The 56,460-nt window shown below is 72.9% G+C and carries 50 protein-coding genes and 2 pseudogenes (2 of these 52 only partly in view); 25 read left to right on the top strand and 27 right to left on the bottom strand.

Features of this window, described 5'->3' with window-relative positions:
• From ACWD11_RS16810 to ACWD11_RS16795, 4 genes are all read left to right on the top strand, one after another.
• A protein-coding gene (locus tag ACWD11_RS16810) for a SpoIIE family protein phosphatase (RefSeq protein WP_451283701.1) crosses the window boundary here: on the top strand, window positions 1-2,337 show its 3' portion. 174 nt of this gene lie to the left of the window's left edge; only the last 2,337 of its 2,511 coding nucleotides appear in the window; its start codon lies off the left edge, out of view; its stop codon occupies window positions 2,335-2,337.
• Between the two features lie 71 nt (window positions 2,338-2,408).
• Window positions 2,409-5,177, top strand: a complete 2,769-nt coding sequence (locus tag ACWD11_RS16805) for a SpoIIE family protein phosphatase (RefSeq protein WP_389417218.1) — start codon at window positions 2,409-2,411, stop codon at window positions 5,175-5,177.
• 140 nt (window positions 5,178-5,317) lie between these two features.
• The gene (locus ACWD11_RS16800; RefSeq protein ID WP_389417217.1) at window positions 5,318-6,682 is read left to right on the top strand and encodes an FAD-dependent oxidoreductase; all 1,365 of its coding nucleotides are present in this window, start codon (window positions 5,318-5,320) and stop codon (window positions 6,680-6,682) included.
• Window positions 6,683-6,849: 167 nt separating this feature from the next.
• A complete protein-coding gene (locus ACWD11_RS16795) occupies window positions 6,850-7,467 on the top strand; it encodes a hypothetical protein (protein ID WP_389417216.1) in 618 nt (205 codons plus the stop codon).
• 15 nt (window positions 7,468-7,482) lie between these two features.
• Here ACWD11_RS16795 and ACWD11_RS16790 read toward each other — a convergent pair whose 3' ends face one another.
• Window positions 7,483-8,481: a zinc-dependent alcohol dehydrogenase family protein gene (locus ACWD11_RS16790; protein ID WP_389417471.1), complete on the bottom strand. Its 999-nt coding sequence runs from the start codon at window positions 8,479-8,481 to the stop codon at window positions 7,483-7,485.
• Window positions 8,482-8,609: 128 nt separating this feature from the next.
• Here ACWD11_RS16790 and ACWD11_RS16785 point away from each other — a divergent pair, with 128 nt between their 5' ends.
• The 3 genes and pseudogenes from ACWD11_RS16785 (at window position 8,610) to ACWD11_RS16775 (ending at window position 10,668) form a co-directional block, all read left to right on the top strand.
• The gene (locus tag ACWD11_RS16785; RefSeq protein WP_451283698.1) at window positions 8,610-8,945 is read left to right on the top strand and encodes an ArsR/SmtB family transcription factor; all 336 of its coding nucleotides are present in this window, start codon (window positions 8,610-8,612) and stop codon (window positions 8,943-8,945) included.
• Between the two features lie 20 nt (window positions 8,946-8,965).
• Window positions 8,966-9,332: pseudogene (locus tag ACWD11_RS16780) on the top strand (lamin tail domain-containing protein).
• Window positions 9,333-9,540: 208 nt separating this feature from the next.
• Window positions 9,541-10,668, top strand: coding sequence for a hypothetical protein (locus ACWD11_RS16775; protein ID WP_451283697.1), 1,128 nt, complete (start codon window positions 9,541-9,543; stop codon window positions 10,666-10,668).
• A 3-nt stretch (window positions 10,669-10,671) separates the two neighbouring features.
• Here ACWD11_RS16775 and ACWD11_RS16770 read toward each other — a convergent pair whose 3' ends face one another.
• Window positions 10,672-11,676: a hypothetical protein gene (locus tag ACWD11_RS16770; protein ID WP_451283695.1), complete on the bottom strand. Its 1,005-nt coding sequence runs from the start codon at window positions 11,674-11,676 to the stop codon at window positions 10,672-10,674.
• A 263-nt stretch (window positions 11,677-11,939) separates the two neighbouring features.
• Between ACWD11_RS16770 and ACWD11_RS16765 the strand changes: the two genes are divergently transcribed.
• From ACWD11_RS16765 to tgmB, 3 genes are all read left to right on the top strand, one after another.
• Window positions 11,940-12,263, top strand: a complete 324-nt coding sequence (locus ACWD11_RS16765) for a YkvA family protein (protein WP_389417212.1) — start codon at window positions 11,940-11,942, stop codon at window positions 12,261-12,263.
• Between the two features lie 194 nt (window positions 12,264-12,457).
• The gene (gene tgmA / locus ACWD11_RS16760) at window positions 12,458-12,649 is read left to right on the top strand and encodes a putative ATP-grasp-modified RiPP (protein ID WP_389417211.1); all 192 of its coding nucleotides are present in this window, start codon (window positions 12,458-12,460) and stop codon (window positions 12,647-12,649) included.
• 17 nt (window positions 12,650-12,666) lie between these two features.
• Window positions 12,667-13,650: an ATP-grasp ribosomal peptide maturase gene (tgmB, locus tag ACWD11_RS16755; protein WP_389417210.1), complete on the top strand. Its 984-nt coding sequence runs from the start codon at window positions 12,667-12,669 to the stop codon at window positions 13,648-13,650.
• Between the two features lies 1 nt (window position 13,651).
• Here tgmB and ACWD11_RS16750 read toward each other — a convergent pair whose 3' ends face one another.
• Complete coding sequence (locus tag ACWD11_RS16750) at window positions 13,652-13,858, bottom strand: hypothetical protein (RefSeq protein WP_389417209.1); 207 nt, start codon at window positions 13,856-13,858, stop codon at window positions 13,652-13,654.
• Between the two features lie 107 nt (window positions 13,859-13,965).
• Entirely contained in the window at window positions 13,966-14,415 is a 450-nt protein-coding gene (locus ACWD11_RS16745) for a hypothetical protein (protein ID WP_389417208.1), read from the bottom strand.
• Between the two features lie 196 nt (window positions 14,416-14,611).
• Between ACWD11_RS16745 and ACWD11_RS16740 the strand changes: the two genes are divergently transcribed.
• The gene (locus ACWD11_RS16740) at window positions 14,612-15,583 is read left to right on the top strand and encodes a GlxA family transcriptional regulator (protein WP_389417207.1); all 972 of its coding nucleotides are present in this window, start codon (window positions 14,612-14,614) and stop codon (window positions 15,581-15,583) included.
• A gap of 100 nt (window positions 15,584-15,683) precedes the next feature.
• The gene (locus ACWD11_RS16735; RefSeq protein ID WP_389417206.1) at window positions 15,684-16,046 is read left to right on the top strand and encodes a hypothetical protein; all 363 of its coding nucleotides are present in this window, start codon (window positions 15,684-15,686) and stop codon (window positions 16,044-16,046) included.
• A gap of 30 nt (window positions 16,047-16,076) precedes the next feature.
• Here ACWD11_RS16735 and ACWD11_RS16730 read toward each other — a convergent pair whose 3' ends face one another.
• The 10 genes and pseudogenes from ACWD11_RS16730 to bdeA all read right to left on the bottom strand — a co-directional run bounded on the left by ACWD11_RS16730 (window position 16,077) and on the right by bdeA (window position 28,879).
• Window positions 16,077-17,846: an ABC transporter ATP-binding protein gene (locus ACWD11_RS16730; RefSeq protein WP_451283691.1), complete on the bottom strand. Its 1,770-nt coding sequence runs from the start codon at window positions 17,844-17,846 to the stop codon at window positions 16,077-16,079.
• A 118-nt stretch (window positions 17,847-17,964) separates the two neighbouring features.
• The gene (locus tag ACWD11_RS16725; RefSeq protein ID WP_451283689.1) at window positions 17,965-18,183 is read right to left on the bottom strand and encodes a hypothetical protein; all 219 of its coding nucleotides are present in this window, start codon (window positions 18,181-18,183) and stop codon (window positions 17,965-17,967) included.
• A gap of 285 nt (window positions 18,184-18,468) precedes the next feature.
• Window positions 18,469-19,740 carry an ABC transporter substrate-binding protein gene (locus tag ACWD11_RS16720; protein ID WP_451283687.1) on the bottom strand — a complete coding sequence of 424 codons (1,272 nt, stop codon included), beginning with the start codon at window positions 19,738-19,740 and terminating at the stop codon, window positions 18,469-18,471.
• Entirely contained in the window at window positions 19,737-20,867 is a 1,131-nt protein-coding gene (locus ACWD11_RS16715) for a branched-chain amino acid ABC transporter permease (RefSeq protein ID WP_389417203.1), read from the bottom strand. The genes ACWD11_RS16720 and ACWD11_RS16715 overlap by 4 nt, the downstream gene beginning before the upstream one ends.
• Window positions 20,860-21,756, bottom strand: coding sequence for a branched-chain amino acid ABC transporter permease (locus ACWD11_RS16710; protein ID WP_389417202.1), 897 nt, complete (start codon window positions 21,754-21,756; stop codon window positions 20,860-20,862). The genes ACWD11_RS16715 and ACWD11_RS16710 overlap by 8 nt, the downstream gene beginning before the upstream one ends.
• On the bottom strand, window positions 21,753-22,571 hold the full coding sequence (locus tag ACWD11_RS16705; RefSeq protein ID WP_451283685.1) for an ABC transporter ATP-binding protein: 819 nt from the start codon (window positions 22,569-22,571) through the stop codon (window positions 21,753-21,755). Before ACWD11_RS16705 ends, ACWD11_RS16710 begins: the two co-directional genes overlap by 4 nt.
• Window positions 22,568-23,350: an ABC transporter ATP-binding protein gene (locus ACWD11_RS16700; protein ID WP_389417200.1), complete on the bottom strand. Its 783-nt coding sequence runs from the start codon at window positions 23,348-23,350 to the stop codon at window positions 22,568-22,570. The genes ACWD11_RS16705 and ACWD11_RS16700 overlap by 4 nt, the downstream gene beginning before the upstream one ends.
• Window positions 23,351-24,906: 1,556 nt before the next feature.
• On the bottom strand, window positions 24,907-26,184 hold the full coding sequence (locus tag ACWD11_RS16695) for a PucR family transcriptional regulator (RefSeq protein WP_389417199.1): 1,278 nt from the start codon (window positions 26,182-26,184) through the stop codon (window positions 24,907-24,909).
• A gap of 181 nt (window positions 26,185-26,365) precedes the next feature.
• Window positions 26,366-27,790: pseudogene (locus tag ACWD11_RS16690) on the bottom strand (helix-turn-helix transcriptional regulator); the annotation flags it as partial.
• Between the two features lie 186 nt (window positions 27,791-27,976).
• Window positions 27,977-28,879 (bottom strand): bis(hydroxyethyl) terephthalate hydrolase, encoded by a 903-nt coding sequence (gene bdeA / locus ACWD11_RS16685; RefSeq protein ID WP_389417198.1) that lies wholly within the window; start codon window positions 28,877-28,879, stop codon window positions 27,977-27,979.
• Between the two features lie 231 nt (window positions 28,880-29,110).
• On the opposite strand from bdeA, the gene ACWD11_RS16680 reads away from it, so the two are divergent.
• Window positions 29,111-29,998: a Gfo/Idh/MocA family protein gene (locus ACWD11_RS16680; protein WP_451283682.1), complete on the top strand. Its 888-nt coding sequence runs from the start codon at window positions 29,111-29,113 to the stop codon at window positions 29,996-29,998.
• A 10-nt stretch (window positions 29,999-30,008) separates the two neighbouring features.
• Here ACWD11_RS16680 and ACWD11_RS16675 read toward each other — a convergent pair whose 3' ends face one another.
• A complete protein-coding gene (locus ACWD11_RS16675; protein WP_451283680.1) occupies window positions 30,009-30,332 on the bottom strand; it encodes a hypothetical protein in 324 nt (107 codons plus the stop codon).
• Between the two features lie 68 nt (window positions 30,333-30,400).
• Complete coding sequence (locus ACWD11_RS16670) at window positions 30,401-31,300, bottom strand: GNAT family N-acetyltransferase (RefSeq protein ID WP_451283678.1); 900 nt, start codon at window positions 31,298-31,300, stop codon at window positions 30,401-30,403.
• A gap of 211 nt (window positions 31,301-31,511) precedes the next feature.
• Between ACWD11_RS16670 and ACWD11_RS16665 the strand changes: the two genes are divergently transcribed.
• Both ACWD11_RS16665 and ACWD11_RS16660 read left to right on the top strand, forming a co-directional pair.
• Window positions 31,512-31,937 (top strand): OsmC family protein, encoded by a 426-nt coding sequence (locus tag ACWD11_RS16665; protein ID WP_389417194.1) that lies wholly within the window; start codon window positions 31,512-31,514, stop codon window positions 31,935-31,937.
• A gap of 48 nt (window positions 31,938-31,985) precedes the next feature.
• On the top strand, window positions 31,986-32,918 hold the full coding sequence (locus ACWD11_RS16660; protein WP_451283676.1) for a GNAT family N-acetyltransferase: 933 nt from the start codon (window positions 31,986-31,988) through the stop codon (window positions 32,916-32,918).
• 13 nt (window positions 32,919-32,931) lie between these two features.
• On the opposite strand, the gene ACWD11_RS16655 is transcribed toward ACWD11_RS16660, so the two are convergent.
• The gene (locus ACWD11_RS16655) at window positions 32,932-33,684 is read right to left on the bottom strand and encodes a hypothetical protein (RefSeq protein WP_451283674.1); all 753 of its coding nucleotides are present in this window, start codon (window positions 33,682-33,684) and stop codon (window positions 32,932-32,934) included.
• Between the two features lie 280 nt (window positions 33,685-33,964).
• Between ACWD11_RS16655 and ACWD11_RS16650 the strand changes: the two genes are divergently transcribed.
• Window positions 33,965-34,168: a hypothetical protein gene (locus tag ACWD11_RS16650; protein WP_389417191.1), complete on the top strand. Its 204-nt coding sequence runs from the start codon at window positions 33,965-33,967 to the stop codon at window positions 34,166-34,168.
• A gap of 779 nt (window positions 34,169-34,947) precedes the next feature.
• Window positions 34,948-36,351, top strand: coding sequence for a Si-specific NAD(P)(+) transhydrogenase (sthA, locus tag ACWD11_RS16645; protein WP_389417190.1), 1,404 nt, complete (start codon window positions 34,948-34,950; stop codon window positions 36,349-36,351).
• Window positions 36,352-36,425: 74 nt separating this feature from the next.
• Here sthA and ACWD11_RS16640 read toward each other — a convergent pair whose 3' ends face one another.
• Window positions 36,426-36,932 carry a DUF5709 domain-containing protein gene (locus tag ACWD11_RS16640; RefSeq protein ID WP_451283672.1) on the bottom strand — a complete coding sequence of 169 codons (507 nt, stop codon included), beginning with the start codon at window positions 36,930-36,932 and terminating at the stop codon, window positions 36,426-36,428.
• A gap of 318 nt (window positions 36,933-37,250) precedes the next feature.
• Between ACWD11_RS16640 and ACWD11_RS16635 the strand changes: the two genes are divergently transcribed.
• The gene (locus tag ACWD11_RS16635; RefSeq protein ID WP_451283670.1) at window positions 37,251-38,723 is read left to right on the top strand and encodes an APC family permease; all 1,473 of its coding nucleotides are present in this window, start codon (window positions 37,251-37,253) and stop codon (window positions 38,721-38,723) included.
• A 10-nt stretch (window positions 38,724-38,733) separates the two neighbouring features.
• Window positions 38,734-39,696 carry a hypothetical protein gene (locus ACWD11_RS16630; RefSeq protein ID WP_451283668.1) on the top strand — a complete coding sequence of 321 codons (963 nt, stop codon included), beginning with the start codon at window positions 38,734-38,736 and terminating at the stop codon, window positions 39,694-39,696.
• Window positions 39,697-39,698: 2 nt separating this feature from the next.
• Here the strand turns inward: ACWD11_RS16630 and prcB are convergent, their stop codons facing one another.
• From prcB to ACWD11_RS16615, 3 genes are all read right to left on the bottom strand, one after another.
• On the bottom strand, window positions 39,699-40,553 hold the full coding sequence (prcB, locus tag ACWD11_RS16625) for a proteasome subunit beta (protein ID WP_451283666.1): 855 nt from the start codon (window positions 40,551-40,553) through the stop codon (window positions 39,699-39,701).
• A gap of 72 nt (window positions 40,554-40,625) precedes the next feature.
• Window positions 40,626-41,570 carry a lysylphosphatidylglycerol synthase domain-containing protein gene (locus tag ACWD11_RS16620; protein ID WP_451283664.1) on the bottom strand — a complete coding sequence of 315 codons (945 nt, stop codon included), beginning with the start codon at window positions 41,568-41,570 and terminating at the stop codon, window positions 40,626-40,628.
• Window positions 41,567-43,066 (bottom strand): hypothetical protein, encoded by a 1,500-nt coding sequence (locus tag ACWD11_RS16615; protein ID WP_451283662.1) that lies wholly within the window; start codon window positions 43,064-43,066, stop codon window positions 41,567-41,569. Before ACWD11_RS16615 ends, ACWD11_RS16620 begins: the two co-directional genes overlap by 4 nt.
• Before the next feature lie 300 nt (window positions 43,067-43,366).
• On the opposite strand from ACWD11_RS16615, the gene ACWD11_RS16610 reads away from it, so the two are divergent.
• From ACWD11_RS16610 to ACWD11_RS16590, 5 genes are all read left to right on the top strand, one after another.
• Window positions 43,367-44,029 carry a nucleoside/nucleotide kinase family protein gene (locus ACWD11_RS16610; protein WP_451283660.1) on the top strand — a complete coding sequence of 221 codons (663 nt, stop codon included), beginning with the start codon at window positions 43,367-43,369 and terminating at the stop codon, window positions 44,027-44,029.
• Window positions 44,030-44,169: 140 nt separating this feature from the next.
• Window positions 44,170-44,391 (top strand): CarD family transcriptional regulator, encoded by a 222-nt coding sequence (locus ACWD11_RS16605; protein WP_250071676.1) that lies wholly within the window; start codon window positions 44,170-44,172, stop codon window positions 44,389-44,391.
• 497 nt (window positions 44,392-44,888) lie between these two features.
• Window positions 44,889-46,556, top strand: coding sequence for a phospholipid carrier-dependent glycosyltransferase (locus tag ACWD11_RS16600; protein ID WP_451283658.1), 1,668 nt, complete (start codon window positions 44,889-44,891; stop codon window positions 46,554-46,556).
• Between the two features lie 141 nt (window positions 46,557-46,697).
• Window positions 46,698-47,615 (top strand): MurR/RpiR family transcriptional regulator, encoded by a 918-nt coding sequence (locus tag ACWD11_RS16595; RefSeq protein ID WP_389417181.1) that lies wholly within the window; start codon window positions 46,698-46,700, stop codon window positions 47,613-47,615.
• A gap of 360 nt (window positions 47,616-47,975) precedes the next feature.
• Window positions 47,976-48,341, top strand: coding sequence for a hypothetical protein (locus ACWD11_RS16590; protein WP_389417180.1), 366 nt, complete (start codon window positions 47,976-47,978; stop codon window positions 48,339-48,341).
• A 252-nt stretch (window positions 48,342-48,593) separates the two neighbouring features.
• Here ACWD11_RS16590 and ACWD11_RS16585 read toward each other — a convergent pair whose 3' ends face one another.
• Window positions 48,594-49,010, bottom strand: a complete 417-nt coding sequence (locus ACWD11_RS16585) for a peptidoglycan-binding domain-containing protein (protein WP_451283655.1) — start codon at window positions 49,008-49,010, stop codon at window positions 48,594-48,596.
• 234 nt (window positions 49,011-49,244) lie between these two features.
• Between ACWD11_RS16585 and ACWD11_RS16580 the strand changes: the two genes are divergently transcribed.
• Window positions 49,245-51,671, top strand: coding sequence for a polysaccharide lyase 8 family protein (locus ACWD11_RS16580; RefSeq protein ID WP_451283653.1), 2,427 nt, complete (start codon window positions 49,245-49,247; stop codon window positions 51,669-51,671).
• Here ACWD11_RS16580 and ACWD11_RS16575 read toward each other — a convergent pair.
• The 5 genes from ACWD11_RS16575 to ACWD11_RS16555 all read right to left on the bottom strand — a co-directional run.
• Window positions 51,658-52,488 (bottom strand): ATP-grasp domain-containing protein, encoded by an 831-nt coding sequence (locus ACWD11_RS16575; protein ID WP_389417177.1) that lies wholly within the window; start codon window positions 52,486-52,488, stop codon window positions 51,658-51,660. The genes ACWD11_RS16580 and ACWD11_RS16575 overlap by 14 nt on opposite strands.
• Before the next feature lie 74 nt (window positions 52,489-52,562).
• Window positions 52,563-54,032, bottom strand: coding sequence for an HAD-IA family hydrolase (locus ACWD11_RS16570; protein ID WP_451283651.1), 1,470 nt, complete (start codon window positions 54,030-54,032; stop codon window positions 52,563-52,565).
• A 25-nt stretch (window positions 54,033-54,057) separates the two neighbouring features.
• Entirely contained in the window at window positions 54,058-55,095 is a 1,038-nt protein-coding gene (locus ACWD11_RS16565; RefSeq protein WP_389417175.1) for a hydroxyacid dehydrogenase, read from the bottom strand.
• A gap of 2 nt (window positions 55,096-55,097) precedes the next feature.
• Entirely contained in the window at window positions 55,098-56,021 is a 924-nt protein-coding gene (locus tag ACWD11_RS16560; protein WP_451283649.1) for a carbohydrate ABC transporter permease, read from the bottom strand.
• Window positions 56,018-56,460, bottom strand: the final stretch of a protein-coding gene (locus ACWD11_RS16555; protein ID WP_389417173.1) for a carbohydrate ABC transporter permease. Its footprint extends 526 nt past the window's final position; 443 of the gene's 969 nt are visible here — the last part of the coding sequence; its start codon lies beyond the right edge, outside the window — the gene reads right to left on this strand; the stop codon is at window positions 56,018-56,020. The genes ACWD11_RS16560 and ACWD11_RS16555 overlap by 4 nt, the downstream gene beginning before the upstream one ends.

Here is a 56,460-nt window from a genome sequence, read left to right as displayed (position 1 = left end):
CTCTTCAGGCCCTGGTGGCGGCTGCACGTCGACAGCCCGTTCCCGGTCGCCGACGCGCACCGGCTGGGCGTGGAGGTGGTGCTCGCCAACGCCGTGGACACGATGCGCCGCTATCCCCAGTTCGCGGCCGGGCTGCCGTTCCAGTTCGGCTCGCTGTACGTGCCGGTCGCCACGGATACGGCGGCCTACGGGGTCCTGACGGTCCTGCGTCCGTCCGCGGCCGACGCCACCGAGCTGCTGCCCGAACGCGAACGCCTGGCGCAGCTGGCCGAGGAGCTGGCCTGGCAGCTGGGCGGTGTGGAGGACAGCGCGCTGTGGTGGGACGGCGAGCCCCGGTGCGTACGCCCGCCCGCCCCGCACGCCTCCCGCCGGGCCGGATCCTTCACCTGGGATCCCACGACCGGTGCCATGACCCTGGACGACCGGCTGCGCGGCGTGCTGGGCGCGGCCGCCGAGGAGTGCGGGAAGAGCGAGCGGGCCTTCGCCTCGGCCGCGGCCCCCGAGGACGCGCCGGCGCTGCTGGCCGCGCTGCGGGACACGGCGGCGGGCCGCCCGCCACCACTGGCGCTGTACGTACGCGGCGCGCACGGGTCCCTGCGGCTCGTCGAGCTCTGGGAGTCCTGCGGCGGGGCCGGGGACGCCTCCGGTCCGGGGGCCGTGCACGGCGTCGTCATCGATCCCGGACCCGGTGCCGCGGCCGACGCGGCGGCCGATCTGCTGCCCGAGGGCGTGTTCGCGCTGGACCGGCTGGGGACCGTCGTCTACGCCAATCCGCGCGCCGCCGAGCTGCTGGAACTCCCCCGCCCGCAGTTGCTCGGCCGGCTGCTGTGGGACGCCGTGCCGTGGCTGGCCCAGCCCGCCTGCGAGGACCATCTGCGCGGGGCGCTGCTGTCGCCGGAACCGCTGCACTGCCACGTCGCCCGGCCCGGGGCCCGGCCCGGCGAGGCGTACGACGGTGACTGGCTGGCCCTGACCCTCAATCCGGGGCGGGACCTGCTGACCTGCACGGTCCGTCCGGCCCACCGGGTGGCCGAGGCACCGTCGGGGCCGCCGCCCGATGATTCCCGCGAGCACGCCGAGCCCGCGGCCGACCCGTCGATGGCTCCGCTGTACCGGCCGATCGTCCTGGCCATCGCGCTGACCGAGGCGGTCACCGCCCGCCAGGTCTCCGAGGTGGTCATGCGGGAGCTGCTGCCCGCGTTCGGCGGGCGCCGGCTGGCGATCTACCTGCTGCAGGAACGGCATCTGTATCTGGCCTGGGAAAGCGGCTTCCCGCAGGGTTTCCTCGCCCGCTTCGAGGGGATCGGCCTGGACGCCCGGGTGCCCGGCGTGGAGACGCTGACCAGCGGCCGCCCGCTGTTCTTCGACTCCATGCAGCAGCTCACCGACGCCTACCCCGGCATCCCCCTGGACGCCGCGGAGGGCGCCCGCGCCTTCCTGCCGCTGATCGCCTCCGGGCGGCCGGTCGGCTCCTGCATCCTCGGTTTCGACCGGCCCCGCAGTTTCAGCACCGAGGAGCGGGCCGCGCTCACCGCGCTGGCCGGACTGATCGCGCACGCGATGGAGAAGGCGCAGCGCTACGAGAGCGAAGCGGCCCTCGCCCGCGGCCTGCAGCAGGCCCTGCTCCCCCGGCGGCTGTCGGCTCACCCGCTGGTGGAGACCACCGGGCGGTATCTGCCGGCGACGCAGGGCATGGAGGTCGGCGGCGACTGGTACGACGTCGTCGCCGCGGGGGACGGTCTGGCGCTGGTCATCGGCGACGTGCAGGGACACGGGGTGCAGGCGGCGGCCACCATGGGCCAGCTGCGCACGGCCGTCCGGGCGTTCGCGCTCGGCGACCGGCCGCCGGACGAGGTGCTGAGCGGCACCAACCGGCTGCTCATCGACATCGACTCCGGGCAGTTCGCGAGCTGCTGCTACATCCGGCTCGACCCCGCCACCGGAGTGGCCCTGGCGGCCCGGGCGGGGCATCTGCCGCCGCTGCTGCGGCGCCCGGACGGCCGTACGTACGCCCTCGACCTGCCCGGCGGAGTCGTGCTCGGCGTGGACCCGCAGGCCCGGTATCCGGTGACCCGGCTGGTGATGGACCCCGGCGCCGTACTGGCCCTGTACACCGATGGACTGGTGGAGCGGCCGGGCGGGGACATCGACGACGGCATCGGCGCGCTCCGGGTGGCCCTGGCCAAGAACGGCGCGCTGGCCGGGGGGCCCGGCGGACAGTCCTTGTCCAAGCTCGCCGACCGGCTGACCGCGACGGCCCGGCACACCGCCGACCGGCCCGACGACATCGCCCTGCTGCTCGCCACCCGGCGCTTCACGGCCCGGCGGGACGCGTGAGGGCAGCGGGGACCGCCGGTCACCGGGTGGCGCCTCTCGCCTCCGGGGGTCGCGCAGTGTAGACATGGCTCATGGTCCGACTCTCGGGTCGATCCGGTGCCAGGTCCCTCGGTCGCCGCAGCGGTCCGCGCCCTCGCAGTGCGCCCGGCCGCGCCCGCACAGTGCGCGCGGACGGCGCGCGGGACGCCGGAGGACCCGGGACCGCGCACGGCAGCCGGCCGCGGTCACCGCTGAGCGCGCGCAGTGTGGCGGGCCAGGTGTTCCTCTTCCAGGTCGTCATCGTGGTGCTGCTGGTCGTCGCCGCGGTGGTGGCGCTGGTGCTGCAGGTCCGGTACGACAGCACGCGCGAGGCCCGCAACCGGTCGGTCGCGGTCGCCGAGTCCTTCGCCAACGCGCCCGGCACCCGTGAGGCCCTGGACGATCCGGACCCCTCGTCGGTGTTCCAGCCCCGCGCGGAAGCGGCCCGGGAGGCGACCGAGGTGGACTTCATCGTCGTGATGAACACCGACGGCATCCGCTACAGCCACCCCAAGCCGGACCGCATCGGCAAGAAGTTCGTCGGCACCATCGAACCCGCGCTCCGGGGCGAGGTGGTGACCGAGGAGATCACCGGCACCATCGGCCCCCTCGTGCAGGCCGTCGTACCGATCGAGGACGACGACGGCGCGGTGGTGGGCCTGGTGTCGGCCGGGATCACGACCGCGACCGTCGGCGGCACCGCCGACCGACAGCTCCCGCTCGTCCTGAGCGCGGCCGCGGCGGCGCTCGCCCTGGCCACCGGCGGTACGGCACTGGTCAGCCGACGTCTGCTGCGCCAGACACACGGCCTGGGCCCGCACGAGATGACCCGCATGTACGAACATCACGACGCGGTGCTGCACTCCGTCCGCGAGGGCGTGATCATCGTCGGCGACGAGGGCCGGCTGCTGCTCGCCAACGACGAGGCGCACCGCCTGCTGGAGCTGCCGCCCGACGCCGAGGGCCGCCAGGTGGCCGACCTCGGGCTCGCTCCCGACACCGCGGACCTGCTGGACTCCGGCCGGCTGGCCACGGACGAGGTGCTCCGGGTCAAGGACCGGCTGCTGGCCGTGAACCAGCGCCCGACCCATCTGCGCGGCCGGCCGCACGGCAGCGTGGCCACCCTGCGCGACTCCACCGAGCTGCGGGCCCTGTCCGGGCGTGCCGAGGCCGCCCGGGAGCGGCTGAGCATGCTCTACGACGCGGGGGTGGGCATCGGCACCAGCCTGGACGTCACCCGCACCGCCGAGGAGCTGGCCGAGCTGGCCGTGCCGCGGTTCGCGGACTTCGTCACCGTGGACCTGTCCGGCGCGGTGCTCGGCGGCGGCCAGCCGGAGACGGTGAGCCCGTTGCGGCGCACGGCCCTCAGCGGGATCCGCAAGGACGCGCCGCTGTACCCGGTGGGCGAGCGGATCGCGTTCGTGGAGTCGTCGCCGCAGGGCCGCTGTCTGCGCGACGGACGGCCGGTGCTGGAGCCGGTGCTCGCCGAGGCGCCCGGCTGGCAGGCACAGGACCTGGAGCGCTCGGCGCAGGTCGTGGAGTACGGCATCCACTCGCTGATCGCGGTGCCGTTGCGCGCCGGATCGCTGGTGCTGGGGGTGGTGAGCTTCTGGCGGTCGCTGAAGCCGGAGCCCTTCGACGCGGAGGAGCTGGAGCTCGCCGAGGAGCTGGTCGCGCGGGCCGCGGTCTCCATCGACAACGCCCGCCGCTACACCCGCGAGCACAGCATGGCGGTGACCCTGCAGCGCAGTCTGCTGCCGCGCACCCTGCCCCAGCAGAACTCGCTGGAGATCGCCTACCGCTATCTGCCCGCCCAGGCCGGGGTCGGTGGCGACTGGTTCGACGTCCTGCCGCTGTCCGGCGCCCGGGTCGCCCTGGTCGTGGGGGACGTCGTCGGGCACGGGCTGCACGCGGCGGCCACCATGGGGCGGCTGCGGACCGCCGTGCACAACTTCTCCGCGCTGGACCTGCCGCCGGACGAACTGCTCGCGCTGCTGGACGAGTTGGTCGCCCGGATCGACCAGGACGAGGAGGCGGAGGGCGGCACCGCGCCGGTGACCGGCGCGACCTGTCTGTACGCCGTCTACGACCCGGTCTCGCGGCGCTGCACGGTCGCCCGGGCGGGCCATCCGCCGCCCGCGGTGATCCGGCCGGACGGCACGGTCGACTTCCCCGACGTGCCCGCCGGTCCCCCGCTGGGGCTGGGCGGACTGCCCTTCGAGACGGCCGAGCTGGAGCTGGCGGAGGGCAGCCGGCTGGTGCTGTACACGGACGGGCTGGTCGAGGACCGGGACCGGGACATCGACGAGGGCCTCGAACTGCTGCGGGCGGCCCTGTCGCGGGCGGGGGACTCCCCCGAGGAGACCTGCCGGACCGTGCTGGACGCCCGGCTCCCGGACCGGCCCGGTGACGACATCGCCCTGCTGGTCGCCCGGACCCGGGCGCTGCCCGCCGACCGGATCGCCGAGTGGCAGGTGCCGTCCGACCCGGCGGCCGTCTCCAAGGTGCGCTCCTCGGTCAGCCGCCAGTTGGCCCACTGGGACCTGGACGACCTGGCGTTCACCACGGAGCTGATCCTGAGCGAGCTGGTCACCAACGCGATCCGCTACGGCGGCGACCCCATCCGGGTGCGGGTGCTGCGCGACCGGACGCTGATCTGCGAGGTCTACGACAGCAGCAACACCTCCCCGCATCTGCGGTACGCGGCCATGACGGACGAGGGCGGGCGCGGTCTGTTCCTCGTCGCGCAGCTCTCCGAGCGCTGGGGCACCCGCTACACCCCGGCGGGCAAGGTGATCTGGGCGGAGCAGCCGCTGCCGTAGGTCACCCCTCCCCCGTGCGACTTTGAGAACCCATAAGGCGGGCTTATGAGCCCATAGACCGGACCCCCGTACCGACTTAGGGTTGCCTTAGCTTAGGCTTCCCGTCGAGTTGCTTGTCATCGCTCGAAGGGAACCTGATCATGCCCCGCCCCCTGCGGGTAGCCATTGTCGGAGCCGGCCCCGCCGGGATCTACGCCGCCGACGCGCTGCTCAAGTCCGATGTGGCCGCCGAGCCCGGTGTCTCCATCGACATCTTCGAGCGCATGCCTGCCCCGTTCGGCCTGATCCGCTACGGCGTCGCGCCGGACCACCCGCGCATCAAGGGCATCATCACGGCCCTGCACCAGGTGCTCGACAAGCCGCAGGTCCGCCTCTTCGGCAATGTGACCTACGGCAGCGACGTGCACCTCGACGACCTGCGCGCCTTCTACGACGCCGTGGTCTTCTCCACCGGCGCGATGGCCGACCGCGAGCTGAAGATACCCGGCGTCGAACTCGACGGCTCCTACGGCGCCGCGGACTTCGCGTCCTGGTACGACGGCCACCCGGATGTGCCCCGCACCTGGCCGCTGGAGGCCGAGAAGGTGGCCGTGCTGGGCGTGGGCAACGTGGCGCTCGACATCTCCCGGATCCTCGCCAAGACCGCGGACGAGCTGCTGCCGACCGAGATCCCGGCCAACGTCTACGACGGCCTGAAGGCCAACAAGGCCGTGGAGATCCATGTGTTCGGCCGCCGGGGCCCGGCGCAGGCGAAGTTCTCCCCGATGGAGCTGCGCGAGCTCGACCACTCCCCGAACATCGAGGTCATCGTCAACCCCGAGGACATCGACTACGACGCGGGCTCCATCGAGCAGCGCCGCTCCAACAAGCAGGTCGACATGGTCGCCAAGACGCTGGAGAACTGGGCGATCCGCGATGTCGGCGACCGCCCGCACAAGCTGTACCTGCACTTCTTCGAGTCGCCGGTGGAGATCCTCGGCGAGGACGGCAAGGTCGTGGGCCTGCGCACCGAGCGCACGGAGCTGGACGGCACCGGGAACGTCAAGGGCACCGGCGAGTTCAAGGACTGGGACGTCAGCGCGGTCTACCGTGCCGTCGGCTACCTCTCCGACAAGCTCCCCAAGCTGCCCTGGGACATCGGCTCGGGCACCGTCCCGGACGAGGGCGGCCGGGTCATGCAGGAGACCGGCGAGCACCTGACGTCGACGTACGTCACCGGCTGGATCCGGCGCGGCCCGGTCGGTCTGATCGGCCACACCAAGGGCGACGCCAACGAGACGGTCGCGAATCTGCTGGACGACTTCGCTCACGGCCGGCTCCAGACCCCGGACGCGCCCGCCCCGGAGGCAGTGGAGGCGTTCCTCGCCGAGCGCGAGATCCGCTTCACCACCTGGGAGGGCTGGTACAAGCTGGACGCCGCCGAGAAGGCGCTGGGCGAGCCGCAGGGCCGCGAGCGCGTGAAGATCGTCGAGCGGGAGGACATGCTCCGCGAGAGCGGCGCCTGATCCTCACCGCCGCAAGGGCGCGGGGCACCTGAGTGCCCCGCGCCCTTCGCGCCGCGACGACGAAAGAGCCTGGTCCTTCCCGGGCGCCACTGCCGAGTGGCTGCCCGACTACGCGTCGTGCACGATGTGCCGGGGGGCGCGAGAGTCCGACGGGAAGGATCACCGGCATGGGCACAGGTCCCCTTCGAACGACGAGGCGGCCCGCCACCAGGGCACTGGCCGGAGTCCTCGTCGCCGCAGTGAGCGCCGTCGCGCTCGTGGCGTGCGGCTCGGACGACGACGACAGCGGTTCCGCGGCCAGCGCCACGCCCACGGCGCCGGACACCTCCCGTTTCTCGGGCACCCCGCCCTCCGCCGTGGCCTCGCTCGCCGAGTCCGTCAAGGCGTCCGTCTCCGCCGCGGCGTCCTCCGCCTCGGCCCGCGCCTCCGAGTTCGAGGCCTCCGTCTCCGCCGAGGTCGAGCGCGCCAACGCCGCGGCCAGGGAGCAGTTGGAGGACGTCGAGGGCCGGGGCAACGCGACCGCGGACGTCTCGCTGACCGGAAAGCCCCGGGCCCAGACCGGCGGGCTGCTCGCCGTCGTCGTCAACATCACCAACAGCACGGACGAGACGGCCTCCTACGCCGTCCAGGTCGACTTCAGCGACTCTGACGGCAAGGTCGTGGAGACCCGTTACGTCGGTGCGGAGGACCTCGGACCCGGCGAGCGGGCCCAGCCCCTGGCCATCAGCCGCAAGCCCCCCGAGCCCCGCCTGACAGCGAAGATCGCCAAGGCCCAGCGTTACTGACGCCCCGGCGGCGGCTCAGCGGTCGACGGTGACGACGATCTTGCCGACCTGGTTGCCCGCCTCCAGATAGCGGTGCGCCTGGACGATCTCCTCCAGCGGGAAGACCCGGTCCACGGCCGGAGTGAACGCGCCGGCGCTCAGGCCGGAGGCCACGAACGCCTCGGCGCGGCGCAGCCGGAGCGGGTCCCGGGTGGTCTCCAGGACGGTGTAGGCGCGCATGTTCAGTGCGGGCAGGCCGAGTTCGATCCCCGGGTACGGGGTCGCCTCGCCGCTCAGTGCGCCGTAGACGAAGAGGGTTCCGCCGGGGGCCACCACCCTGGCGAGGTCCGTGATGCCGGGGCCCGCCACGGCGTCGAGGACGAACTCGGCGCCCCGGCCGCCGGTGACGGCGCGCACCCGGTCGACGACGCTCTCCTCCCCGGTGACGATCACCTCGGCCGCGCCCGCCTTCAGCAGTGCCTCCCGCTTGGCCCGGGTGCGGGTCGTCGCGACGGGCACCGCGCCCACCCGGCGCGCGATCTGGATCGCCGCCAGGCCCACGCTGCTGGAGGCAGCGGTCAGGACGACCGTGTCCCCGGCGCGCGCCCCGCCCACCTCGACCAGTGCGCCGTACGCCGTCAGGAAGGGCATCCACACCGCGGCGGCCTCGGTCGCGCCGAGCCCGGGCGGGCGGGGCAGGACCGCGTCGGCGGGGACGACCGCGCGCTCGGCGTAGACGCTGTAGTCGTTCATCGAGAAGGCGGGCACCACGCTCACCGGGGCACCGACCGGGAACCCGGTGACCCCCGGGCCGACCGCCTCGACCACGCCGGCCGCCTCCGCGCCGAGACCGGCCGGGAACCGTTCGACCGGCTCGATGTAGTGGCCGCCGCGGAACAGCGCCTCGGCACGGTTCAGGCCGATCGCCTCCACCCGCACCAGCAGCTCCCCGGGCCCGGGGTCCGCCACGCCCACATCCTCCACGCGCAGCACCTCGGGCCCGCCGAGCTCGTGGAACCGTACCGCCTTGACCATCGCCAACTCCCCCATCCGGCCCGGTGGTTCACCGTCCGCCTCACCCAAACCGAAAGTACGATGCTTGTCAAACTTCGATGCACACCGAACTTCTGTGACCTACGATGTGCGGCGGAGGTCGAGAGGCGATGACGGTGACACGGCGAGGCGGGCGCGAGCGGATTCCCGCGCATCCGGACATCCGGGCGGTCAGCCTTCAGCAGGTGCTGGAGGCGCTGGTGGATCCCGTACGGCGGCGGATCGTCGCCGAGTTGTACACCGGCGGCCAGGAACTCGCCTGCGGCACCTTCGACTTGCCGGTCAGCAAATCCACCGCCACCCACCACTTCCACGTACTGCGCGAGGCGGGCCTGATCCGGCAGTACTACGTGGGCACGTCCCGGATGAACGCACTGCGCCGCGAGGAGTTCGAGGACGCCTTCCCGGGCCTGCTGCACGCCCTGCTGACTCCCCGGGCCGAGTAATTCCGCCTTCGCCTGCGGGCATACGCCTGCTCATCGCGACGGCCGCCGCCGAGGGCGCCCTCGCCGCCGGGCCGGCCCCGGCCACCGAGTACACCTCGACGCTGAAGATCCGGGGCGTCCCGTACGGCGCCCCGGGCAGCGACCACTCCAAGGCCGAGTACCTGGAGATCACGAACTGCTCGTACAGCAAAAAGGTCGACCTCATGGGTTATGTCGTCAAGGACGAGTGAAGCTGCGCGGCGGTCACGGCAGCGACGCCGACAACGTGGTCTACCGCGGCAACTGCAGCTTCATCTGCAACAACGACAAGGACACGATTGACCTGTACAAGCCCACGGGCGCGGCTCCGACCCCGACGGCAACGGGTACATCAAGTACCACGGCTGATCCGCCGCGCGCAGGGCCCGCCCCGATGCGGATGGTGGGCGGGCCCTGCGCACCGGCCATTTTCACCACCCGGGCCGGATCCGGCCACGGGTGAAGGCCACCCGTCCGGAGCGGTCCGCGCACACCCCGTGTGCGCACCCCCGGTGACAGATGACTGCCTGCGGCATCGATACTGGACGGACACCTGCCCCCGTCGCCCCCAGGACTCATGCTGAGCTCGCCGAACGTGCGCCCCCCGACTCCGCCCACGGTGTGGCTGGCCCACGGCCACCACGCCGGATCCGCCGCCGGGGAGGTGGTCCGCGCGTGTCTGGAACGGCACAAGGACGGCGGCGGCATCGACGACTTCCATGAACCCGCCGAGGCCCGCATCGAGGGCGAGCAGGTCTTCGAGGCCCGCTGGCGGGTCGAGGACACGGTGACCGTACGGGCCCGGCTGACCCTCCGCGACGGCCACGCGTGGTTGCTGGTGGCGGAGGCCGAGCGCCCCTGGGGTCTGCACTGGCCGTCGCCCGCCGCCATGTTCTGGCCGCAGGACGCGGACGCGGACTGGGACCGGGACCCGGTCACCGGCGGTCGCCTGCGTGCCCTCAACCCCCTCCCCCAGGACGACAAGGCGGTCCGGCGCCTGCTCAAGGACGCCGCCCGTGACGGCTGGGCCGTCCATGTCGTCGTGCACGAGGCGATGACCCCCGACGAGCGCGGCCTCGTCCCGCTCGCGGGCATGCTGCCGCCGGGGCTGCGGCACCGGGTGGTGGAGCATCGCGCCGCCCCGCACCAGCTGCGGGTGGTGAACTGGGCGCTGCGGGACTGCGGTGCGCAGGTGCCGAGGGGCGGCGCCGTGGTGCTGCCCGGCTCCCCCGTCCCCGCGGAGTACGACACGGACCGGTTCTCCGTGCGCACCGTGTTCCTCGACGGCTCCGAACCGGCCGAGCTCCTCGCCGCCGTCACCCGGTTCGCGGCGCTGCCGCGGCCCCTCCCGGACGGCGCCGAGGAGGCCGTCACCGCGCTGCGCGAACAGTGGCGGCTGTTCACCGTCGAGGAGGAGCTGGCCCGCCAGCGTGCCCTGGTCGCGATGTACGCGGACGCGCTGGAGGCGATGACGAACTCCCGCGACCTGTACCGGGAGGCCGCCGAGCAGGCCCATGAGGCGCTGGCCGCCTACCGCGAGGTGGTCGGCGCCCTGCCCGAGCAGCGGCCGGGGCCCGACTCGCCGCTCCAGCAGCTGACCCGCACGTTCGGGCGGCTCAAGGAGACCGCCCTGGCGTTGCGGCCGGGTACGGACCCCGCGCGGGAGGAGGAGCGGCCGCCGACGCGCGGGAGCGAGGCCGGCTGACGCTCATTCCGCCGCGGACGTGACCGCGCCCCGTTCCGGTGCCGGCGCCTGCCTCCGCGCCGGTGGCGGCACCGCCAGATGCACCAGCAGGGCCACCAGGGACGCCAGGGACGCGAAGACGGCGGCCAATCCGGCCGCCCAGACCGGGGCGAGGGTGAGCTCCAGCGCCCGGGACAGGCCCCCCGGGGGCAGCTGCCCTGCGAGGAGCTGCGCCGCCGCCAGCACCGCCGGCACCAGGACACCGCAGGCCAGGACCGGCACGGTGATCCGCAGGGTCAGCAGCAGGGCCACCGCCAGACACGCCACCGACATGCCGAGGGCGAGTCCGTAGACGGGCAGGGAGGCGCCGTCGCGGTACAGCGGGAAGTAGGCGGCCGCACAGACCACGAGGGCGCCGACGGCGATCCGGCCGGGCCAGGCGGGGGCCTCGTTCGCCGGTCCGGCCGGGCGTGGGGGCGTCACCCGTCTGGGGGCCACGGCCTCCGCGGCCGGCTCCTCGGGCACGGACGCGTCGAGCACGGGCTGGTCGATGGTCGGCGGGCTGTCGCACTCCTCGGACAGCCGCCGGATCAGCTCGACGATCTCCTCGACCGGGCGTCCGGTCGCCGCCGCACGGACCGCCTCCTGGCCGCAGTGCGGCTCCAGGTCGGTGCGGTGCAGCAGCGCCACCAGCCGGGACACGTCGTCCAGCGACCGCTGTTCGGCGGCGGCACGGATCGTCTCGTCGGCCCCGTCCGCGGCGCGCGGCGGCCTGGTCAGCAGGTCGACCAGCCGGGTCACATCCTCCACGGACCGGTCCACACCGACCGCGCGCAGGGCTTCGACCGTGGCCCGGGCGTGCTCGGGCGAGCGTTCCAGCAGGGTGATGAGCTGGGCGACCTCCTCCACGGGACGGTCGGCCACGGCGGCGTGCACCAGGCTGCCGACCGGGTCGTCGCCGTGAGGTTCGGGCTCGGTGGGCGTTATGTCGGACTCGTACGGGCTGGGCGATGAAGAGGGGGTAGTCATCCTCGGCTCCAGGGAAGGGTGCGCTGCCGCTGCTGCGCCCCCGAAGCGACACGCGGCTGTACGGATTCCATTACTAGGTGTTGCCGAACCGGCCCGCCACCGGGGTGGGCCGGGAGTATGAGTCACCCTCACCACCGCTTCGGCGGACGGGCGATTGCTCCGGTTGCCTCGCGCGGGCCATAGCCGCGCCGGAGGGGGGAATCCGTCAGGAGACGCGGGCGCCCGAGCTGCCCGGCGCACGCCCGAGAGGTGAGGAGGAGTCGGTGGACTCGACCACAACGGTGCTCTTCGTCGCCGCGATCCTCGCGGCCGTCCTGCTGGCCGTGGCCGTAACGGTGCTGGTCCGGCTGGTGCGGACCCGGCGCCGGCTGCGGCGCGCGGGCCTGCCGACCGGGCCGCGCTGGGCGTTCTGGGGCGCCCTGGCGTACTTCGTCCTGCCGGCCGATCTCCTGCCCGATCCGGTGTACCTGGACGACATCGGCGTACTTCTGCTGGCCCTGCGCGCCATGCGCGGGTCCGTCGACCGGCGTGGTCCCGAGGCCCTCTCCGAGCCCTCGGGGGCCGGTCGGCGCGGTGATGCCGCCTGAACCTGGCGGCGCCCAACGGGCCCGCCGGGAGCGGCCGTCGGGGACTCGCCCCGGCGATGGTGACGCAGAGTAAGGAAACCAATCACCCGTTCGATTCGTATAAGTGGGTGGAAGCCGAAGGAAGTCGGCGGACCAGGCGACGTCCCAGGGTGGGTGGCTCGCTTGATCGAAGCAGCACCGGCGAGGGAGAGACGATGCAACCGTTCGCGCTCAACTACGCACGTCCGGCAGCGGATGTGGAGGTCAACGCTGTCTATGCCTACGACTCCGGACTGCAGTTGAACGTTCTCCTGGACGGGCGGATCGCCGCCAGCGACCACGCTCTGCTCAAGGAGCTGGGGACGACGACGTCCACGGCGGGTTCGAAGACGCACTTCGACGACTGAACGCGGAACCCGCCACGATGACCGTGTTGATTCTCACCACCGAAGAGGACGTCACCGCCGACATGGTGGTGGTGCACCTCAACGCCTGCGCGGTGCCGGTGGTCCGGCTCGACCCCGCCGACCTGACCGGTGGAGCCGCGCTGTCCGGGGAGTACGTGCACGGTGCCTTTCGTGGCCATCTGTCGTCCGGTGGACGGCTGGTGAGCCTCGACGGGCTGCGCTCGGTGTGGGTGCGCAGGCCGGGGGTCCCGGCGTCCCGTGCCGCACGCCCGTCGCCGTGGCTGACGGAGGAGTCCGCGCAGGCGCTGTACGGCATGCTCCGCTCCAGCGCAGCCCGGTGGATGAACGACCCCGACGCGGCCCACCGGGCCCGGCACAAGCCCTGGCAGCTGCGGCTGGCCCAGAGCTGCGGGCTGCCGGTGCCGGCCACGCTCATCACGACCTTCCCGCAGGCCGCCCGGGAGTTCGCCGACCGCTATCCGGACCTGGTCGTCAAGCCGGTCTCCGGTGCCCATCCGCAGGACCCGCCCCGGGCGGTGCCGACCAGCCGGGTCCCCCCGGACGCCGACTTCTCCGCCGTCGCCTTCGGCCCGACCCTGCTCCAGCGGCGCGTCGCCAAGCGGGCCGACATCCGGCTGACCGCCGTGGGCGAGCGGCTGCTGGTGGCCCGTAAGCCGGTGGGGGCCGACGCGCACCCGGACGAGGTGGACGTCCGGTTCTCCTCGTCCACGGCCCCCTGGGAGCCGGCCGAGGTGCCGCCGCGCGTCGCCGAGAGCGTGCGGGCCTATCTGCGGGACGCCGGCCTGGCCTACGGCGCCTTCGACTTCGTCGAGGACGGCGACGGGACCTGGTGGTTCCTGGAGTGCAACCAGTCCGGCCAGTTCGGGTTCGTCGAGGTGGACACGGGCCAGCCGATCGCGCGGACCATCGCCGAGTGGCTGTCCCGGCCCCTTCCGCCCCGGCCCGCGCGGCTCAACGCCGTCAACTCCGCGGCCTGTTGAGTCAGAGCTGCCCGGGCGGCAGGGCGGAGCGCTGCCAGCCGGCGCCCGGGTGGGGCTGCCGTTCCACCGGCGGGGCACCGAAGGAGTTCAGCGGCTGCATGACGAACTCCAGTTCCCTGCTGACGCGTTCGGCCTCCCGACGCACCTGTAGGGGAACGTCGCCGCGCTCCGAGATCAGTCGGTCGTAAATGGGGGAATCCTGGAACACCCGTCAACGCGCCTTTCGTGTCGTGGCCCATCCACATGAGCACGACCGCCGAGTGTAGGCGCCCGGGCACACGGGGGTGCTAATTCCGGGATCGGGCTTGACGACGGTCAGGCGCCTGTCGTGGAGCCCGGACGCACGATCATCAGGACGGTGACGGTCGCCCACAGCAGGTTGAAGACGCCGGTGAACATGGCCAGTCGGGCCGTTCCGGACCGCTCCACGGCCTGGTCCGCGGCGAGCTGCTCGAGGATTTCATCCTGACGGGGGAGGACGAACGCGACGAGGATGCCGGCGGCCACCGCCGTCAGGGTGATGGAGGTGATCAGCCATGCGTCGCCGAGGACACCCATGGCGGCGGCGGTGGCGAATCCGAACAGGGGAACGGTCAGGCCGACACCGGAGTAGACCCGGCAGATCCGGTGCAGCAGCCGGACGGTGTTCAGTCTGCCCTCCTGGGCGGTGCGCGCGGCGGGCGGGAACATGCTGGCCGCGACGGTGACCGGGCCGATGGCCACGATCGCGGCCAGGACGTGCAGGGCGAGCAGGAACTTCGTCATCAGGGGGCGTCCGTCTCCGGTCCACGGGGGTGCGGGGGTACCCGGCCACGCTAGGAGACGCCCGAGTGATCGCACAGAGGCGGAAATGACAGCTTCCAACGGATTCCCGCCAACACCTCCGTCCTGCGCCTTCGCCTACGGCACCCCGCTGACCTGGGCTCGTGCTCCCGGCGGGAATCCGCCTAGGGTGGCCGTCATGCACACGGTGGCGATCCTGGTTCTCGACGACGTGGTGCCGTTCGACATGGCGGCGCCCCTACAGGTCTTCGACTGGACGCGGCTGCCCGACGGCCGCCCCGCCTACCGGGTCCGCCTGTGCGCCGAGACCCCGGAGGTGCGCGCCGACTGCGGCTTCGCCCTCCGGGTGGACCGGGGCCTGGAAGCCCTGGCGGACGCGGACACCATCATCGTGCCGGGCCGCGCCGAAGGAGCCCCCGCGCCCTCCGACCGGGTCATCGCCGCGCTGCGCCGGGCGGCCGAGGACGGCACCCGCATCGCGTCGGTCTGCGTGGGCGCGTTCGTGCTCGCGGAGGCCGGACTGCTGGACGGACTGCGCGCCACCACCCACTGGGTGGCCACCGACTTGCTGGCCCGAGGCTATCCGCGGGTGCGGGTCGAGCCGGACGTGCTGTACGTCGACAACGGCCAGATCCTCACCTCCGCCGGGGCAGCCGCCGCCCTGGACATGTGCCTGCACATGATCCGCCGGGACCACGGCTCGGCCGTCGCCGCCAACGCGGCCCGGATGTCCGTGATGCCGCTCGAACGGGAAGGCGGACAGGCCCAGTTCATCGTGCACGAGCACCCGCCCGTCCCCCGGGGCTCGACCCTGGAGCCGCTGCTGGAATGGATCGAGGACCATCTCTCCGAGGAGATCACCCTGGCGGCGATGGCGTCCCGCTCGGGGATGAGTGAGCGCACCTTCAGCCGCCGCTTCCGGGAGCAGATGGGCACCACACCGCTGCAGTGGCTGCTCCGGGCCCGGGTACGGCGGGCCCAGTACCTGCTGGAGAACAGCGACCACTCCGTCGAGCGCATCGCACAGCAGGCCGGTTTCGGCTCGCCCACCGCGTTCCGCGAGCGCTTCCGCAAGGTCGTCGGCACCACCCCGTACGCCTATCGCGCCGCCTTCCACTCCAAGTCGACCCGTGTGGGGGCGGGTACCTGACGTCAGTTCGAGGGGGCCGGGCGGAAAATCACCCGAGTCGTCCGGCGCCGCGGGCCGTTGGACAGGGGGCATCCCCCTTCACCACGGACGGTGTACGCGCATGAACTGCACAAGCCGGCTCCTCGCCGCCCTCTACATCGCCACCAGTTCCGGGCTCGCCTGGACCGCGGTCCTCGAATACGAGTACGGGCCGATGTGGGCCGCCTGCCTGTTCGCGGCCGCCAGCATCGTCCCGCTCATCGGGGTGGTGCGCGAGAGCGTGATCGGCGACCAGCACCGGGCGCTGGCCCAGTGGGCCCGACGGGCGGTGTCCGACCCGTTCACCGGGCCGGACGAGGACGCCGCCGAGCACATCGTGCGCGCCGAGCTCGACGGCGCCTGCTGCGAACGCTGGTGGACCAGCCTCGGCAGCGACCACGACCGGACCTGCCCGCACCGCGTCCCCCGCAGCAGCGCGGCCTGACCTCCCCTGCTAGCGGGCCGATACGGCCCCTCAGGCCACCTGCCCGCTGTGCAGCGCCGCGTAGGCGCCGCCCCGGTGCAGCAGCTCCTCGTGCGTGCCGATCTCCTCGATACGCCCGTCGGCCATCACCACGATCCGGTCGGCGCCGCGCACGGTGGACAGCCGGTGCGCCACCACGAAGGTGGTGCGACCGCGCATCAGCCGGGCGAGCGCCTGCTGCACCAGGGCCTCCGAGCGGGTGTCCAGCGCTGAGGTCGCCTCGTCCAGGATCAGCACCCTGGGGTCCCGGATCAGGGCGCGGGCGATGGCCAGGCGCTGCCGCTGCCCGCCGGAGAGCCGGGCCCCCCGCTCCCCCACCAGCGTGTCCAGGCCCTGCGGGAGACGGTCGACGAACTCCAGCGCGTTGGCGTCCCGCAGGGCCGCGCGCACACTCTCCTCGTCGGCGTCGTCCATGCCGTAGGCGACGTTCTCGCGGACCGTGCCGTCGAACAGGATCGACTCCTGCGGGACGACCGACACGAAGCGCCGGTAGGTGCGCAGGTCCAGGGTGTTCATGTCGGTGCCGTCGAGGAGGATGCGGCCGGCGGTCGGGCGGATGAAGCCGATGACCAGGTTGAGCACGGTCGACTTGCCCGCGCCGGACGCACCGACCAGCGCGACGGTCTCGCCCGGCGCGACCGACAGCGTGACGTCGCGGACCGCGGCCCGGCCGTCGTCGTCGTAGGCGAGGCCGACCTGCTCGAAGGTGACGGCGCCGCGCAGGGCGGTGACTTCCTTCTTGCCCTCGTTGTCCTCCAGCTCGGGCGCCTGGAGCACCTCGCCGACGGAGCGGACGGATTCGAGGCCCTTGGTGATGACGGGGGCGAGACCGGCGAGTGTGGTCGTGGAGTTGGTGAGGGTGGTCAGGAAGGCGCTGAGCATGACGACGTCGCCGGGGGTGACGCCCCAGACGCCGTAGTACGAGACCAGGGCCGCGCCGGCCAGGACCAGGACGCCGACGACGTTGAGGACCACCCAGGACAGCGAGCCGAACCGGCCGTTGACCAGGTCCAGCCGCATCCCGGAGGTGAGCAGCCGGTGCAGGGTGCCGTCCATGCGGCGCAGGGCCTTGCCCTCCAGGCCGTGGGCACGGGTGACCGGGATCAGCCGGGTCATCTCGGTCACCCGTGAGGAGAGCGTCTCGACCTCGTGGCGGAAGTGCTCGTTGTGGGTGCGCAGCCGGGACCGCAGGCGGGCGACGACGAGTGCGGCGGCGGGCACCACGACCAGGAAGACCGGCAGGAACTCGGGTGTGCGGATGCCGATGATGACGAGACCGCCGACGAGCACGGTGGTCGCCCCGAGCCCCAACTCGGCGGTCTGCTGCACCATCTGCTCGACCGTCTCCACGTCCCGGACGACCTTGGCCTGGAGCACGCCCGCGCTGACCCGGGAGTGGTAGCCGATGGACAACTGCTGCATCCGCGTGCACAGCGCGGAGCGCAGGGCGGTGCCCATGCGGCGGACGCTGCCGTAGAGCAGGCGGACGTAGAGCACGTGCAGGGGGTAGTTGACCAGCAGGATGAACATGATCAGGCCGGTGCTCAGCCAGAGGCGGCTGACCGGGTGGTGCTCGACGACGGTGTCGATGATCTCCGCGGTGACCAGCGGCAGCAGCCAGATGGGGCTGTGCTTGACGGTGAACACGCCGACCGCTGCGGCGAGTCGGCGGCGGTCGGTGCGGAGCAGGTAGGCGAGGGTGCGGACGGGGTGTTCGCCCCGGTAGCGGTGGTCGAGCGGTTTTTCCAGCGGCGAGGCCACGGGCGGTGTTCCTTCCCAGGGTGCGGGATGATCGTCTGCGCAAGCGCTTTCTCCCCATCCCTGGGCCGGTCGACGCCTCCCTGACCACCCTCGGCCGCCTCACCGGACTGTTCCGCCTCTACGGCAGCGTCGCGAAGCCCACTTGGTGAGCTGCGGGACCGCTGCCTCGGGGCAGGCGTCCCCAACCCCCGTCCCGGGCCAGCTCGGCGACCGTGACCGGCTCGACCCGCAAGGTGGTGAACAGGCGGCGGTAGAAGGTCGGGTACGCGAGACCCTGCGCGAGCAGATGGTGGGTGACCGTCGTCCGCAGCACGGCTTTGTCCACGTCGATCTCCATCGCGCTGGTCCCCTCGGGTGCTCCGCTCCCGGCCAGGGCGATGCAACGGCCGTGGACATCGGCACCGCGGGTGACCCACGAAGCCGGGAACCGTCTCCGGGGTCGTGGCGGTCACCGTCCCGCGGTGAACGGTGCCGATGCCCGGCGGCTGTCCGCCGCTTCACGGGACCGCGTCCCCGTCCCGGCAGGAACCCCCGATTTCGATCGTGCGCCTGAACGGGCCGGCACGCACCTCGGCCCGCGGTGCCGGTGCCGCACCGCGGGCCGAAGGCTGCTGACGGAGGGTCAGGAACCCTTCGAGGACAGGTACTCCTCCGCTCCGGGCACCTCCTTGGCCTCCTCGGCGATCACCATCGCGCCGACCGCCTTCGCGTCGGGCTTGAGCACGTACGCGGAACGGCTCGCGGGCTTCGTCACGTCGGAGAAGTCCTGCGCGGTGCCGAGACCGGCGTCGGCGTTCTTCTGCGCGCGGTGCGCGGCGACCACGTCCGCCCGGGCGAGGCTGCCGCCCTCACAGGCCTTCTTCAGGTCCATGCCCATGAGTTGGGCGGCGTTGTAGCCGGAGAGCACACCGGAGTCGACGAGCGCGCCCGGGTACTTCTTCTGGTAGGAGGCGACCATCTTCTTCACGCCGGGTATGTCCGCGCTGACGGCCGGGGCCGCGCTCACCACGTTCAGCATGGCCTCCAGGGCGGCCGCGGCGGGCGTCTTCATCAGCTGCGGGGCGTAGCCCGGGGCGCTGCTGACGACGGGGACCTTCAGCCCGCGGGAGGCGGCGACGCCGACCAGCGAGGCGGTCTGAGCCGGTCCGGCGCTGATCAGGATCGCCTTCACGCCCTCCTTGCGCAGCGCCGAGACCTGCGCGGACAGGTCCGTGTCGGTGGCCTTGATCTTCTGGCCGACGACCTTCAACCCGGCCTTCTTCGCGGCCCATTCCGAGCCTTCCAGGGCGTTCGCGCCGTAGTCGCCCTCGAAGTAGACGTGGCCGATGGTGTCGCCCTTGGCCAGGCCCTTGGTGCGGGTGAGGAAGTCGACGGCGGCGATCATGTCGATGTCGTACGTGGTGCCCAGGACCTGCACGGAGTCCTTGCCGAGCAGGGACGCCGCCCAGGCCTGCGGGAAGGTGAGCACCTCGTCCTGCTCGATGTCGTCGATCAGCGCCGAGACCACCGGGGATCCGATGACCTGGGGCATCGCCACCACGTCCGGGGCTATGTCGGCGTAGGCGGTGACCGCCTTCTGCACGTCGTAGCCGTGGTCCTTGACGACGATCTCGACCTTGCGGCCGCAGATGCCGCCCTTGGCGTTGGTCTCGTCGGCCCACATCTGCTGGGCCTGCACGATGCTCTTGCCGAGGGTGGCGTACGGGCCGGTCAGGTCGGTCAGGGCGCCCAGCTTGATGGTCTTGTCGGTGACTCCGGGCCCGGCCTTGACGCCGTCGGCGCCGTCCGCGGCGGTGTCGCCGTCCCCCTTGGAGCTACAGCCGGTGCCCGCGAGGAGCAGGGCCGTCGCGGCGGCGGCCAGAACCGTCCTGGTGCGGTGCTTGGGGTGATTCACGGTGTCGGCTCCTTGGCTCGTACAGCTGAGGCGGATGAAGGGGTCTCGGTCGCGGGGTGCGCGTCCTTGGGTGCGGCCCGCCGGCGCTGGATCCGGGCGCGGGTGCGCCGGACCAGGCCGTGCAGGCCGTCGGGGGCGAAGAGCAGGATCACGACGATCGCCGCTCCGTAGAGGTAGCGGGCCGCCTCGGTGGGGCCGACCGCTCCGTCGGTGGTGCCGGGGGCCGCCACGAGGGGCAACTGGTCGGCGTAGCGGGTCATCAGCAGGGGCAGCGCGGTGACGAAGACGGCGCCCGCGGTGGCTCCGGCCACCGAGCCGAGCCCGCCGATGACGATCATCGCGAGGTAGTCGACCGACAGGGCCAGCGAGAAGTAGTCCGGGACCACGCGGCGGAAGGCGAGGGCGAGCATCACCCCGGCCAGGCCCGCGTACATGGACGAGACCACGAAGGCCGCCGAGCGGTAGCGGGCGACGTGCACGCCCATCACCGCGGCCGCGGTCTCGCTGTCGCGCAGCGCCACCAGGGCCCGGCCGGGGCGCCCCAGGCGCAGGCCGCGGGCGGTGAACCAGGTGAGCGTGAACAGCGCGAGCCCCAGGTACCACAGCCGTTCCTCGGCGCCGAACGGGATGCCCATCACCGTCAGGTCGGGGTCGGAGCCGGTGAAGGAGAAGCCGCCGATCTCCAGCGGGGGCACCGAGCGGCCGTTGAAGCCGCCGGTGACCGAGTCCGCGGTGAGCAGCACATGGTGGCCGAGGAAGACCAGGGCGAGGGTGGCCACGCCCAGGTAGATGCCGCGCACCCGGCCCGCCACGGGGCTGAACAGACCGCCCGCGGCTCCGGCGAGCAGCACCGCGAGGACGACGGCGACTGCGGGCGGCAGCCCGGGACCAGGCTCGCCGGCCAGCCAGACGTAGCCGTAGGCGCCGACGGCGAGGAAGAAGGCGTGGCCGAGGGAGAGCTGGCCCGCGGTGCCGGCCAGCAGCCCGAGGCCGACGGCGCCGACGGCGGCGGCCATGGAGAACAGACCGATGCGCAGCCAGAAGGCGTCCAGGTAGAAGGGCAGCACACACAGCAGGACGACCAGCAGGACGGTCCAGACGCGGTAGCGGCGCAGCAGTTCAGACACGGGCCGCTCCCTTCGCGCCGAACAGCCCGTTGGGCCGCACCAGAAGGACGAGGACCATCACGGCGTACGGCGCGACATCGCCGAACCCTTCGCCGAGGACGTGCAGATCGGACTGGTAACCGGCGACCAGCGCCTCGGTCAGGCCGATCAGCATGCTGCCGGCGAGGGCGCCGGGCGGCGAGGCCATACCGCCGAGGATGGCGGCCGGGAAGGCCTTCAGGGCGATCTGTCCGGTCGTGCGCTCCAGGCCGGGGGCCGGGAACGCGGCGAGGAACACCGCGGCCAGCGCGGCGAGTCCGCCCGCCAGACACCAGGCGAGGGTGCGCATCCGCACCAGCCGTACGCCCATCAGCGCCGCCGCCTCCATGTCCTCCGCCGAAGCCCGCAGCGCCAGGCCCCAGTTGGTGTACCGGAAGAGCGCGAAGACGCCGCCGATGACGACGCTGGACACCACGATCGCGGCGAGCCTGCTGTCGGCCACCGTGATGGGGCCGAGGCCGCTGACCGAGTCACCCCAGGGGTCGCCGAGGGAGAGCAGGTCGCCGCCGATGCGGCGGGACAGGTCGGTGAGGATGACGATGTCGACGCCGATGGTCACGATCGTCTGCACATGGGCCGTGTGTGCGTCCTGCCCGCCCGCCTGCAGCAGGAACCGGTCCATGAGCCCGGCCACGCCCGCCGTGACCAGCACGGCGACCGCGAGGGCGCCGGCGAAGCCGAGGTCGTCGTGGAGTACGGCGGTGAGGTAGCCGCCGAGCAGGAGCAGGGAGCCGTGGGCGAAGTTGATGACGCCGGAGGCCTTGAAGATGATGACGAAGCCGAGCGCGACCAGGGCGTAGACGGAGCCCAGGGCGAGGCCGTTGAGGACGTTGTCGAGGAAGCCGGTCATGCCGCGTCCTCCCCGGTGGACTCGGTGGACTCGGTGGCCTCGGTGCCGAGGTAGGCGCGCAGCACCTCGGGGTCACGGCGGACCTCGTCGGGGGTGCCGTGGGCGATGACGCGGCCGAAGTCGAGGACGGTGACCTCGTCGGCGAGCCGCATCACCAGCCCCATGTCGTGCTCCACGAGCACCACGGACAGGCCGAGTTCGGCGCGCACGGCGCGGATCGTCTCGGCGGTACGGGCCCGTTCGGCGGCGTTCATGCCGGCCACGGGCTCGTCGAGCAGCAGCACACTGGGCTCCAGACAGAGGGCGCGGGCGAACTCCACGCGTTTGCGGTCGCCGTAGGACAGCAGCGCGACCGAGGAGTCGAAGTGCGGTCCGAGGCCGGTGAGTTCGGCGATCTCACGGGCCTTGGCCAGGTGCTCGCGCTGTTCGCGCACGGCACTGGGCAGGCGCAGCGCGCTGGCGGTGAAGCCCGCGCGGGACAGGATGTGCCGGCCGAGCATCAGGTTGTCGGCGACGGTGCCTTCGGTGGTGACGATGTTCTGGAAGGTGCGGGCCACGCCCAGGGCGGCGATGCGGTGCGGGGCGAGGCGGGTCAGTTCGGTGTCGCCGAGGCTGACGGTGCCGGAGGCGGGGCGGTACAGGCCCGAGAGCACGTTGAAGCAGGTGGACTTGCCGGCGCCGTTGGGCCCGATGATGGCGTGCACGGTTCCCGGGGCGACCGTGAAGGACACGTCGTCCAGGGCGGTGAGTCCGGCGAACCGGACGGTGACGTCCCGTACGGCGAGCACGGGCGGTGCGGTGGTGCGGTCGTTCACGCGGCCCCCTGACCGTCGGCGGTCTCGCCCAGGTACAGACGGCGTACGGCGTCGGTGCGGGCGAGTTCGTCGGCCGGCCCGGACAGCCGGATCTCGCCGACCTCCAGGACGTAGGCGCTGTCCGCGAGGGAGAGGGCCATACCGGCGTTCTGTTCGACCAGGAGCACGGCGGTGCCCTGGGTGTTGATCTCCTTCACCACGTCCGCGATCCGGGCCACCATCTGCGGGGCGAGACCCAGGGACGGCTCGTCGAGCAGGAGCAGGCGCGGGGCGGCCATGAGAGCGCGGCCGATGGCGAGCATCTGCTGCTCGCCGCCGGAGAGGAGCCCGGCGGCCTGCTGGGTGCGTTCGGCGAGCCGCGGGAACAGGGTGAACACCCGGTCCCGGGACTCGCGCACCAGGGCGGGGCTGCGGCGGCCGAGGCCGAGGCCGCCGGTGCGGAGGTTCTCGTCGACCGTGAGCCCGGCGAACACCCGCCTGCCCTCCGGGACCTGTACGACGCCGGCGCGCACCGCGGCGACCGGGTCGCGGCCGTCGAGTTCCGTGGCGCCGTAGCGGATGCGGCCGGCGGTGACCGCGCCGCGGTGCAGGCGCAGGGTGCCCGACACCGCCCGCAACAGGGTCGTCTTGCCCGCGCCGTTGGCGCCGAGCAGGGCGACGACGCCGCCGTGCGGGACGGTCAGCGACACGGAACGAAGGGCGGACAGGGCACGGCCGTAGGTCACGTCGAGTGCTTCGACGTGCAGGGCCGGCTCCTCGTCCGGTGGTGCTTCGGGCATCACGGCTCCTCGGATCCGTGCCGGAACGGGCACGGGGCTTTCGGGGAAGGGGAGCTCACGACAGCACGGGCGCGGGCGCGCGGAACAGGTCTTCCGGCGTGCTCGCTGCGCGGTCCCAACCGGGGCGGTCAGGGCTTGTGCGGGTGCCCAGGGAGAAGGCGGTGGGGGTTCCGGGGCGGGGGGCCGGGTAGGCAGGGCCGGTGAGAACGGATGAAGCGGCGCGGAGGGGACCGGGGGCCGGAGCGGGTGGCCGCGGAAGGGCGGCAACGTCCGGTGCCAGTGACCGCGCAAGGGCGGCAACGTCCGGTGCCAGTGACCGCGCAAGGGCGGCGCGTACGGACACCGGCCGGGCCGGGGCCTGTTCCGGCAGGCGGGAACGGGGCGCGGGGACGGCTTCGGCCGACGGGCCGAGAACAGGCGTCTGCTTCGGCTGCCGGGTTTCCTGGGCCAGGGCAGAGGTCTGCTCCGGCTGGCGGTCTTACCGCGCCGGGGCAGAGGCCTGCCCCGGGCTGCCGGACTTACCGGGCTGGGGACTGCTCCCCGGCTGCCCGCCGTACCGGGCCGGAGCAGAGGTCCGCTTCCGGCGCCGGACATACCCGACCGGAACAAAGTGCCGCTTCCTGCCTGCGGACATACCGGGCCGGATCAGAGGCCGGCTCCCGGGCTGCCGCACATACCGGGCTGGGGGTTGCTCTCCGGCTGCCCGTCATACCGGGCCGAAGCAGAGCCTGCCCCGGGCTGCGGACTTACCGGGCTGGGGGCTGCTCCCCAGTTCCCCGCCGTTCCGGGCCGAGAACAGACGCCTCCTTCCTTCGACTGCAGATTTCCGGGGCCGGGGCCGGGCAATGGCCCTGCTCTCCGGCGCCGGACTCACCGGGTCGGAGCAGCGGTCCGCACCCCAGCCGCCCGACCCGCCAGGCCGGAACAGAGGACTGCTCCCCGGCCACCGGGTTTACTGGGCCGGAGCAGCGAACCACTCCCCGGCCCGCCCCACCCACCAGGCCGGAACAGAGGTCCGCTCCCTGCCTACCGGACCTATCGGCCCGGAGCAGAGGCCTGCCCCCGGGCTGCCGGACTTACCAGGTTGGGGACTGCTCCCCAGCTGTCCGCCATACCGGCCTGGCGCAGAGGTCCGATTCCCGGCGCCGGACTCACCAGGCCGGAGCAGCGGACCACTCCCCGCCCGCCCCACCCACCGGGTCGGAACAGAGGACTGCTCCCCGGCTGCAGACTTACCGGGCTGGGGCAGAGGCTGCTTCCCGGCCGCTCGGCCCAGGACGGAGCAGAGTCCTGCCCCCGGCCGCCGGACATACCCGGCCCGAGCAGCGGTCCGCTCCCCGGCCGCCCGGCTCACCAGCCGGAGCGGACGTCTCCTTCACCTGCTGGACATGCCCGGCCCGCGCGGACGTCAGCTTCGGCTGCCGGACCTGCCGGAACCGCCGGGCCTGCCGAGCCCGCCGACCCACCGGACCTGCCCGACCTGCCGAACCCACCAACCCGCCGGACCCACCAAACCCGCCGAACCCGCCGCCCTCAGCCGCTGAGCCGTACCCCCTTCAGCGCAGCAGGCGGCGGGCTGTCAGGGCGAGGCTTATTTCCACCACGTCCAGGGGGCGGGCCAGGGAGCGGCCCGTGAGTTGTTCGCATCGGCGCAGGCGGTTGAGGACGGTGTTGCGGTGGCAGTAGAGGCGTTCGCCGGCACGCTGGGCGGAGCCGTCGCAGGCCAGCCAGGCGGCCAGGGTGTCCAGCAGGACGTCCCGGTCGGCGGGCTCCAGGCGCAGCACCGGGCCGAGGACCTGGTCGGCGAGGGTCGCGCCGAGTTCGGGGCAGGAGACGACCAGGGCCTCGGGAAGGTGTTCCGTCAGCCGGATCGTGCCGCCCTGCTGCGGGCAGATGCTCAGCGCGAGATCCGCGAGGCGCCGGGCGTCACCCACGGCGGCCAGGCCGGTGACCACGCTGCCGACGCCGGCCTTGCTGCCCGGGGCCAGCTCCAGGCCCTCCAGCGGGTCGTCGCCGCCCTCCGGATCCTCGTCGCCGACCAGGACGATGCCGTAGTCCACTTCCACTCCTGTGTGCCAGTGCACGCGCGTGCTCGGCGGGACGGCGGCGGCGCGGGTGCCCGAGGGTCCCGGGGCCCGTCCGCCGGCGACCGCGACGACGACGTACCGGCCGTGTTCCGGCAGGCCCAGGCCCTCGGCGGTCTCGGGCAGATCGGCGATGCGGCTGGTGCCGTCGAGGAGGGCGGCCGCGAGCAGCCGTACCCGGTTCTCGCGCCGCCAGGCCAGTTGCCGCTCGGCCTGCCGGTAGGCGTCCGCGACGAGGGTGCAGTGCTCGTCGACGAAGTTCCACATGTCGGTCGCGACATGGACGAGCAGCCGTACGTCCTCGGGTGCCGTGCGGGAGGTCTCCTCCACCAGCCGCTGCCACACCAGGGACCCGCCCAGCCGGAACGCGTGCAGCAGGGCGTCCAGCGGCACGCCCTGCTCGGCCCGCCGCACGCCGATCTTCCACGAGCAGCGACGTGCCGCGTCCCGGTTGCCGCGCGGGTCGAGCAGCGACAGCACACTGTGCCGCAGCGAGCGGTGCACCTCCTGCCAGGTGCCCGCGTAGTCGCACTCCAGCGCGGTCCGGTAGGCGGTCTCCTGCTCCTGGATCAGACCCACCAGGTGCTCGGTGAGGTCCGGCAGGTCGTCGAGCAGGCTGCGCGCGGCCCGGTGCAGGACACGCAACGCGTCGGCGTCGATCAATGACCGGCCGCGCCGCCCGGTCCGCGGCTGCGGAACAGGCACCGGGCCGGTCCTGATCATCGCGCGTGTCCGTACGGCAGGATGCATCGCGGTCCTCCCACAAACCTCGGACTCCCGGCGGTGCGCCCGTGCCGGGAGACTCTGCGGTGTCCGGTCGCCCGCGTCGCCCGTACGGCGGCGGCGGCCGCCCGACTCGTCCTGCCGTGAAGGATGACATACCGTCCGGTCGGTCCCTAGGGTTGTGCACGTCTCTTTTTCCGCCCACCTCTCACAGATCCGCACGTCGGCCCTCACCGGCCTCTTGATCGATCATGCGGGCGAGCTCCATCCGGGACCGCACGCCGAGCGTGGCGAAGACGTTGCGCAGGTGGTAGTCGACCGTGCGGGTGCTGACCGCGAGGCGGAGCGCGACCTCCCGGTTGGTGGCGCCCTCGGCGACATGGCGGGCGATCCGCAGCTGCTGCGGCGTCAGCCGCGCCAGCCCGCCGCCCGCCCCCTCGCAGGCGGCGGCCCCGTTGGCCCGCAGCTCCCCGCGCGTCTGCTCCGCCCAGGCCCGCGCCCCGCACCGCTCGAACCCCACCAGCGCTCCCCCGAGCCGCAGCCGCGCCTCCCGCAGCCGCCGCCGGCGCCGCAGCCATCGGCCGTGCAGCAGCTCGGTCCTGGCCCGCTCGAAGTCGCCGCCGGTGCCGTCGTGCAGGGCCAGCGCCCGCAGATACAGCTCGTCGGCCTCGTCCCCGGGCGCCAGCAGCGCACGGCAGCGGGCGAGCTGGGCGGGCGCGTGCGGATCGGCTCCCAGCGCGGCCCACGCGGCGAAATCCGCTACGACCGCCCGCGCGTCCTCCGGCCGCCCGGCCAGCACCGCCGCCTCCACGAAACAGGGCACGGCGAGCATCCAGACGGCGAAATGGCCGCGCCGTAGACCGGGCAGCACCAGCGGCCCGAGCCGGTCGGCGGCGTCGAGGGGACGGCCGCATCCCAGGTCGTTGCGGGCCACCGCCCACTCCGCCAGCGTCGCCGCCTGGGCGAGGCCGTGCCGGCGGGCGGTGGCCAGCGCGGCCGTGGCATGGCCCGCGACGGTGGCCGTCTCCCCGACGATCGACGCGGCCAGCGCCAGCATGGCCTGGTGGTTCGCGGCGGTGTTGCGCCGCCCGGCCCCGTACGCGGTCCGCACCCCTTCCTCCGCGTGGGCGCGCGCCTGGGCGTGCCGTCCGGCGCGCAGTTCGGCGTAGGCGAGGTATTCCAGGGCCCGGGCCTGGAGGGACGGGGAGTCCCGGGCCACGGCGAGGGCACGGGCGCCGGCCCGGCGGGCGGCGACGACGTCCCCGAGCAGCAGGGCGGCCGTCGCGGAGCGCAGCTGGTGCTCGGGCCGGTCGTCCGCGCGGTCGATCACGCGCCGCAGCGGTCCCACCGCCAGGTCGGGGCGCAGCTCCAGCAGGGCCCGCATCCCGGCGCGGTAGTCCCCGAGGACCGAGCCGGCCTCGGCCGGCTCCTCCAGGACCTTCAGACAGGCGGCCACGTCGCCGCCCGCCCAGGCCGCGTCCACGGCGGCCAGCCGCGCGGCCTCCGCCTGCTCCGGCTCCTCGGCCGTCAGCAAGGACGCGGCCACCAGCAGGGTCTCCCGGGCGTCATCAACGGGCCCATCGGCCAACTGCGCCCTTCCACGGGCGAGTTCGGCTCGTCCGCGCTGTGTCGCCCGCACGCTCCTGTCACCGCTCATTCACGGGAGGTTACTTGCGCGTAACGCCGGACGGAAGCCGTCCGCAGATTCCGCTTCCCGCCCGGATCGGCGGTGTGACCTGCGGTTCGGTGCGATACGAGCGGTGAACGGACTGTGCCGCCGCCCAGAGTTTCCGGGCGGCGGCCGTGCGGGGGCACAAGGTCATCCGGTGTGCGGGCAGTTGCCCCGGTACTCCTCGATGGTCAGGCTCGGCCGCGGCAGCGGGCAGAGGAACTGCTCGTAGCGGGTGTCGTTGTCGATGAACCGCTTGAGCCAGGAAATGCTGTACTTCGCGATCGTCGTGTTCGACGAGTTGGGCGTGAAGTGGGAGGCGTTGTTCAGCTCGAGGTAGGCGCGGTCCAGGCCGGACGACAGGCTGTTGTAGAACGGCTCGGCGTGGCTGGAGACCGAGGCGACCGTGTCGCCGTCGGCACCGACGATGAGCGTGGGTGTGGTCAGCTCGGGCCAGGTCTTGTCGGTGTTCCACGGCGTCAGCGGGATCGCCGCCTGCAGCGAGGGACGGGTCTTGGCGGCCTCCAGGCTGCCGCCGCCGCCCATGGAGTGGCCCATGACGCCGAGCCGGGTGCTGTCGACGCGAGCACGCACCGAGCTGCGCTGCGTCAGGTAGTCGAGCGCGGCGAGGAGCTGGCGGCCCCGGGAGTCGGGCTGGTCGACGGTGGAGTTGGTGTCGATGGTGAACACCACGAAGCCCTGCGAGGCCAGGCGCGGGCCCAGCCAGGCGATCGAGGACTCGTAGGCGGTGAAGCCGGGTGAGATCGCCACGGCGCCGAAGGTGCCGTCGCTGGTGCTCGTCGGGTAGTAGATCGTGCCGCCGCCGAACCCGGTGACGCTGAGGGAGGAGACGGACGTCTGGGAGACGGAGTACGAGCCGCGCGACGCCTCGATGCTGGCGTTGGTCGGCGCGGGGCCGCGCTCGTAGGGGTTGTCCGCCGCGTGGGCGCCGGGTCCGGCGAGGGTGCCGAGTGAGAGAACCGCGGCGAGTGCCGTGGCGGCCGCGGCGAGTCTTCCGGTCCTGCGGGGCTGGACGTGGGGGTGGACCTGCACGAGGGGTGGTCCTCTCTGTCGTGGCGGACGGCTGGCTGGGGAGTAGCCAGGGACCGCCGTTGGGCTGGCGGTGCCACTGTGGGCGCCCGGCCCGGCGCCGGGGACCGGCAAGTTCACCGGTCTCGTGCGCACGGTTCCGGCCGTGCCGGGCGCGGGCCGGGTTGCTCGGGGCCCGGGTCGGTGTGACACGCTCGATCGTCAACCGTGACGGCAGCGTGGAGAGGCGACGGTATGCGCATCGGACTGCTCGGCACCGGCCCGTGGGCGCAGCTGGCCCACGCCCCGGCGCTCGGCGAGCACACGGAGGTGGACTTCGTCGGGGTGTGGGGCCGCCGCCCGGACGCGGCGAAGGATCTCGCCGCCCGCCATGACATCCGGGCCTACGACGACGTCGACGCGCTCCTCGCCGACGTGGACGCGGTCGCCGTCGCCCTGCCGCCGGCCGTGCAGGCGGAGCTGGCGGTGCGGGCCGCGCGGGCGGGGTGTCATCTGCTGCTGGACAAGCCGCTGGCGACGTCGGTGGAGCAGGGGCGGGCGGTGGTCGAGGCGGCCGAGGCGGCCGGGGTCGCGTCGGTGGTGTTCTTCACCACCCGGTTCCAGCCGGAGACCGAGGAGTGGATCACCCAGCAGGGCGCGGCGCAGGGCTGGTTCACGGCGCACGCGCAGTGGCTGGGCGCGGTGTTCAGCGGCGGCGACAGCCCGTTCGCGAACTCGCCGTGGCGGCGGGAGAAGGGCGCCCTGTGGGACGTAGGCCCGCATGCCCTGTCCGTGCTGCTGCCGGTGCTGGGCGACGTGCGGCAGGTGGCGGCGGCCGCGCACGGTCCCGGTGACACCGCGCATCTGGTCCTCGGTCACGCCGGGGGCGCGTCGAGCACGCTGACGCTGAGCCTGACCGCGCCGTCGGCGGCCTCCGGGGCCGCCGTGGAACTGCGCGGCGAGGCCGGGGTGACCCGTCTTCCGGCGAGCACGCAGGGGGTGGTGTCGGCCTTCGTCCGGGCGACCGACGCCCTGCTCGCCGCCGCCCGCACCGGGCACCCGCACCCGTGCGACGCGGCGTTCGGCCTGCGCGTGACCGAGATCCTCACCGAGGCCGACGCCCTGCTGAACGACGGCGGCTGAGACCGGCCCCTCACTCCTCGAGCGGCTCGTCGCTCCACCGGAACCAGGCCCGGTCCCCCTCGATGTGCAGCAGGAACTCGGCCACGGGTCCGTCCGGCGAGGAGAGGGAGACGCGTCTGCGGATCTCGTCGTAGGCGGCCTCCCACTCCTCCACCTCCTCGTCGACCCGCGCCACCAGGGCGAGTTCGCGGGCGAAGAGGTCGCGCACGGAGGCATAGCCGGGACCCGGGGTGAAGCGGCCCGACAGCCAGGGGAAGTCGGCGTCGTCGATCGCGATCTCCCCGACCGGTTCGTCACCGCTGCGGATGTGCCACACCGTGCCGTCGAATCCCACCGTGCCTCCGTACGCCGTCACTGTCAGTGCCGGATCAGCATGTCATCCGGCACTGACAGTCAGCCCTCTCAGGTCGTCGCGCCAGGGAGGTGGAAGTCGATCCGCTCCCGCACCACCGGGTGGCCGGCCTTGGTGAAGTTCGCGGCCATCGGGAAGTTCCCCTGGTCGGTGGCGCCGCTGACGAACTCGGCGCCCTGCTCGACCAGGAAGTGCGTGCACTCCACGAGCAGGTCGTAGGCGTAGCCGTGGCCGCGGTGTTCCGGCAGGACGCCGATGAAGCCGATGACGGGCGAGGTCTGGTTGCGGGCCGGGATGTGGATGCCCACGGGCTCGCCCTCCGGAGTACGCGCGACCTGCCACCACTCGCGCGGCGAGGGGCACCAGCGGAAGAAGTCCAGTTCCTCCTGGGCGGCTTGATCGAGGCCGCCCTCCTTGATCGCCTTGAGGGCATGGGCGTCCAGCGTGACCGAATGGATGCGGCGCAGCGCGTCGAAGAACACGGCGTCGTCGGGCTCGGGGGTGAAGACGAGCCGTCCGGGCCGATCGGGCAGCCCGCACTCCGGCGTCCACCGGTACAGGTACCGCTCGACCAGGAGGTCGTAGTCGGCCGCGCGGGCGGCGGCGAACGCGGTGTCGGCGGCGGGGCGCACGGCCGGGTTCTCCCGCCAGCCGGCCGGCAGGTTGAACTCCAGCTCGACCTGCCACGGGGCGGAGCGCAGGAGTTCGGCTCCCGCCTCCTCCTCCCCGTCGGCCACGTCGAACCAGTTGACGAGCATCGGCTCCGCGTCGTCGGGGCCGCCCCACCAGGCGCCGCGCGCGACGACCCGGCCGTCGCGCAGGGCCACCCGCTTCCAGTCGGGCCGGTGCACGGTGGTGCGGTGTGCCTCGCCCGCGCCCAGCGGGTCGGGCAGGGCGTCGAAAAGGTGGGCGTCGCTCTCGTCGAGCGTACGGATGACCAGATCGGTCATGGGGATTCCTCCGGGAAACAGGCTGCGAAGAGCGCTCCCGGTCGGATCACACGAAGCACGCCGGGACAGCGGTGAGGGGAGCGCTGGAGTAGGTGAACTGCACGGCACTCGCCTCCTTCCGTCGTCTCAAGGCGTGATGATCACACCGTAGAGGTCTTCCGCGGGTGCGTCCACACCATTTCGGGGACCGGGCGCGATTAGGGTCTGCGGCATGACCGACACCTCCCTGCGCTCCGTCACCGTCGAGCGGACCGCCACCGGCCACTTCACCGCCGTCAACGCCCGTGGCGGCACCGTCGAGTTCGGCACCGAGGGCGCCGGCTTCACCCCGGTGGAGCTGCTGCTCGCCGCGATCGGCGGCTGCACCATGGCCGACGTCGACGTCGCCACCACCCGGCACGCGGAGCCCGACCGGTTCACGGTCACGGTGACCGGCCACAAGGTCAGCGACGACCAGGGCAACCGGCTGACCGACCTGGAGGTCACCTTCTCCGTCGCCTTCCCCGCCGGCGAGGGCGGCGACCGCGCCCGCGCGATCCTCCCCCGGGCGGTGAAGACCTCCCACGACCGGCTCTGCACGGTCAGCCGCACCATCGAGGCGGGTACGCCGGTCAGCGCCTCGGTCGAGGACGCCTGACCGGGAAACCCCGTTGCGGTGGCCCGACTCGCCCCCGACCCTTTCCGCATGCCCTATGTCGTACGACCGGCCGGCCTCACCGACGTGCCCGCCATCACCGAGCTGCTGAACCAGGTCGACCTGATCGAGATCGGCCGCCCCGAGACCGACCAGCACACCGTCGAGGCGGATCTACGGCATCCCGAGGCCGATCTCCCGCGGAACTCCTGGCTGGCCTTCCACGAGGGCCGGTTGGTGGCCTACGGGCTGCTGTGGGACGAGTCGGGCGGCGACCGCATCGACATCGACCACTATGTGCTGCCCGACCACCAGGAGGCCGGGCAGCGGCTGTTCGAGGCGATGGAGGCCAGGGCGTCGGCCAAGGCCCGGGAGAACGGCGCGGAGCGGGCCGTGGTCCACCTCCACCTCAACATCGAGCCCACCCTGGACACCGCGCTGATCGAGAAGCGCGGCTGGTCCGTCGTACGGCGCCATCACGTGCTGCGCCGCCCGGTGGATCCCGCCGAGGACCGCACCCCGCAGCCGCCGCCCGGAGTACGGCTGCGGGCCTGCGCCGACGAGGCGGACCGCAGGCGCGTCCACGCCCTCTACCAGGCCACCTTCGCCGAGCACTTCGACTTCCACCCCCGCGCCTACGAGCAGTGGCTGCACGACGTGGACGCCGAGGGGCTCGACTGGTCCCTGGTGTGGATCGCGAGCACCGAGGAGCACGGGGATGCCGGTTTCCTGCTGGCCCGCGACGACCGCGAGGCCATGGGGTGGATCCGCGGCATCGGCGTCCTGCGTGAGGCCCGCGCCCGTGGCCTAGGCGGCCTGCTCCTGCGCCACGCGTTCGCCGCGTTCGCCGCGCGCGGCCGGGACACGGTGGGTCTCGGAGTGGACACCGGCAACACCACGGGGGCGCCCGGCCTGTACGCCCGCCACGGGATGACGGTGCACTACGCGGTGGACACGTGGGAGACGGTTCTGGCCTCTCAGTAGACCCCCTGACTTCTCAGTAGGCCCGGACGGGATAGTGCGGGTCCTCCCAGCGAGCGGGACCGGTGAGCCCCAGCAGCCTTACGCGGTGCAGGAGTTCGTCGGTGCCGTCCAGAGTGCGCAGCCGGTCGGGGGCGTATCGCACCAGCCAGGCGGTGAGTTCGGCGCGCAGTGCGTCCTCGTCGTCCCAGCTCTGCCAGGGCAGCTCGTCCCCCAGCAGGGCGTACTCCCACCGCTCCACCGCCACGGCCAAGTGCCGGTCGGCGACCGGGTGGCCGAGTGCCTCCCAGGCGTCGAGCCACGGGGTGAGCGTGCCGGATGCCTCCGCGCACAGGGCGAGGAGCTGGTGCACGGGCACCGCGGGATCCGGGTCCGTCAGGCCCTGGGCCCACCAGGCGTGCAGGAACTCCCGCACGGCCGCGCTCTGTCGGGCGGGCCACTGCTGCCAGTCACCGCGGGCGAAGGAGCGGCCGACCTCGTACATGCCGAACATCGGCTCGATCCGGCCGGCGACCAGCTCCCTGGCGAACTGCGGCAGGATGCGGCGCAGGACCGCGCCGTGGTCACTGAAGTCGGGGGCGTCCCAGGTGCGGCGCAGCAGGTCCGGGTCGAGTTCCCTGCCGGGGATCTTCAGGAGGGCGAGTTCGTCGTCGCTGCCCCAGTGGCAGATGCACTGCGTCTCGTCGCTCCGGGCCGTCATGCCGCGGAAGGTGTGGGTGAGGTCGTCCAGGGCTCGGTCGAGTCGGAGCCGTGTGTCGTCGAGGGTCATGGTCGGCGGCAGCCTCAGGGGGACTCCGGTGGCTTCCGCCCGCCGAAGATCGCGACCCTACCTCCTTGAGCGGCCTTCGGTACAGGTCCCGGCTGACGCCCGCCGTGCGCCCGGGACCCCGCTCTACCCGCATAGCACGCCGGTCCGATCACCGCGTCCCGTCCCGGGCGACGGCTCCTTCCGGATGCACGGCGCGCCAAGGCGTTGAATGGTGATAGCGGACCCCTTGCGCGCGAGCGCCGGGAACCGCACCGAGTGATCCGGACCCGAGGAGCAGATCATGCCGACGTCACAGCCCGCGTCCGGGCCGTCCGAGGACCGCACCACCCCGGACGCCCTGCTCCACACCCGCACCGGCACCGAAGTGTCGCCGGAGGACCTGGTCCTTGCCTCGGGCAAGGACATCACCCCGCACAATCTGGAATGGGCCAAGCGGAAGCTGGCGGCGGAAGGACCCGCGGCCCTCGACAAGATCCTCCCCTGAGCGGACACAGGCCTCGGAAAAGCCTGCCGGGTCCGGGCACACCACCCGGGCCCGCGAACCCGCCACGGTTCCACGGCTGCCGCAGCAGCTGGGTGCGCCCCTCGGCGTCGGTGTCCCGCACGCCGAGGACGTACTCGCCCGGCGTCGCGGTACCGGCGCACCGCCGGCGCCGCCACGCCCTCCGTCGGCCTCCGGTCCGGCCTCCTGCGGGCCGCGCCCGCCGTCCGCGACGACCTCGACCCGCATACCGGCCGCCAGCCGGCCCAGGCCCGCCCCTCCAGCGTGACGGGCCCCGGCCGGACCACGCTCCGCTGGAACCCGGTGAACGGGGCGTCGGCGACCCGGATCTCCCGCAGCCACTTCACGTGTGCCATGCCGTACCAGCCGGGGACGACCAGGCGCAGGGGCCGCCCGTGCTGCGGGGGGTAGCGGGGCACCGTTCATGGTGAGCGCGACCGGCACCTCGGTCTCGTCCAGGGGCAGGGCCCGCTGATAGTCCTGCTCGACGCCGGTGAACACCGCCTCGACGGCACCGACTCCGGCCCCGGCCGGCAGCAGCCGCAGCGGCACCCCGCACCCCCGGCCGTCCCGGTCGCCTCGTCGGGCCCGGCAGGGCGGGCGGGCTCGCGGTGCCGAGTCGGGCATCCAAGGGGCTATTGTCCCGCCGCCGGAGCGCCCTGACTCGCCGGGGCCGGGCGCGCGGCCAACCTCCCTGCTCCGGGGGCGTGTTCGCCGTCCGCCCTTTCGGAAACGGTCTTGCGGCTGCCAGACTCCCAAGGGTGCCCGACTTCGACATGCTCGTCCTCGGATCCGGTCCGGGCGGCCAGAAGGCCGCCATCGCCGCGGCCAAGCTGGGCCGCCGGGTGGCCGTCATCGACCGCCCCGACATGGTCGGCGGGGTCTCCATCCACACCGGCACCATCCCCTCCAAGACCTTGCGCGAGGCGGTGCTGTACCTCACCGGTCTCACCCAGCGCGATCTGTACGGCCAGAGTTACCGCCTGAAGGAGGACATCACCGTCTCCGACCTGATCTCGCGCACCCAGCACGTGGTGGGCCGCGAGGTCGACGTCATCCGCAGCCAGCTCTCCCGCAACCAGGTCGCCCTGTTCGCCGGCACGGGCCGGTTCGTCGACGATCACACCGTCGCCCTGCGCGAGGTGACCGGGCAGGAACGCATGCTCAGCGCCGAGCACATCGTGATCGCCACCGGCACCCGGCCCGCCCGGCCCGCCAGCGTCGAGTTCGACGGGCGCACGATCATGGACTCGGACAACGTCCTCGCCCTGGAACGGGTGCCACGGTCGATGGTGATCGTCGGCGCGGGGGTCATCGGCATGGAGTACGCCTCCATGTTCGCCGCCCTCGGCAGCAAGATCACCGTGGTGGAGAAGCGTGCCGGGATGCTCGACATGTGCGACGTCGAGATCGTGGAGTCGCTCAAGTACCACCTGCGGGACCTGGCGGTGACGTTCCGGTTCGGGGAGACGGTCGCCGCGGTGGAACGGCATCCCCGCGGCACGCTCACCGTCCTGGAGAGCGGCAAGAAGATCCCCGCCGACGCGGTGATGTACTCCGCGGGCCGGCAGGGCCTCACCGACGAACTCGACCTCGACAAGGCCGGCCTCTCGGCCGATCCGCGCGGCCGGATCACGGTCGACGAGCACTACCGCACCGAGGTGCCGCACATCTACGCCGTCGGCGACGTGATCGGCTTCCCGGCCCTCGCGGCGACCTCGATGGAGCAGGGCCGCAGCGCCGCGTACCACGCCTTCGGTGAGCCGGTCGGCCGGATGCACCACCTGCAGCCGATCGGCATCTACACCATCCCGGAGATCAGCTTCGTGGGCCGTACCGAGGACCGGCTCACCGAGGACCGGGTGCCGTTCGAGGTGGGCATCTCCCGCTACCGCGAGCTGGCCCGCGGGCAGATCATCGGCGACTCGCACGGCATGCTGAAGCTGCTGGTCTCACCCGAGGACCGCACGCTGCTCGGCGTGCACTGCTTCGGCTCCGGGGCGACCGAGCTGATCCACATCGGACAGTCGGTGATGGGCTGCGGCGGCACCGTCGACTACCTGGTCGACGCGGTGTTCAACTACCCGACGCTCGCCGAGTCCTACAAGGTGGCCGCCCTCGACGCGACCAACCGGCTCCGGCAGGTCGACCAGATGGGCGAGTAGCCGCGGGGCGCCGGCCCCGCGCCCGCCTGACGGGACCCGCCCGTCCGCCCGCCTGACGGGACCCGTCCGTCCCGTCAGGCGGTCCCGTCCTCCTCGTCCGGCAGCAGGGTGTCGTCCTCGACGACGTGCATGGCGGCCTCCTCGGCACCCGCGGCTCCGCCGTCCACGCCCATGTCGAAGGCCACCTCCTCCTTGGTGGCGACGCCGTGCGCCCCCTCGTCGGGGGCGACCAGCCGGCCGGCCCGTTCGCCGCCCGCCTCGGGGTCGACGGGCTCGCCCTCGCCGTCGGGCGTGTCGCCCACGCCGTCACCGACCGGCGGGGACACGTCGGGCACCTCCCGGGCGAGCCGGTCGTCGAGGCTCTCGCCCTCCTGCTGCTCGGCCGCCGTGGTGCCGTGCGCGGTGACGCCGAGGGGCTTCTCCGGCGGCGAGTAGCCCTCGTCGAGGGTGTCGTCGTAGGTCCGCTCGTCCACCGCGTTCTGCAGGTCCAGGGGCGCGGCGTCCTCCTGCTCCTCGTTGCCTCCGGTGGGCTGGTAGGCGTCGTCCGCCATCGGCTCGGGGGTGCTGCGGTCGGTGCCCATGCGTACCTCCTGGATTCCCTCGTGTGCGCTGGTTCCTCTCCAGTGCTCTCCAGCACGCGTTTCCCGTTCCGCGCGAGCCAACCACCAGGCGTGTCCTGGGCGGTCGGTGGGGGCGGCTATCATCACTCATCACTTGCACACGGTGTGATCGTCTGCCGACTCTGCGGCTGCACGAGCGCCACCGCTCGCTGGTTTTCGCCGTCTCGCGGCCGAGGTCGTCCTCGTCCGGCCGGGGCGGGTGCATCCCCCCACACCCCCATACGCCGTCCGGGCCCGTCGCCGTCCCGGCGGCATGCACGACGGAAAGCAGCACAGGCCATGAGCAACAACAGGGGCAGAGGACTCCAGCCAGGGGCCCTCGGTACGTTCGACACGGTGGTGATGGCCGTCGCGGGCAGCGCTCCGGCGTACTCGCTCGCCGCGACCACCGCGGTCCTGGTCGGTGCGGTGGGGACGGCCAGTCCGGCCGCGCTGCTGTACTGCGCGATCCCCATGCTCGGCATCGCGCTGGCCTTCAGCTATCTGGGGCGCATCGATGTGAACGCGGGCGCCAGTTACTCCTGGGTGGGGCGAACTCTCCATCCTTTCCTGGGATTTCTCAGCGGCTGGGCGCTGGTGGTGTCGGCGACCATCTTCATGGTGGCCGGTTCGCTGCCCGCCGGGTCGATGACGCTCGCCCTGTTCGACGCCGAACTCGCCGCGAACACCGCGCTGTCCACGGTGGTGGGCGCCGGCTGGTTCCTGCTGATGCTGCTGGTGGTGCTGGGCGGCGCCCGGCTCACCGTCCGCGCGCAGCTCATCATGTCCGGTGTCGAACTCGCCCTGCTCACGCTGTTCGCGGTGCTCGCCGTCCTCCACACCGGCAACGCCCGCGCCTTCGACTGGTCCTGGCTCGGCCTCGGCCACTTCGACGGCGTGTCGGGTTTCGCCTCGGGCGCGCTGATCGCCGCGTTCTACTACTGGGGCTGGGACGTCACCAGCAACCTCAGCGAGGAGACCCGCAACAGCCGTCGTACGGCCGGGTTCGCCGGCCTGATCGGGCTCGGGGTGGTCTTCCTGCTGTTCGAGGTGTTCACGATCGCGGTGAACGTCGTCCTCTCCTCGGACCGGATCCGCGCCGACGAGGCCAATGTGCTGGCCGTCCTCGGCGAGGAGATCTGGCCGGGCTGGGGCGGGCGGCTGCTGATCGTCGCGGTGATGCTGTCCACGGTCGCCACCCTGGAGACCACGCTCATCCAGGTCACCCGCTCACTGTTCGCGATGGGCCGCGACCGCACGATGCCCGCCGCGCTGGGAAAAGTGCACCCCACGTGGAACACGCCGTGGGTGGCCGTCGTCGTGGTGGGCGCGGTGGCGCTGGCGATGTTCGTCGCCTCCAACGCGCTCGGCTCGGTCGGTGAGATCCTCTCCGACGCGATCTCGGCGATCGGTCTGCAGATCGCCGTCTACTACGGCCTGACCGGCATCGCGGTGGTGGTCGCGTACCGCAAGATGCTGCTGAAGTCCCCGGCCGACTTCGTCTTCGGCGGGGTGTGGCCGCTGTTCGGCGCACTGTTCATGTTCTGGGTGTTCCTGGAGTCCCTCGCCGAACTGTCCCCCGCCGCGATCGCGATCGGCATCGGCGGACTGGCGGCCGGACTGGTCCCGATGCTCTGGTACTGGCGCCGGGGCAGCGACTACTACCGGCCCGCGAAGCTCGACGCCTCCCACACGATCGCGTCCGACTACGTTGCAGCGGGCCGCCCGCCCGGGCATGACCGCGTCCACGAGGGCCTGCCCACCGACTTCTGAGGGGCCCGCGATGGCGCGATACCGGTTCACCTTCGACTTCGACCCCGCCTGCGGGGACGCGCCCCTGACCGCCGCCCGCCAGGACATCGTCATCGGACGCTGGCAGGGCTTGCGCGACCTGCTGCGGGCCACCGGACCCGACTGGCTCTCCCGGGGCCACCGGGTGCGCACGCTGGCGCAGGCCTGCGCGGACAGTTCGGCGATGGAGTCCTGGCTGGCGGCCGAGCCGGACAGCGCCGACGCGCTGGTGCTGCGGGCGGCCACCGAGACGGCCCGGGCGTTCACCGTGGCCATCGCCGCGGGCCGGGGCGTCCCCATCGACCAGCACCGCATCGACCTGGCCGTACGGGCGTGTCTGCGGGCCGCCGAGGCGTACCCGGAGGATCCCACGCCGTGGATCTCGCTGATCTCGGTGGCGCGTCTGTACCCGTCCGGGGTGGGGCGGCGGGAACTGGCGCGCTGGTGGGACGAGTTGCACCGGCGCGACCCGTACAGCGTGGAGGGGCACCTTCAAGTGCTGCATTACTACTCGGCGCGCTGGCACGGCACGCACGGCCTGATGTACGACTTCGCGCGCGACGCGGCCGGTGCGGCCCCGCCGGGCTGCCCGCTGCCGGTCCTGGTCCAGTACGCCCGCGTCGAGGAGTACCGCCACGCCCTGGACGCCGCCCACGGCCAGTGTGCCGCCATGGGCCTCGGCCAGCACTGGGACCACGACGGCGCGATCGGCGACGTACGGCGCACCTGGGAACGCTGGATCACGGGCCGCCGCACCTCGCAGGCGGTCGCCCCCGGTGAACTGCGCGACCTGCACTGCCTCGCCCATGCCGCCTGTCTCGCCGGGCTGCCCGACATGGGCGGCGCGCTGCTGCGGATGGCGGGGCGGCGGGCGACCCGCACCCCGTGGTCGTACACCGGCGACCCGGTCAGGCAATTGACCAAATGGCACAAGGAACCGACGCCGGAGGCCTGATCTCACGCGGTGGCGGTCGGCCCGTCGGGGCGGCTGGTGCGCTGCTCGACCATCGCACGGCTCAGCTCCTCCGTCTCGGACTCGCCCAGCCGCTCGAAGCCGTCCTCCGTGATGACCGAAACGATGGGGTAGATACGGCGATTGAGGTCCGGGCCGCCGGTCGCGGAGTCGTCGTCGGCCGCGTCGTACAGGGCGTGGAGCGCCGCCAGGGATGCCTCGCGGCGGGACATGCCCCGGTGGAACAGCTTCTTCAACGCACCCCGCGCGTAAGGGGACCCGGACCCCTCGGCGTGGAAGTCCGTCTTCTCGTACAGTCCTCCGGCGATGTCGAAGCTGAAGATGCGCCCGCGCTCTCCTTCCGGCTTCGACGGGTCGTAGCCGGTGAGGAGGGGGACGACGGCCAGTCCCTGCATGGCCTGTCCGAGGTTCTCGCGGATCATGCCCGCCAGGCGGCGCGCCTTGGCGTTGAGGGTCATCGGGGTGCCCTCGATCTTCTCGAAGTGGGCGAGCTCCACCTGGTAGAGCTTGACCATGTCGAGCGCGAGACCGACGGTCCCGGCGAAGGCGACGGCGCTGAGATCGTCCGCCGGATGCACCTTCTCCAGGTCGCGCTGGGCGATGAGGTTGCCCATGGTGGCCCGTCGGTCCCCGGCGATCAGCACGCCTTCGCGGTAGGCGAGGGCCAGCACGGTGGTGCCGTGCGGCACCTGGCCGGGGGCGGTCCGGACGCCGTCCGGCAGGACCCGGCGGGTGATCAGCAGCTCCGGGCGGTGGGCCGCGAGGAACTCCGTGAAGGAGGACGAGCCCGGGGTGAAGAACTCCGCACCCAGTCCCCCGCCGTACTCGCCCTGCGTCATCCGTCTCCCCCTAGTCCGCCGCCGACAACGGGTGTCCTACCTGAACCTCGCGCACCGGAAACTCCGTGCGGGTCACAGGGCCTTGCGCCGGATCAGCACCCCGAGCACCAGCAGTCCCGGCAGCAGCGGCAGCCACATGGTCAGCAGCCGGTATCCGAGGACGGCGGAGGCGGCCCCGGCCGCGGGCGCTCCGGCCGCGGTGAGGGCGAGGGCGAGGGCCGCGTCGAGGGAGCCGAGGCCGCCGGGCGTGGGCAGCAGGGCGGCCGCGCTGCTGGCGGCGAGGTAGAGCAGCGCCACCCGCAGCGGCGGCTGGTCCAGGTCGATGGCCTGGGTGACGGAGATCAGCACCACACAGTGCAGTACGGCGAAGGCGAGCGAGCCGCCCCACAGCGCCGCCGCCCGCTGGGGCCGGGCGTGCACGGCCCTGATGTCGGCGAGGGCCGGGCCGAGGAGGCGCCGGCCGCGTCGGCGCAGCGGCCCGGCCAGCAGCGCGACGACTCCGAGGGCGCCGGCCGCGGCGGCGAGGACGGCCGGGGAGACCTCCGGAGCGCGCAGCACGCCCGGGCAGGCCACGGCGAGCGAGGCGATCAGGACGGCCCGGACGATCACCCCGGCGGCGCCCTTGACGGCCACGCCCGTCGCCGCGCGCGCGGCGGCCAGCCCGCAGCGCATGAGGAAGCGCAGGTTCACCGCGCCCGCGCCGAGTCCGGCGGGCAGCACGTGGTTGGCGGCCGAGGCGGCGAACTGCGCGGCGACGAGCCGCCCCGGGGGCAGCCGCTCGGGCACGGCGCCCTGCTGGGCGAGGGCGGCGCACAGCCAGGTGCCGATCGCGGCGGTCCCGGCCACCAGCAGCCAGCCCTGGTCGGCGACGGCGAGCCGCACCGCTCCGGTCTCCAGGACCGGCCAGTGCCGCCGGGCGAGCCAGATCGCGACGACGAGGACGGTGAGGCTGAGCGCGGTGTGCCCGTAGGCGGCCCGTCTGCGGGTGGGGACGGCGGGCAGCGGCTCGGGGGTCATACGGTGCCGCCCGCGCGCGGCGGTGGCGCGATCCGGACGTCCACCGCCTCGAGCCGGTGCAGCTGCCAGCCGCGGGCGTAGGCGGGCGGCCGTCCGCCGGGCGCGCTGAGGACGGCGACCGGTTCCCGGCGTGCGGTGGCCAGGATCTGCGCGGTGGTGGTGTTGGCGTTGTTGCCGCGGATCGCGCCGGAGGAGCAGCCGGCGTAGTGGGCGAGCGGGATCGCCTCGTGCCCGGTGAGCAGACAGGGCGGGCGTACGCCCAGGCCGTGCAGCGCGTCGGCGGTCCTGGCCCAGGCGCGGCGGTCGGCGGCGGTGCGGTCGACGGTGCGGTCCAGGACGACGTACTGCACCGCGAGATGCCCGGCGAGGCCGAGGGCGAGCAGGGACGCGGCGACCGGCCGCCATCGCCCGCCCGGCGCGGTGACCAGGTGCAGCAGGGCGTCGGCGACGGGGACGGCCAGCAGGGCGTACGCGGGCAGCAGGAAGCGGGGAGCCGCGTACCCGATGAGGAACAGGTACGGCAGGGCGGCGGTGGCGGCGCAGGCGAGCGGGATCAGGGTGCGTGCGGTGCGCCGGGCCCGTACGGCGATCACCAGCCCGAGGACGGCGAGTAGCGGCAGCAGGAACCACCACACGGTGATCACCGGGTGGGGCAGGGAGCCGGTGCACGGCCGGCACAGGGTACGGCCGATCAGTCCGCGCATCTGGTCGTCGACGGCGAAGTGCCAGCCCAGGCCGCCCTGGACCCGGGATGCCTCGGCCAGCCGCTCGCGCAGGCCGCCGTAGGAGGTGTACGCCTCGGCCACCCAGGGGAGGGCACCGGCCACGAGGCCCGCGGCGGTGACGAGGCCGAGCCGCCAGTGCCGTACGGCCGCGGCGGCGGCCAGCAGCGGGAGGGCGACCCAGACGGCGTCGGTCGGGCGCATCACCGCCATGAGCGCGGCGCCGGCCGCCACACCCCACAGGGCCCGCCGGTCGGGGCGGTCCGCGGCGCGGGCGCGCAGGAAGCAGCCGACGGCGAGGAGGGCGCCGAGGGCGACCCAGAGGTTGGGCATGGCCTGGGGGGCGTAGAAGAGGGTCACCCACAGGGAGGCGAACAGGGCGCCGGCGGCGGCCAGGACGCGGGCCGGGAAGAGCCCTCGCCAGGCGTGCAGGGCGAGGAAGAGGACGGCGCCGGAGAGCACGGCGAGATACACCCGCAGCAGGCCGGTGGAGGACGACCAGGAGGCGATCGGGGCCACGAGGAGGGAGACGCCGCGGGCGCGGGGGGCGCTGAAGAAGGCGGGCGGGGCCTGGTCGCCGACCTGGCTGACATAGACCGCCTCGTCCCAGCCCAGGCCCATGGACGGCGGGACGAGGAGGAGCTGAGCGGCGGTGAAGGCACCGGAGACGGCCGCGAGCAGGGCGGTGCCGCGCATCCACCGCGACCTGCCGGACACGGCGGCCGGGTCGCGGCGCCCCCTGCCGACGAGCAGGGCGTTGGTGCCGTGGGCCATCGTCCACCCCTTACCGCTACGCGTCGTAGGGCTGCTACGACCCCACAGCCCGGCGGGCCGGAGCCGGCAGCCAGGGAAACGGAGAAAACAGGGACAAACTAACGCTGTGGCGGCGGGAGCGCAGCGCTGGGTTCGGCCAGGTGCGCCGCCCGGTCCCGGCCACCTCTCACGACCCGGCCCCGGGCACCCCTCACGCCCCATGGCGCGCCTCCTTCCTCCTCCACATGGCTACTGCCCCGTCGGGCGCGAGTCATCGGCGGCGGGCGGCACCCGGCGACCCGCGAATGGCAGACTCCTCGCGTGCCGCAGACATTCGACGACCTCCTCGCCCGGGCCCGCTCGCTGACGTCCCGTGGCCATCGCGTGATCCTCGGCATCGCGGGCAGCCCCGGGTCGGGCAAGACGACGCTCGCCGAGCACCTCGTACGGGAACTGAACGGCGACGGGGCCCCGTGGGCCGCCCATGTCCCCATGGACGGCTTCCACCTCGCCGACGCCGAACTGGACCGGCTCGGCCTGCGCGACCGCAAGGGCGCACCCGACACCTTCGACGCGGCGGGATACGCGGCGCTGCTGCGGCGCCTGCGCGAGGAGGCCGACGAGGACGTGGTGTACGCCCCGGGGTTCGAACGGGTCCTGGAACAGCCGGTCGCGGGCATGATCCCGGTACCGCCGACGGCCCGCCTGGTGGTGACCGAGGGCAACTACCTCCTGCTGGGGACGGGCGCCTGGGCCCGGGTGCGTCCGCAGCTGGACGCTGTGTGGTTCTGCGAGCCGGACGAGGACGAACGGCTGCGCCGTCTGATCGCCCGCCACGAGGAGTTCGGCAAGAGCCACGCGGAAGCGGTGGCCTGGGTGCTGCGGACCGACCAGCGCAACGCCGAGCTGGTGGCGGGGACCCGCGGGCGGGCGGATCTGGTGGTTCCGGTCGAGGCGATGCCGAGGGTGGACGCGGACGCTTGAGACGCCCCGCGGGAGGGGTGGCGTGCGTCCCAACCTTCGCCCCAGAACCTCCCATATGCGGACATTTCAACCCGCCGGAGCCCCGTGTGAGCCAAACTGCAACACAACTGATGGCCGCGCTGGGTACATACTGGGAAGCAATGACAAAGCATGCTGCTCCGAAGCGTCATCTGCCCACCAGCCCTTTCAAGGCCCCGGTGGCACCGGCTCCCAAGCACTTCGCCGTGGGTGACCAGGTCACTCACGACGTCTACGGCCTCGGCCGGGTGATCGGCATCGAGGACGGAATCGCGGCCCTCGTGGATTTCGGCTCCGCGCAAATGCGGATCCTGAGCCCGTACTCCAAGATGACCAAGCTCTAGGACCGCCGTGCACCATCACGGCACGCCAGGCCTCTTCGGGGGCCTGTACCGAAAGAGAGACCTCTCATCGACCTGACCTCGCTGTTCTCCTCGCTGGAAGGGCAGACCCGCAGCTCCACCGCAGAACTGCCCCCTCCCACGACCAATCCCTTCCAGTCCCCGGACTTCGGGGAGGACGAGACCGCGCAGCTCACGGATGCCCAGGCACCCGACCCGGGCGTGCGCGGGGCGGGGACCGAGGCAGCCTGAGCTCCACCGGTTCTCCCGCTCCACGAGGCAGCCCCAGGCCCTTAAGGTCTGGGGCTTCTCACATGCGCCGAGGCAGTCCACCCGTACGGCCCAGGCCCGCAGAGGCAGTGACGGCCCCGGCGGGAAGGACGGATCATCGCGTCGGACGAGAAATCGCTCGCCGAGCTGAACCCCGACCGGCCGCGTGCCGTATCCCTCCACGGACGCGGTGACCAACCCGGCGGCGAGAGCTGATGCACAGTGGGCGGATGATGGCACGCCAGCTCCTGGAGACCCGCCCGGCGGCCCATGAGTCGCCGCCCCCCGCCCGTCGGCCCTGGCTCGTGCCGCTCCTGGTGACCGTCCTGCTCGCCCAGATGGCGGTCGCGATGGTGACGACGGCCGTGCGGCAGACGCCGACCATCGACGAGCCGGTCTACGTGGGCACGGCCGCCGTCTACCTCCACGAGCACAGCCTGCGCCTCAACCCGGAGCACCCCCCGCTGGGGAAGCTGGTCGTGGCGGCCGGGGTGGCGCTCGCCGATCCGCGCTACGACGCGTCCTTCGAGGGCGACCAGGGCGAAGTCGGGCGGCATCTGCTGTACGAGTCGGGCAACGACCCCTGGCGGCTGATGCTGCTCGCGCGCCTGCCGGTGATCGTGCTGACGCTGCTGTTCGGGCTGGTGGTGTTCGCCTTCGCGCGGGAACTGGCGGGGGCGGCGGCCGCGTTGACCGCGCTGGCCCTGTACTGCTTCTCCCCCGACCTCATCGCCCACGGCTCACTGGCCACGCTGGACGTCATGGCGGCGGGCTTCCTGCTGACGTCGGTGTGGCTGCTGTGGCGGGCGCGCTTGCGGCCTCGCCTGTACCTCCCCCTCGCCGGAGCGGCCGTCGGGGCGGCGCTGGCCACGAAGATGAGCGCGCTGCCCGCGGTACCGGTGCTGATGGCTCTCGCGGCGGTGTCCGTGTGGGGTGCGGCGTCGGAACCCCGGCGGCGCCTGGCGCTCGGGCGGGCCGTCGGGGGCGCGGGTGTCGTGCTGCTGGCCGCGGTGGCCGTCGTGTGGGCCGCGTACCTGGTGGTCGATCCGCGGCTGCGCTGGGCGCCCGAGCAGCCCGTGCCCGCGGTGCATGGGCTGCGGGGCCTGGTCGTCGACCTGCTGCCGTTCCCGGAGGCGTACCGGGACGGGATGCGGATCCAGTTCGCCTTCGAGAACCAGCGGTGGCAGGGGTTCTTGTTCGGGCGGCTCTACACCGGCTCGCTCTGGTACTACCTGCCGGCCGCGCTGCTGGTGAAGACCCCGCTCGGCATGCTGGCGCTGTGGGCCGCGGGCGCGGTGGCGGCCGTCGCGGTACGGCGGTTGCGGCCCGCGGCGCCCTATCTGCTCGTGCCCACGGCGGTGTTGCTGGCCGCGGCCATGCAGGGGTCGCGGGACTTCGGGACGCGGTACGCCGTGTTCGTGCCCATGTTCCTTGCGGTGGCGGCGGGTTGTGTGCCGAGTGCGGGAAGCGGCCGGGTGCGGGTGCGCGCGGCGGTGGTGACGGTGGTCGCGGTGGTGTTCGTGGCGGTCAGCTCGCTGCGGACGTTTCCCTACTATCTGCCGTACTCCAATGAGGCGTTCGGCGGTCCGGCCAAGACGCATCTGCGGCTGCACGATGCCGCCGTGGACTGGGGGCAGGACCTGGGGCGGCTGGCGGACCGGCTGCGCGAGCGATACCAGGGCGAGCGGATCTGGCTCGTGTACAAGGGCAGCGGTGTGCCGTCGTACTACGGCATCGACGCCGCCGATCCGCGGACGGTGCCCCCTCGGGAGGTCCGCGGGCTGCTGGTCGTGTCGGACTCGTCGGTGGCCAAGGCGACCGGTCGGCTCGCTGAGTTGATCGACAGCAGTCGTCCGATCGACACGGTCGGTCATTCGATCATCATTTATCGCCGATGATCATGGTGATCGCTCTGGCCGTCCCGCTCATGCGTCACCCCGCACGCGCCTTCCGCTTCCCCCGTGGCCGCTTCCAACCTCCTGGCCTGCACAGCGTGTGAGCTATGTTGAGGCACTGTGGAAGACAAAGGAGGCGCACCGGTGCCATCGCCGCAGCAGGCACGCGCACAGGCATCCGCGATCACCTCGGGGAAAATCGGCGCAGAGGCGGAGGCATCCCCGACTTCCCAGCTCAGAACGCTCTTCGACGGCCCTCATCTGTCCCCGGGACAGCGGCGCGTCGCCCAGTACCTGATCGAGAACATCACCGAGGCCGCGTTCTTGTCGATCACCGATCTCGCCGAGCGGGTCGGGGTCAGCCAGCCCTCGGTGACCCGCTTCGCCGGGGCGGTCGGCTTCAGCGGTTACCCGGCGCTACGGGAGAAGCTCCAGTCGATCGCGCTCGGCGCCCTGGCCGGGGGCGCGGCCGAGGAGAACAGCAGCAACGAACTCCAGGCGGCCGTCGACGCCGAGATCGACAACCTGGAGAACCTGCGGCGCGACTTCGGCAACCCCGACCAGGTGATCGAGGTCGGCCGCGAGCTGTCCCGCTCGACCCCGCTGACCCTGCTGGGCCTGCGCATCTCGGCGTCCCTCGCCGAGTACTTCGCCTACGCGGCGCGCCGCATCCACCCCGACGTCCGGCTGGTGACCCGGGGCGGCAGCGTCGCCTACGACGCGCTGCTCCAGTCGCGCGAGGCGGGCGGCACCTGGGTGCTGGCGTTCTCGATGCCGCGGCACGCTCAGGAGACGCTCACGGCCGTGCGGGTGGCGCGCAGCGCGGGGCTGCGGGTCGCGCTCGTCACCGACCTGGCGCTCGGTCCGGTGGCCGACGCGGCCGACGTCGTCTTCGCCACCGGCACCGGATCGCGGCTGGTCTTCGACTCCTACGCGGCGCCCGGCGTGATGGCCGCCGCGCTGCTCCAGGCCATGACCGACGCCGACCCGGAGCGCACCCAGGCCCGGCTGGAGGAGTACGAGCAGATCTCCGACCAGCACCAGTTCTTCCTCCGGGACTGACCTGGCCGGCGGCCCACGGGCCTCCCCCACCGCCTTCGACAAACCGTGCCACAGGGGCCGCATCCACCCCTTTTCGAGCATGAATGTTTTCATACGTCTTGCAAAGCGTACGGCATATATAAATACTTCTCCACGCCGCACCGCCCGCGGCGAGCCGACGGTCCGCTCCGCACGTCACCCCATCCGCCGTGCGCACGCCGTCAGCCCCGCGGGCTCCGCGACGGGCACCCGCAGCCGCCGTCTCCTACCCGCGTCGGCGCCCAGGGTGCTCGGCCGGGCGGTCCCGGTCATCCCCTAGGCCGGGGCCGCCCCGACCTCGTCGGACCACCCTCACGACGCCGCACACCGGAAGCGATCACCATGACCCTGATGACCACGCGGATCACGTCGGACTGGCCCTGCCAGGTCAAGACGCCCGGCACCTACGACTGGGAGCGCTCGGCCGCCAAGTGGCTGCGCGAACTGGTGCCGGCCCGCTACGCCAGCTACCCCGCGCTGATCCGCCACCCCGTGCTGCTCGCCCGCCACGCCCAGCTCCAGGTCCAGCAGGAGATCCGGGTCGCCCGCACCGCGCTGCAGACCGCGCGCGCCGACCTTCCCGCCCTGGGTATGCCGGAGTCGGTCATCGAGCACACGATCAAGCTGTACGCGGCGGAGGTCATGCAGCTGCAGCACATCGCGCGCAGCGTGCGGGCGGTTTCCCAGGCCCTGGCCGAGCGGCGCTGACGTCCGGGCGCGGTCAGTCGTCGTGGCGGTGCCGCCAGTACCAGACGGCGCCCACGACGAGGGCCAGCAGGAAGACGACGGGCAGCACCAGGCCCGGGATGCGGGAGCCGTTCATCGGCAGGGCCTTCGGGTCGGAGCGGGCCGGGCGCCGGGTGCGCGGGGCCCGCTGCCCATGCTGACGCCCGCCGCTCCTTTCGCCGCGCCGTTTTCCGCACCCCTTGCCCGGCGTTCGAGGGGGCCGGACGGGGCGCCTCAGTTGCCGAACGCCGCCGTGCGGGACTCCAGTGCGAGGCGGGTGTCGTCGCCGGGCACGCCGGTCTCGTCGCCGCGGATGCCGTACCAGAGCTGGAAGCGGGCCACGGCCCGGGTGAGGCCGGCGTCGTAGCGGCCGGTGGTGGGGCCCGGGGCGTAGACGTCCGGAACGGTCAGCAGGCGCTGCTGGAGTTCGGTGACCTCGGGGCCGGTGTCGCCCTCGTGGGGGGTGCGGGGGCCGTCGGGGTCGGGGGCGGCCGAGACGGAGGCGGCAGGGGGCTGGGATGCGGCCGGGGGTGGTGGGGGCGCGGCGCCGCTGTCCGGGCGGGCGTCCTGGTCGTGCGGCAGGAGGAGGGCGCCGCCGAAGCCGATCAGGGCCGCGGCGGTCAGGGCTGCGGCGACGGCGGCTCGGGGCAAGGGGCAAGGGGCAAGGGGCAAGGGGCAAGGGGCACCGGGAGCGTCGCGGGGTGCCGGGACCGATGGAGACGGGCGGCAGTTCCTGGGTGTCGTCCTCGGAGTGGCGGGGCGGGGCGGGGCGGGGAGACGGTCTCGTCCGAGGTTCACCCGACCCCTGCCCGTAAAGCGATCGGAACGTTCAATTCAGTCAGAGTTGTTGAGCGTTTGATCGATGGCGTGCTAGAAACCGCCGTCATGACGACTCGTTGGTCCCGTCGCGGCTTTCTGACCGCGAGCACCGCCACCGCCCTCGCCCTCACGCTCTCCGCTCCGGCCGGCGCCGCCGCCGCCGAGGCCGACGAGTTCGCGACCCTGCGGGCCAAGTGGCGCACCCTGTTGCTCGGCGAGGGGTTCAGCCCCACCGCCGAGCCCTTCAAGAGCCGGCTCGCCGAACTGGGCAGCACCGCGAGCCAGTTGCAGTCCTCCATGGCCCCGGCCGCCGGCTCGCTGTGGCCGGACCTGGTCTACGCGGACCCCGAACCCGACACCGACCAGGAGTCCTACGGCTACTCGGGCAACATGGCAGCCAGCTACTACCGGCTCCTCACGCTCGCCCAGGCGTACTGCCAGCCCGGCACCGGACTGACCGGCAACGCCTCCCTCCGGACCGCCGTGCTGACCGGCCTCGACCACCTCCACGCCGAGGTGTACAACGCGACCCGGACCCGGTACGGCAACTGGTACAGCTGGCAGATCGGCGCCCCGCAGGCGCTGCTGGACGTCTGCGTCCTGATGTACTCCTCGCTCACCGCCACGCAGCTCGCCCAGTACTGCGCGGCCGTCGACCACTTCGTGCCCGACTCCGCGGTCGCGAACTACACCGGGACGAGCACCGGGGCCAACCGGGTCGACCTGTGCCGGGTGCTGGCGCTGCGCGGCATCGTCGGGGGCAGCTCCGCCAAGGTGGCGCTCGCCCGGGACGCGCTGTCGCCCGTCTTCCCGTACGTCACCAGCGGGGACGGGCTGTACAGCGACGGATCGTTCGTCCAGCACACCACCGTGCCCTACACCGGCTCCTACGGCTCGGTCCTGCTCGGCGGGCTCGGCATGCTGTTCGCGCTGCTGAACGGGTCGAGCTGGGCGGTCACCGACGCCAAGCGGCAGATCGTGTTCGACGCCGTGGAGAACGCCTGGGCGCCCTTCCTCTACAACGGCCTGGTGATGGACTCCGTGTCCGGCCGGGCGATCAGCCGGGGGGTGGCCGCCTCCGACAGCAAGCGGATCCAGCAGGACGATCACCTGCGCGGTCATCCGATCCTCGCGTCGATCGTGCTGCTCGGACAGGGCGCGAGCGCCACGGAGAACACGCGCTGGCGGGGGCTGGTGAAGGGCTGGATCCAGCGGGACTACTACAGCCCGCCGATGAGCAACCCCTCCCTCGGGCTGACGAACCTGGCCCGCCTGAAGTCCGTCCTGGACGACACGACGATCACTCCGCTCGCCGAACCGACCGGCCACCGGCTCTTCCCCAACATGGCCCGGGCCACCCACCGCCGACCCGGCTGGGCGGCGTCGCTCAGCATGGCGGACCGCAGGATCACCTACTACGAGACCGGCAACGGCGAGAACCTGCGCGGCTGGCACACCGGCTCCGGCATGCTCTCCTGGTGGGGCGACACCTTCGCCAACGGCCAGTACAGCGACGCCTTCTGGCCCACCGTCGACCCCTACCGGCTGCCCGGCACCACCGCCTCGCGCAAGGTCCTCGCGGACGCGGCGGGGGGCGACTGGGGGGCCTCCCTGCCCGACGTGCACTGGGTGGGCGGCGCCACGGACGGGCAGCGGGCGGCGATCGGGCAGTACCTCAAGGGGCTGCAGTCCACGCTGCTGGCGAAGAAGTCGTGGTTCTTCCTCGACGACACCGTGGTCTGCCTCGGCGCCGGCATCCGCAGCACCGACGGCACCGCCGTGGAGACCACCGTCGAGAACCGCAACCTCGGCCCCACCGGCAACACCTCCTTCACCGTGGACGGCACCACCAAGCCGCTCGCCTACCCCTGGTCGGAGACGCTCACCGGCGCCCGCTGGGCGCACATCGGCGGCCACGGCGGGTACGTCTTCCCCGGCGGGGCGACCGTCAAGGCGCTGCGCGAGGCGCGCGACGGCCGCTGGAGCGACATCAACAGAGGCGGCTCCACGGCCGTGATCAACCGCAAGTACCTGACGATGTACGTCGACCACGGCACCGACCCGACCGCCGGCAGCTACGCCTATCTGCTCATGCCGGGCGCCACCGCGGCGCAGACCCAGGCGCGGGCCGCCGCCACCGGCTGGCTCACCGTCCTCGCCAACACCAACGACCAGCAGGGCGTGGCCGTTCCCTCGCTCGGCTTCACCGCCGTCAACTTCTGGTTCGGCGGCACCGCGGGGAACCTCGTGGCGAGCGACCCGTGCTGCGTGATGATCAGTGAGCGCAGTGACGGCACCGCGGTGATCTGCGTCAGCGATCCGATGCGGATGCGGACGGGCCTGACCCTCACCTGGAACCGCGCGGTCGCCTCGGTGACGTCCAAGCCGGCCACCGTGACCTCGGCGACGACCGGCTCCTCCCTCCGGCTCACCTTCGGCGACCTGAGCGGCACCGCGGGCGCCACCCAGCGGATCACCGTCAGGCTCGGCTGAACATCCCGTGCAGGGACGCCTTCAGCGCCACGACGAAGGCGTCCCTGCGCTCCTCGCTGAGCGCGTCCAGCGACAGGTACGGGTTGAGGTCCTCCAGCTCCACCAGCAGCAGCTCCCCGCCCGGGGCGCGGCAGGCGTCGACGCGCTGGATGCCGTGGCCGATGGCGTTCCAGTCGATGAAGCGGCGGGCGAACTCCAGGTCGTCGCCGGTGGCTTCGTACGGCTGGAGCTCCCAGCGCCGCTTCGGGTCCGGGGCGTACAGGGCGTACTGGAAGTCGTGGTCGACGAAGTAGAAGGAGACTTCGTAGGAGAAGTCGATGCAGGGCTGGACGAGGACGGTGCCGTCGGCCAGCTCGCGGGCCCGTCCGGCGGAGACGATCTCCAGGCCGATGGAGTCCGCGCCGAGCTTGGGCTTGACGACATACCGCTCGGCCGCCGGCAGCCGGTCCAGGTCCTGTGCGCGGTCCACGGTCGGGATGACCGGGAAGCCCGCGGCGGTCAGGTCGAGCAGATACCGCTTGCCCGCCATGTCGCCCCGCCCGGTCAGCTCGTTGTAGACGAGCGCCCCGGTGCCGGCCGCGTGCTCGCGGAACGCCTGATAGGCCTGCGGGTACTCCAGGACCGGCCCGCTGTTGCGCACCACGACGGCGTCGAAGCCGTCCATCAGCGCCACCGCCTCGCGCGGATGGCACAGCGCGAGGTCGAAGTCCTCGCGCAGCCGGGAGGTGAGGTGGATGTCCTCGTCGCAGTACCGGCGCCCGCGGGCCGGATAGGCCAGGTCGGTGACGTACAGCAGACGGCGGCGGGCGGACGGCATACGGGCTCCTCGGGGAGGGCGGGAGGCGATCGTAAGCACGCCCCCACGCCCCGAACAAATGTCGGCTTACGGCGTCACAGTCCCGCCGCCCACAGCTCCCGCCTGCCGATTCCCTCCAGGCCCCGGCGTACGGTGCGCCGGACCCCTGGCGCGATCGGCGTGTACGAGGGGACGGCGAGGACGCGGCAGCCGGCGGCCTCGGCGGCGGCGACGCCCGTGGGCGAGTCCTCCACGGCGAGACAGGCGGCGGGGTCGACGCCGAGGGCGCGCGCGGCGGCGAGGTAGGGGTCGGCGGCGGGCTTGGTGCGCGGCGTCTCGCCCTCGGCGACCGTGGTGCGGAACCGGTCGGCGCCGAGCGTCTTCAGGACGGCGTCCACGACCGGGCGCGAGGACGCCGAGACCAGGGCGGCCGGAATGTCCAGCTCCTGGAGCAGGTCGAGGAGGGCCAGGGCGCCGGGCAGTGCGGTGGTCTCGCGCTGGACGGCGGTCAGGAAGCGGGCCTCCAGTTCCTCGGCCAGGGTCCGCGGGTCCTCGGGGCGCAGCAGGGCCGCGGTGTCGGCGGCCGAGCGGCCCAGGGCCTGGAACAGGTCGTCCGGCTCGATGCCCGGAGCGGCCTCGCGGACCGTGCGCAGCCATAGCGACTCGGTGTCCACGAGGGTGCCGTCCATGTCCAGGAGCACGGCGTGCGGGGCGGCCGCGAAGGGCACCCCGTCGAGGGTCCAGTGCCGGTCGGGGTGACGGCCGAGGGCGGCGAACGCCTGGGCGGCGACGTCGGCGTGGCGCAGCGCCCGGGCGGGGGTGCCGATGCCGGGACCCGCTGCGGCCAGCCACGCCGTGCGCTCCACGGCCGTACGGCCGCCGTGGCCGCCCGCGTCGACATGGCCGTGGTCGGTGACGACCAGGACGGTCCAGCGTTCGTCGGCGTACGACGGCCGGGAGCGGACGGCGTCCAGCAGGCGGCCCAGGCGGGCGTCGGCCCGGCGGATCGCGGCCTCGTAGGCCTCGCCGCAGCCCAGGATGTGCGCGGTCTCGTCGGGTGCGCCGAGGTAGACGAAGGAGGCGACCGGATCGTCGGCGCGGTCGGAGGCGTCGGCGAGGACGCGTACCGCCGCCTCGGTGACCTGTTCGTCGCAGCGCTCCCAGGCCTCGGCGGTGTCGGCGGTCGGTGAGACGTACGCGGACCGGGAGGGGGCGGCGAAGAGGGGGCCGCCGGCGCGGGACTGCAGCAGGGGCTCCCAGCCGGCGGCGACGAAGGTGCGCAGACCGTCCTGGACGGCCAGCCGGGTGGTGAAGTCGGGGAAGACGTCGAGGCGGTGGCCGGTGAAGTCGTTGCTCCACACGCCGTGCTGGGCGACCGTGACGCCGGTGACGACGGTCGCCCAGCACGGGCCCGACATGGTGGGCGTCTCCTCGTCCACCTCGACCGGCGCGAGGAAGCCCTCGGCGGCCAGCGCGTCGAGGTGCGGGGTGGCGAGCCGGTTCAGGGTGTCGAGGCGTACGCCGTCGATGCCTACGACCAGGACGCGGTGTGCGGCGCCGGACATGAAGGACCTTTCTCGCGGGGGGTGTTCAGGCCGAGCGGATCAGTTCGTCGGGGGCGACCTCGTACGCCAGGGGCAGGCCCTGGGCGTAGCGGGCGACCTCGTCGACGGCCCAGTCGGTCATCCGGCCGAGTTCGTTGCCCAGGGAGCCGGCGATGTGCGGGGTGAGCAGGACGTTGGGCAGCGTGTACAGCGGCGAGTCGGCCGGGGGCACGTCCGGTTCGGTGACGTCCAGGACGGCGTGGACGCGGCCGGTGACCAGGTGGGCGAGGAGCGCGTCGGTGTCGACGAGGTTGCCGCGGGCGGTGTTGACGAGGGTGGCGCCGTCCTTGAGGAGGGCGATGCGCCGGGCGTCGAACATGTGGTGGGTCTCGGGGAGTTGGGGCGCGTGGATCGACACCACGTCGCCGCGCCGGGCCAGTTCGTCGAGACCGACGAGCTCGACGCCGAGGGCGCGGGCCTCCTGGGCGTCGACATAGGGGTCGTAGAGCAGGACGTCGAGGTCGAAGGGGCGCAGCAGTTCGATGACGCGGCGGCCGATGCGGGAGGCGCCGACGATGCCGACGGTGCGGTGGTAGTTGCCGTGGCCGCTGTAGTACGGCAGCAGGTCGGGGTGGGCGCGGGTGTCGGCGTAGACGCGGGCGACGTCGAGGACGCGCTTGCCGGCGAAGAGGATGGCGGCGAGGGTGAACTCGGCGACGGGCAGGGCGTTCGCGGCGGCCGCGGAGGAGACCGTGATGCCGCGCTGCCAGACGGCGTCCGTGACGTGGTGCTTGACGGAGCCCGCGGCGTGCACGACCGCGCGCAGCCGGGGCATCAGGTCCAGCGCGTCCTCGGTGAGCAGGGGGGCGCCCCAGTGGGTGAAGAGGACCTCGGCGGCGGCGAGTTGACGGGGGTCGGCGGTGGCGAGGTCGGTGACCGCGGCGGTCGTGTCCACGTGCGCCACCGCGCGCAGGCGGGTGAGGGCGGTCCCGTCGAGGAGCTGGCGGTGGATGCCGGCGCCCATGGCCAGGACCGTGTGGGGGCGGGGGGTGCTGTTCAGGGGGGTGCCTTCCGGTGCGGGCATCGTCACTTCACGGCGCCGGCGGTCAGCCCGGAGCGCCAGAAGCGCTGGAGGCAGACGAAGGCGACGATCAGCGGGACGACGGCGACGAGGGAGCCGGTGATGACGAGCGAGTAGAACTCGGGCTGCTGCTGGGTGACGCTGTTCCACATGAACAGGCCGAGGTTGACGGGGTAGAGCTCTTCGTCGTTGAGCATCACCAGGGCGCCGAAGAAGTTGTTCCAGCTGGCGGTGAACGAGAACAGGAAGATGGTCATGAACCCCGGCATCAGCATGGGCAGTCCGATGCGGGCGAAGGTGCGTATCTCGCCGGCGCCGTCGACCCGGGCGGCCTCCAGGACCTCGCCGGGGACATAGCCCTCCGAGAAGACCCGGGCCAGGTAGACGCCGAAGGGGTTGACCAGGGCGGGCAGCAGCAGCGCCCAGTAGGTGTTGACGACGCCGGCCTTGGTGGCCAGCAGGTACATCGGCAGCTGGATGACCGTGGTCGGGACGAGGACGCCGCCCAGGACCAGGCCGAACAGTTTCTCCTTGCCGCGGAAGTCGTACTTGTCGAAGGCGTAGCCGGTGGCGACGCAGATGAAGGTGGAGACGGCGGAGCCGACGACGGAGTAGAGGATGCTGTTGCCGAACCAGCGCAGGTAGATGCCATCGTTGAAGGTGAAGACGCGTTCGAGGTTGGCGAAGAGGTTGAAGTCGCCGAAGGCGAAGCCGGAGGTGGCGAACAGGTCGCGGTGGTTCTTGGTGGCGGCGAAGAGCAGCCAGCTGATGGGCATGAGCGTGTAGAACGCGGCGACGATCAGCACTCCGTTGACGACGCCCTTGGAGAGCAGGGCGCCGGAGGGGCCCCGGCGGCGGGTGGCCGGTGCGCGCTTGGCGGGTGCCTCGGGGCGGGTGGTGGGTGCGGTGTCCTGGGTGAGGGTGCTCATTGCGCGGCCTTCCACCGGTTGCCGATCCGGGTGACGAGGTAGGACAGGGCGACGCCGAGGGCGGCGAGCATCAGCGACGCGGCGGCGGCCAGGCCGTAGTCGTGCTGCACGAAACCGGCCTTCCAGATGTACAGGGTCGGGGACCACTCGGTGTCGATGGAGGGGGCGCCGCGCTGGTTGAGGAGCTTGGGTTCGGTGAAGATCTGGATCGCGCCGACGCAGGTGAACAACACGGTCATCACGACCGCGGAGGCGATCATCGGCACCTTGATCTGGAGGGCCGTGCGCAGGGCGCCGGCGCCGTCCACGACGGCCGCTTCGATCACTTCGCGCGGGACTGCCTGGAGGGCGGCGTAGAAGATGACCATGTTGTAGCCGGTCCACTGCCAGGCGGTCAGATTGACCAGCGAGCTGAGCACATGGTCGTTGCTGTAGAAGT

The organism is Streptomyces sp. NPDC002776 (genome assembly GCF_053592195.1).
Note: the sequence above shows the minus strand (reverse complement) of the source record. Positions and strands in the feature narration are given on the sequence as shown.

Coding starts and splice junctions, on each gene's coding strand:
- ACWD11_RS16805 (WP_389417218.1), top strand. CDS start 2,409: ATGGTCCGACTCTCGGGTCGATCCGGTGCCAGGTCCCTCGGTCGCCGC.
- ACWD11_RS16800 (WP_389417217.1), top strand. CDS start 5,318: ATGCCCCGCCCCCTGCGGGTAGCCATTGTCGGAGCCGGCCCCGCCGGG.
- ACWD11_RS16795 (WP_389417216.1), top strand. CDS start 6,850: ATGGGCACAGGTCCCCTTCGAACGACGAGGCGGCCCGCCACCAGGGCA.
- ACWD11_RS16790 (WP_389417471.1), bottom strand. CDS start 8,481: ATGGTCAAGGCGGTACGGTTCCACGAGCTCGGCGGGCCCGAGGTGCTG.
- ACWD11_RS16785 (WP_451283698.1), top strand. CDS start 8,610: ATGACGGTGACACGGCGAGGCGGGCGCGAGCGGATTCCCGCGCATCCG.
- ACWD11_RS16775 (WP_451283697.1), top strand. CDS start 9,541: ATGCTGAGCTCGCCGAACGTGCGCCCCCCGACTCCGCCCACGGTGTGG.
- ACWD11_RS16770 (WP_451283695.1), bottom strand. CDS start 11,676: ATGACTACCCCCTCTTCATCGCCCAGCCCGTACGAGTCCGACATAACG.
- tgmA (WP_389417211.1), top strand. CDS start 12,458: ATGCAACCGTTCGCGCTCAACTACGCACGTCCGGCAGCGGATGTGGAG.
- tgmB (WP_389417210.1), top strand. CDS start 12,667: ATGACCGTGTTGATTCTCACCACCGAAGAGGACGTCACCGCCGACATG.
- ACWD11_RS16745 (WP_389417208.1), bottom strand. CDS start 14,415: ATGACGAAGTTCCTGCTCGCCCTGCACGTCCTGGCCGCGATCGTGGCC.
- ACWD11_RS16740 (WP_389417207.1), top strand. CDS start 14,612: ATGCACACGGTGGCGATCCTGGTTCTCGACGACGTGGTGCCGTTCGAC.
- ACWD11_RS16735 (WP_389417206.1), top strand. CDS start 15,684: ATGAACTGCACAAGCCGGCTCCTCGCCGCCCTCTACATCGCCACCAGT.
- ACWD11_RS16725 (WP_451283689.1), bottom strand. CDS start 18,183: ATGGAGATCGACGTGGACAAAGCCGTGCTGCGGACGACGGTCACCCAC.
- ACWD11_RS16710 (WP_389417202.1), bottom strand. CDS start 21,756: ATGACCGGCTTCCTCGACAACGTCCTCAACGGCCTCGCCCTGGGCTCC.
- ACWD11_RS16700 (WP_389417200.1), bottom strand. CDS start 23,350: ATGCCCGAAGCACCACCGGACGAGGAGCCGGCCCTGCACGTCGAAGCA.
- ACWD11_RS16695 (WP_389417199.1), bottom strand. CDS start 26,184: ATGCATCCTGCCGTACGGACACGCGCGATGATCAGGACCGGCCCGGTG.
- ACWD11_RS16680 (WP_451283682.1), top strand. CDS start 29,111: ATGCGCATCGGACTGCTCGGCACCGGCCCGTGGGCGCAGCTGGCCCAC.
- ACWD11_RS16670 (WP_451283678.1), bottom strand. CDS start 31,300: ATGACCGATCTGGTCATCCGTACGCTCGACGAGAGCGACGCCCACCTT.
- ACWD11_RS16665 (WP_389417194.1), top strand. CDS start 31,512: ATGACCGACACCTCCCTGCGCTCCGTCACCGTCGAGCGGACCGCCACC.
- ACWD11_RS16660 (WP_451283676.1), top strand. CDS start 31,986: ATGCCCTATGTCGTACGACCGGCCGGCCTCACCGACGTGCCCGCCATC.
- ACWD11_RS16655 (WP_451283674.1), bottom strand. CDS start 33,684: ATGACCCTCGACGACACACGGCTCCGACTCGACCGAGCCCTGGACGAC.
- ACWD11_RS16650 (WP_389417191.1), top strand. CDS start 33,965: ATGCCGACGTCACAGCCCGCGTCCGGGCCGTCCGAGGACCGCACCACC.
- ACWD11_RS16640 (WP_451283672.1), bottom strand. CDS start 36,932: ATGGGCACCGACCGCAGCACCCCCGAGCCGATGGCGGACGACGCCTAC.
- ACWD11_RS16635 (WP_451283670.1), top strand. CDS start 37,251: ATGAGCAACAACAGGGGCAGAGGACTCCAGCCAGGGGCCCTCGGTACG.
- ACWD11_RS16630 (WP_451283668.1), top strand. CDS start 38,734: ATGGCGCGATACCGGTTCACCTTCGACTTCGACCCCGCCTGCGGGGAC.
- prcB (WP_451283666.1), bottom strand. CDS start 40,553: ATGACGCAGGGCGAGTACGGCGGGGGACTGGGTGCGGAGTTCTTCACC.
- ACWD11_RS16620 (WP_451283664.1), bottom strand. CDS start 41,570: ATGACCCCCGAGCCGCTGCCCGCCGTCCCCACCCGCAGACGGGCCGCC.
- ACWD11_RS16615 (WP_451283662.1), bottom strand. CDS start 43,066: ATGGCCCACGGCACCAACGCCCTGCTCGTCGGCAGGGGGCGCCGCGAC.
- ACWD11_RS16605 (WP_250071676.1), top strand. CDS start 44,170: ATGACAAAGCATGCTGCTCCGAAGCGTCATCTGCCCACCAGCCCTTTC.
- ACWD11_RS16600 (WP_451283658.1), top strand. CDS start 44,889: ATGATGGCACGCCAGCTCCTGGAGACCCGCCCGGCGGCCCATGAGTCG.
- ACWD11_RS16590 (WP_389417180.1), top strand. CDS start 47,976: ATGACCCTGATGACCACGCGGATCACGTCGGACTGGCCCTGCCAGGTC.
- ACWD11_RS16580 (WP_451283653.1), top strand. CDS start 49,245: ATGACGACTCGTTGGTCCCGTCGCGGCTTTCTGACCGCGAGCACCGCC.
- ACWD11_RS16575 (WP_389417177.1), bottom strand. CDS start 52,488: ATGCCGTCCGCCCGCCGCCGTCTGCTGTACGTCACCGACCTGGCCTAT.
- ACWD11_RS16570 (WP_451283651.1), bottom strand. CDS start 54,032: ATGTCCGGCGCCGCACACCGCGTCCTGGTCGTAGGCATCGACGGCGTA.
- ACWD11_RS16565 (WP_389417175.1), bottom strand. CDS start 55,095: ATGCCCGCACCGGAAGGCACCCCCCTGAACAGCACCCCCCGCCCCCAC.
- ACWD11_RS16560 (WP_451283649.1), bottom strand. CDS start 56,021: ATGAGCACCCTCACCCAGGACACCGCACCCACCACCCGCCCCGAGGCA.